This window comes from Pseudomonas sp. 1L-E-NC-VB-C3 (assembly GCF_057291535.1).
Map to the genome: position 1 here is coordinate 510001 of NZ_JBXAWD010000001.1, position 57671 is coordinate 567671.

The 57671-nt window shown below is 60.4% G+C and carries 47 protein-coding genes and 1 pseudogene (1 of these 48 running past the window's edge); 20 read left to right on the forward strand and 28 right to left on the reverse strand.

The window, feature by feature from the left end; all coding sequences use genetic code 11:
• Positions 1-234: 234 nt before the first annotated feature.
• The 11 genes from AC0Z5Z_RS02330 to tssA form a co-directional block, all read right to left on the reverse strand.
• Positions 235-1755, reverse strand: a complete 1521-nt coding sequence (locus AC0Z5Z_RS02330) for a sigma-54 interaction domain-containing protein (RefSeq protein ID WP_236167784.1) — start codon at positions 1753-1755, stop codon at positions 235-237.
• 10 nt (positions 1756-1765) lie between these two features.
• Positions 1766-4423: a type VI secretion system ATPase TssH gene (tssH, locus tag AC0Z5Z_RS02335; RefSeq protein WP_485610646.1), complete on the reverse strand. Its 2658-nt coding sequence runs from the start codon at positions 4421-4423 to the stop codon at positions 1766-1768.
• 11 nt (positions 4424-4434) lie between these two features.
• A complete protein-coding gene (gene tssG / locus AC0Z5Z_RS02340; RefSeq protein ID WP_056790879.1) occupies positions 4435-5442 on the reverse strand; it encodes a type VI secretion system baseplate subunit TssG in 1008 nt (335 codons plus the stop codon).
• Complete coding sequence (tssF, locus tag AC0Z5Z_RS02345) at positions 5406-7193, reverse strand: type VI secretion system baseplate subunit TssF (protein WP_056790882.1); 1788 nt, start codon at positions 7191-7193, stop codon at positions 5406-5408. The genes tssG and tssF overlap by 37 nt, the downstream gene beginning before the upstream one ends.
• 79 nt (positions 7194-7272) lie before the next feature.
• Positions 7273-7647: a hypothetical protein gene (locus AC0Z5Z_RS02350; RefSeq protein WP_485610647.1), complete on the reverse strand. Its 375-nt coding sequence runs from the start codon at positions 7645-7647 to the stop codon at positions 7273-7275.
• Positions 7647-8498 (reverse strand): hypothetical protein, encoded by an 852-nt coding sequence (locus AC0Z5Z_RS02355; RefSeq protein ID WP_095181221.1) that lies wholly within the window; start codon positions 8496-8498, stop codon positions 7647-7649. The genes AC0Z5Z_RS02350 and AC0Z5Z_RS02355 overlap by 1 nt, the downstream gene beginning before the upstream one ends.
• 4 nt (positions 8499-8502) lie before the next feature.
• Positions 8503-9009, reverse strand: coding sequence for a PAAR domain-containing protein (locus AC0Z5Z_RS02360; protein ID WP_353187220.1), 507 nt, complete (start codon positions 9007-9009; stop codon positions 8503-8505).
• 11 nt (positions 9010-9020) lie between these two features.
• Positions 9021-9428: a type VI secretion system baseplate subunit TssE gene (gene tssE, locus AC0Z5Z_RS02365; protein ID WP_007920274.1), complete on the reverse strand. Its 408-nt coding sequence runs from the start codon at positions 9426-9428 to the stop codon at positions 9021-9023.
• Positions 9429-9437: 9 nt separating this feature from the next.
• On the reverse strand, positions 9438-10913 hold the full coding sequence (gene tssC, locus AC0Z5Z_RS02370; RefSeq protein ID WP_016772499.1) for a type VI secretion system contractile sheath large subunit: 1476 nt from the start codon (positions 10911-10913) through the stop codon (positions 9438-9440).
• 28 nt (positions 10914-10941) lie between these two features.
• Positions 10942-11445, reverse strand: a complete 504-nt coding sequence (gene tssB, locus AC0Z5Z_RS02375; protein WP_016772498.1) for a type VI secretion system contractile sheath small subunit — start codon at positions 11443-11445, stop codon at positions 10942-10944.
• Positions 11446-11477: 32 nt separating this feature from the next.
• Entirely contained in the window at positions 11478-13040 is a 1563-nt protein-coding gene (tssA, locus tag AC0Z5Z_RS02380; RefSeq protein WP_056790892.1) for a type VI secretion system protein TssA, read from the reverse strand.
• A 698-nt stretch (positions 13041-13738) separates the two neighbouring features.
• Here tssA and tssI point away from each other — a divergent pair.
• The 6 genes and pseudogenes from tssI to AC0Z5Z_RS02410 form a co-directional block, all read left to right on the forward strand.
• Positions 13739-15763, forward strand: a complete 2025-nt coding sequence (gene tssI / locus AC0Z5Z_RS02385) for a type VI secretion system tip protein TssI/VgrG (protein ID WP_460142514.1) — start codon at positions 13739-13741, stop codon at positions 15761-15763.
• On the forward strand, positions 15760-16608 hold the full coding sequence (locus tag AC0Z5Z_RS02390) for a DUF4123 domain-containing protein (RefSeq protein ID WP_095181220.1): 849 nt from the start codon (positions 15760-15762) through the stop codon (positions 16606-16608). Before tssI ends, AC0Z5Z_RS02390 begins: the two co-directional genes overlap by 4 nt.
• Positions 16605-17396 carry a hypothetical protein gene (locus tag AC0Z5Z_RS02395; protein ID WP_095181219.1) on the forward strand — a complete coding sequence of 264 codons (792 nt, stop codon included), beginning with the start codon at positions 16605-16607 and terminating at the stop codon, positions 17394-17396. Before AC0Z5Z_RS02390 ends, AC0Z5Z_RS02395 begins: the two co-directional genes overlap by 4 nt.
• Positions 17393-19723 carry a lipase family protein gene (locus tag AC0Z5Z_RS02400; RefSeq protein WP_485610648.1) on the forward strand — a complete coding sequence of 777 codons (2331 nt, stop codon included), beginning with the start codon at positions 17393-17395 and terminating at the stop codon, positions 19721-19723. The genes AC0Z5Z_RS02395 and AC0Z5Z_RS02400 overlap by 4 nt, the downstream gene beginning before the upstream one ends.
• Positions 19724-19749: 26 nt before the next feature.
• Positions 19750-20370 carry a hypothetical protein gene (locus AC0Z5Z_RS02405; protein WP_143497966.1) on the forward strand — a complete coding sequence of 207 codons (621 nt, stop codon included), beginning with the start codon at positions 19750-19752 and terminating at the stop codon, positions 20368-20370.
• A gap of 44 nt (positions 20371-20414) precedes the next feature.
• Positions 20415-20576: pseudogene (locus AC0Z5Z_RS02410) on the forward strand (phosphatidate cytidylyltransferase); the annotation flags it as partial.
• 102 nt (positions 20577-20678) lie between these two features.
• Here AC0Z5Z_RS02410 and AC0Z5Z_RS02415 read toward each other — a convergent pair.
• The 3 genes from AC0Z5Z_RS02415 to AC0Z5Z_RS02425 all read right to left on the reverse strand — a co-directional run bounded on the left by AC0Z5Z_RS02415 (position 20679) and on the right by AC0Z5Z_RS02425 (position 22480).
• Positions 20679-20954 (reverse strand): HU family DNA-binding protein, encoded by a 276-nt coding sequence (locus tag AC0Z5Z_RS02415; RefSeq protein ID WP_003213368.1) that lies wholly within the window; start codon positions 20952-20954, stop codon positions 20679-20681.
• A gap of 190 nt (positions 20955-21144) precedes the next feature.
• On the reverse strand, positions 21145-22293 hold the full coding sequence (locus AC0Z5Z_RS02420; protein ID WP_460161456.1) for an NAD(P)/FAD-dependent oxidoreductase: 1149 nt from the start codon (positions 22291-22293) through the stop codon (positions 21145-21147).
• A 19-nt stretch (positions 22294-22312) separates the two neighbouring features.
• Positions 22313-22480, reverse strand: a complete 168-nt coding sequence (locus AC0Z5Z_RS02425) for a rubredoxin (protein WP_305381791.1) — start codon at positions 22478-22480, stop codon at positions 22313-22315.
• A 201-nt stretch (positions 22481-22681) separates the two neighbouring features.
• Here AC0Z5Z_RS02425 and AC0Z5Z_RS02430 point away from each other — a divergent pair, with 201 nt between their 5' ends.
• Both AC0Z5Z_RS02430 and ubiA read left to right on the forward strand, forming a co-directional pair.
• The gene (locus tag AC0Z5Z_RS02430; protein WP_485610649.1) at positions 22682-23242 is read left to right on the forward strand and encodes a chorismate--pyruvate lyase family protein; all 561 of its coding nucleotides are present in this window, start codon (positions 22682-22684) and stop codon (positions 23240-23242) included.
• The gene (ubiA, locus tag AC0Z5Z_RS02435; RefSeq protein WP_056790919.1) at positions 23242-24132 is read left to right on the forward strand and encodes a 4-hydroxybenzoate octaprenyltransferase; all 891 of its coding nucleotides are present in this window, start codon (positions 23242-23244) and stop codon (positions 24130-24132) included. The genes AC0Z5Z_RS02430 and ubiA overlap by 1 nt, the downstream gene beginning before the upstream one ends.
• A 115-nt stretch (positions 24133-24247) precedes the next feature.
• Here ubiA and AC0Z5Z_RS02440 read toward each other — a convergent pair whose 3' ends face one another.
• On the reverse strand, positions 24248-24631 hold the full coding sequence (locus AC0Z5Z_RS02440) for a COG4315 family predicted lipoprotein (protein ID WP_252877130.1): 384 nt from the start codon (positions 24629-24631) through the stop codon (positions 24248-24250).
• A gap of 151 nt (positions 24632-24782) precedes the next feature.
• Between AC0Z5Z_RS02440 and phoB the strand changes: the two genes are divergently transcribed.
• From phoB to AC0Z5Z_RS02455, 3 genes are all read left to right on the forward strand, one after another.
• A complete protein-coding gene (phoB, locus tag AC0Z5Z_RS02445) occupies positions 24783-25472 on the forward strand; it encodes a phosphate regulon transcriptional regulator PhoB (protein WP_007896474.1) in 690 nt (229 codons plus the stop codon).
• Positions 25473-25609: 137 nt separating this feature from the next.
• Entirely contained in the window at positions 25610-26896 is a 1287-nt protein-coding gene (gene phoR, locus AC0Z5Z_RS02450) for a phosphate regulon sensor histidine kinase PhoR (protein WP_231991049.1), read from the forward strand.
• Positions 26897-27019: 123 nt separating this feature from the next.
• Positions 27020-28360 (forward strand): hemolysin family protein, encoded by a 1341-nt coding sequence (locus tag AC0Z5Z_RS02455; RefSeq protein WP_016772486.1) that lies wholly within the window; start codon positions 27020-27022, stop codon positions 28358-28360.
• A 172-nt stretch (positions 28361-28532) separates the two neighbouring features.
• Here the strand turns inward: AC0Z5Z_RS02455 and AC0Z5Z_RS02460 are convergent, their stop codons facing one another.
• The 8 genes from AC0Z5Z_RS02460 to AC0Z5Z_RS02495 all read right to left on the reverse strand — a co-directional run bounded on the left by AC0Z5Z_RS02460 (position 28533) and on the right by AC0Z5Z_RS02495 (position 39475).
• A complete protein-coding gene (locus AC0Z5Z_RS02460) occupies positions 28533-29429 on the reverse strand; it encodes a peptidoglycan DD-metalloendopeptidase family protein (protein WP_041476599.1) in 897 nt (298 codons plus the stop codon).
• Between the two features lie 316 nt (positions 29430-29745).
• A complete protein-coding gene (locus AC0Z5Z_RS02465; protein WP_056790928.1) occupies positions 29746-30684 on the reverse strand; it encodes a response regulator in 939 nt (312 codons plus the stop codon).
• A 176-nt stretch (positions 30685-30860) separates the two neighbouring features.
• Positions 30861-31622 carry a phosphate signaling complex protein PhoU gene (phoU, locus tag AC0Z5Z_RS02470; RefSeq protein ID WP_016772483.1) on the reverse strand — a complete coding sequence of 254 codons (762 nt, stop codon included), beginning with the start codon at positions 31620-31622 and terminating at the stop codon, positions 30861-30863.
• A 119-nt stretch (positions 31623-31741) separates the two neighbouring features.
• Positions 31742-32575 carry a phosphate ABC transporter ATP-binding protein PstB gene (gene pstB / locus AC0Z5Z_RS02475; RefSeq protein ID WP_041476597.1) on the reverse strand — a complete coding sequence of 278 codons (834 nt, stop codon included), beginning with the start codon at positions 32573-32575 and terminating at the stop codon, positions 31742-31744.
• Positions 32576-32718: 143 nt separating this feature from the next.
• Positions 32719-34389, reverse strand: a complete 1671-nt coding sequence (gene pstA, locus AC0Z5Z_RS02480; protein WP_016772481.1) for a phosphate ABC transporter permease PstA — start codon at positions 34387-34389, stop codon at positions 32719-32721.
• Between the two features lie 16 nt (positions 34390-34405).
• Positions 34406-36691: an ABC transporter permease subunit gene (locus AC0Z5Z_RS02485; protein ID WP_024014834.1), complete on the reverse strand. Its 2286-nt coding sequence runs from the start codon at positions 36689-36691 to the stop codon at positions 34406-34408.
• Positions 36692-36943: 252 nt separating this feature from the next.
• Complete coding sequence (locus AC0Z5Z_RS02490) at positions 36944-37942, reverse strand: phosphate ABC transporter substrate-binding protein PstS (RefSeq protein ID WP_016772480.1); 999 nt, start codon at positions 37940-37942, stop codon at positions 36944-36946.
• Positions 37943-38176: 234 nt separating this feature from the next.
• Positions 38177-39475 carry an MFS transporter gene (locus AC0Z5Z_RS02495; protein WP_016772479.1) on the reverse strand — a complete coding sequence of 433 codons (1299 nt, stop codon included), beginning with the start codon at positions 39473-39475 and terminating at the stop codon, positions 38177-38179.
• Positions 39476-39852: 377 nt separating this feature from the next.
• On the opposite strand from AC0Z5Z_RS02495, the gene AC0Z5Z_RS02500 reads away from it, so the two are divergent.
• Together AC0Z5Z_RS02500 and AC0Z5Z_RS02505 are read left to right on the forward strand one after the other, a co-directional pair.
• Positions 39853-40257 carry an acyl-CoA thioesterase gene (locus AC0Z5Z_RS02500; RefSeq protein ID WP_003229628.1) on the forward strand — a complete coding sequence of 135 codons (405 nt, stop codon included), beginning with the start codon at positions 39853-39855 and terminating at the stop codon, positions 40255-40257.
• Between the two features lie 57 nt (positions 40258-40314).
• Positions 40315-41214: an aldose epimerase family protein gene (locus AC0Z5Z_RS02505; RefSeq protein WP_476250013.1), complete on the forward strand. Its 900-nt coding sequence runs from the start codon at positions 40315-40317 to the stop codon at positions 41212-41214.
• 214 nt (positions 41215-41428) lie between these two features.
• Here the strand turns inward: AC0Z5Z_RS02505 and AC0Z5Z_RS02510 are convergent, their stop codons facing one another.
• The 5 genes from AC0Z5Z_RS02510 to AC0Z5Z_RS02530 form a co-directional block, all read right to left on the reverse strand.
• Entirely contained in the window at positions 41429-41965 is a 537-nt protein-coding gene (locus AC0Z5Z_RS02510) for a DUF3299 domain-containing protein (RefSeq protein ID WP_485610650.1), read from the reverse strand.
• Between the two features lie 93 nt (positions 41966-42058).
• The gene (locus tag AC0Z5Z_RS02515; RefSeq protein ID WP_016772475.1) at positions 42059-42304 is read right to left on the reverse strand and encodes a GlsB/YeaQ/YmgE family stress response membrane protein; all 246 of its coding nucleotides are present in this window, start codon (positions 42302-42304) and stop codon (positions 42059-42061) included.
• 112 nt (positions 42305-42416) lie between these two features.
• Entirely contained in the window at positions 42417-43499 is a 1083-nt protein-coding gene (locus AC0Z5Z_RS02520) for a 5-(carboxyamino)imidazole ribonucleotide synthase (RefSeq protein WP_041476593.1), read from the reverse strand.
• A 10-nt stretch (positions 43500-43509) separates the two neighbouring features.
• Positions 43510-44001 carry a 5-(carboxyamino)imidazole ribonucleotide mutase gene (purE, locus tag AC0Z5Z_RS02525; protein ID WP_007920220.1) on the reverse strand — a complete coding sequence of 164 codons (492 nt, stop codon included), beginning with the start codon at positions 43999-44001 and terminating at the stop codon, positions 43510-43512.
• 332 nt (positions 44002-44333) lie between these two features.
• Positions 44334-45251 carry a LysR substrate-binding domain-containing protein gene (locus tag AC0Z5Z_RS02530; protein WP_150742873.1) on the reverse strand — a complete coding sequence of 306 codons (918 nt, stop codon included), beginning with the start codon at positions 45249-45251 and terminating at the stop codon, positions 44334-44336.
• A 180-nt stretch (positions 45252-45431) separates the two neighbouring features.
• Here AC0Z5Z_RS02530 and aspA point away from each other — a divergent pair, with 180 nt between their 5' ends.
• The 7 genes from aspA to AC0Z5Z_RS02565 all read left to right on the forward strand — a co-directional run.
• The gene (aspA, locus tag AC0Z5Z_RS02535; RefSeq protein ID WP_016772472.1) at positions 45432-46856 is read left to right on the forward strand and encodes an aspartate ammonia-lyase; all 1425 of its coding nucleotides are present in this window, start codon (positions 45432-45434) and stop codon (positions 46854-46856) included.
• 484 nt (positions 46857-47340) lie between these two features.
• The gene (locus AC0Z5Z_RS02540; RefSeq protein ID WP_016772471.1) at positions 47341-48789 is read left to right on the forward strand and encodes an alanine/glycine:cation symporter family protein; all 1449 of its coding nucleotides are present in this window, start codon (positions 47341-47343) and stop codon (positions 48787-48789) included.
• 171 nt (positions 48790-48960) lie between these two features.
• The gene (locus tag AC0Z5Z_RS02545) at positions 48961-49965 is read left to right on the forward strand and encodes an asparaginase (protein WP_258707356.1); all 1005 of its coding nucleotides are present in this window, start codon (positions 48961-48963) and stop codon (positions 49963-49965) included.
• Positions 49966-50210: 245 nt separating this feature from the next.
• On the forward strand, positions 50211-51203 hold the full coding sequence (locus AC0Z5Z_RS02550) for an AraC family transcriptional regulator (protein WP_095181211.1): 993 nt from the start codon (positions 50211-50213) through the stop codon (positions 51201-51203).
• Between the two features lie 199 nt (positions 51204-51402).
• Positions 51403-52428: a histone deacetylase family protein gene (locus tag AC0Z5Z_RS02555; RefSeq protein WP_133335582.1), complete on the forward strand. Its 1026-nt coding sequence runs from the start codon at positions 51403-51405 to the stop codon at positions 52426-52428.
• Positions 52425-53519, forward strand: coding sequence for a polyamine ABC transporter substrate-binding protein (locus tag AC0Z5Z_RS02560; protein ID WP_252887027.1), 1095 nt, complete (start codon positions 52425-52427; stop codon positions 53517-53519). The genes AC0Z5Z_RS02555 and AC0Z5Z_RS02560 overlap by 4 nt, the downstream gene beginning before the upstream one ends.
• A gap of 142 nt (positions 53520-53661) precedes the next feature.
• Positions 53662-57671 carry the 5' portion of a dermonecrotic toxin domain-containing protein gene (locus AC0Z5Z_RS02565; RefSeq protein WP_485610651.1) on the forward strand. 595 nt of this gene lie beyond the right edge of the window, so only the first 4010 of its 4605 coding nucleotides appear in the window; the start codon lies at positions 53662-53664; its stop codon lies beyond the right edge, outside the window.

The following is a 57671-nucleotide window of genomic DNA, read 5'->3' on the forward strand; positions in this document are numbered from 1 at the left end:
GTTTTTGAGGTGGGCTCGAAGCCTCTAGATCGGGGCCTTGAGCCATAGCCTGGAGGTACGGCGACCTCCCGTGGCGAGGGGACTTGTCCCCGTTGGAGTGCGCAGCGCCCCCATAACCTGCCAGCGCGATTTCTCAGTGAAACCGTATGTACCGGACTGCGACTGCTGCGCAGCCGAACGGGGATAAATCCCCTCGCCACAGGGTATGTGTTGGGTTCGAAGAAGTGCTGTAGCTCAACCATCAAAGTCACCCAAATTGATATTCAGGCGCCCGAGGCGGTACAGCAGCGTGCGCCGTGGCAGGCCCAGCTCGCGGGCCGCGAGGGTCTGGTTGCCGTCGTTCTTGCGCAGACAATCAAGCAGCAAAGTGCGCTCGACTTGCTCCAGGCGTTCGCGCAGATTCAGGCCGCTGTTGTCTTCGGGCATCGGTTCCAGACGCAGGGAAAAATGCTCGGCGAGCAACTCGCCACCCTCGCAGAGCAACACCGCGCGCTCGACCAGTGCCTTGAGTTCGCGAACGTTGCCGGGGAAGGTGTAACCGCACAGATGCTCCAGCGCCGAATCCGACCAGCGCACCGGATCACGCTGCAGAAAGGTGCAGGTCTTCTCGGCGAAATGCCGGGCCAGATCGAGGATGTCGCCTTCGCGCTGACGCAGGGCCGGCAGCTCGATCGGAAATTGTGCGAGGCGGTAGTACAAGTCCTCGCGGAACTTGCCTTCGCTGACCAGCGCCGCCAGATCACGGTGCGTCGCGGCGATGATGCGCACGTCGATCTTGTGCGTGTCGTTGGAACCCAGCGGACGAATCTCGCCTTCCTGCAACACACGCAGAATCTTCGCTTGCAGCGACAACGGCATGTCGCCGATTTCATCGAGCAGCAACGTGCCGCCATTGGCCGCGTCGAACAGCCCTGCGCGATCTCGATCGGCGCCGGTGAAGGCGCCTTTGCGGTAGCCGAACAGTTCGCTTTCCAGCAGGTTTTCCGGGAACGCCGCGCAGTTCTGCACGATGAACGCCTGGGAGCGACGCGGGCCGCAATCGTGGATCGCCCGCGCCACCACCTCCTTGCCGGTGCCGGTCTCGCCACGCAACAGCACGGTGTACGGGCTGTGAAGAATCTTGCTGATCAGCGAATAGGTCTGGCGCATCGCCGCGCTTTTGCCGATCAGGCCGTAGCCGCTGATGCTCGGCACACTGCGAGTGGCGGTGGCCGATTCGGCGGCTGGCTGACGCAGGCGTTGCAGCAGATGCAGTTGGCCGAGTACGAACGAGCCGAGCTGGCCGAGGGAATCGGCAAAACCCTGCAAGTCAGTACGCCGACGGCTGGCACACAGCAACAAGCCCTCGACCGACTTGTGCTGATTGACCAGCGGCACGCACAACAGCGACTGCCACGGTGTGCTCGCCGCCGGTAGAAAACTGGTTTCGTGCAGGCTGCCGGTCAGGTCGTCGAGGCACACCACGCGGTTCTGGCACAGGGCAAATTGCAGCAGTTGTTCACCGTTGTAATCCGCCGGCAGGCTCGCCGCCTGACGCGGTTGCAGCGCGCCGTCGAGGCACTCGGCGTTCATCCCCAGGCAGGTGTGGGTGGCGTCGAGCAGATACAGCTGCGTCAGTTCGCAGCCACTCAGCTCGGCCAGGCCACGGACGAATTCACTCAGCAGCGCAGCACTGTCCGCCGCCCGCGACAGACTGGCGAACTGCGCCAGCAACGCTTCGGCGTAGACCAGTGGCTGCGGCACCTGAGTGAACATCACGCCCACCTCAGACGAACTCGCAGGTCACGCTGGAGTTGCCGTCGAGCGTGGCATGCACACGCTTGAGGCTCTCGCCGGTCGCCATCGCATCAAGCAGACGATCGGCCACCAGCGGCAGCACGTGTTGATCGAGCAGATGATCGATCAGGCGCGCGCCGCTTTCGCTTTGCGTGCAGCGCTCGGACAGGTGATCGACGAGGTTCTGGCACCAGCTGAACTCCAGCTGACGACGGTTCAGGCGCTCGCCGAGACGGCCGAGTTTGATCTCGATCAGCTCGCGCAGCACCGGGCCGCCCACCGGGTAGTACGGCACCACTTTCATCCGCGCCAGCAGCGCCGGTTTGAAGTGTTTGCTGAGTACCGGGCGAATGGTTTCTTCGAGCACTTCGGCGGTCGGCCGCGCGCCGTATTCGCAGAGTTCGCTGATCTTGTCGCTACCGAGGTTGGAGGTCATCAGGATCAACGTGTTGCGGAAGTCGATCTCGCGACCTTCGCCGTCGTTGGCCACGCCTTTGTCGAAGATTTGGTAGAACAGGTTGAGCACGTCCGGATCAGCCTTCTCGACTTCATCGAGCAACACCACCGAATACGGCTTCTGGCGCACGGCTTCGGTGAGCATGCCGCCCTCGCCGTAACCGACGTAGCCCGGTGGCGCACCAATCAGACGCGAGACGGTGTGCTTTTCCTGGAACTCGGACATGTTGATGGTGGTGATGAAGCGGTCGCCGCCGTACAGCAGGTCAGCCAGGGCCAGCGCGGTTTCGGTTTTGCCGACACCGCTCGGGCCGACCAGCAGGAACACGCCGACCGGTGCATCAGGCTTGTTCAGACCGGCAGCGGTCGCGCGCATCGAACGATCCAGCGCGTGCACGGCTTGCTCCTGACCACGGATGCGTGTGCGCAGATCGGTGGCGAAACTGGCGACCTTGGCGTTGTGCTCGCGGGCCAGTTGCGCCAACGGCACGCCGGTCCAGGCGCTGATCACTTCGGCAACCAGACGCGGGCAGACTTCGAAGCTGACCAGGCGGTCTTTGACTTGCGCAGCCGTCAACGCGGCGTGGGTTTCATGCAATTGGGCTTCCAGCGCTTCGACGCTTTGGCCTTCTTCGACTTCGGCGACCAGAGTTTCAATCACGGTGCCTTCGGCGTCTTCTTCCACGCTGACGGTCGGCTCAACAGCTGCAGCCTCGCGGGCCTTGGCCAGTTGCTGACGCAGTTCCAGCAGACGCTCGGCGAGCTCTTTCTGCTCAGTCCACAGGGTCTCGAGCGCAACCATCTCGCTTTCGGCTTCGTCCAGCCGCGCTTCCAGCGCCTCCAGCGCTTCGTGGTCGATCAGCAGACCGGCCTCGGCATCGCGGCGCAGGGCCTGACGCTGGCGGCCGCCTTCAGCCAGTTCGCCACGCAGGCGCTCGAGGCTTTCCGGGGCCGCAGCGAGGCTGATGCGCACGCGGGCGCACGCGGTGTCGAGGACGTCTACAGCCTTGTCCGGCAGTTGCCGACCGGCCAGGTAACGCGCGGACAATTCAGCAGCGGACACCACCGCGTCATCGCGCAGGTAGATGCCGTGGCTCTTCTCGTAGACCTGAGCCAGACCACGCAGAATGGTCACCGCTTCGCTGACGGTCGGTTCGTGGAGTTGCACGGGCTGGAAGCGACGCGCCAGCGCCGGGTCTTTCTCGAAGTATTTCTTGTACTCGGCCCAGGTGGTGGCAGCGATGGTGCGCAGTTCGCCACGGGCCAGTGCCGGTTTCAGCAGGTTGGCCGCGTCGGAACCGCCGGCATTGCCGCCCGCGCCGATCAGGGTGTGAGCTTCGTCGATGAACAGAATGATCGGTTTTGGCGAGGCTTTGACCTCATCAATCACGCCTTTCAAACGACGCTCGAATTCGCCTTTGACGCTGGCGCCGGCCTGCAACAGGCCCATGTCCAGCGACAGCAATTCAACGCCTTTGAGTACCTGCGGCACTTCACCGGCAGCGATGCGCGAGGCGAGGCCTTCGACGATGGCGGTCTTACCGACACCGGCCTCACCGACGACGATCGGGTTGTTCTTGCGCCGACGGGCGAGGATGTCGACCATCTGCCGGATCGCGCCATCGCGGCACAGCACCGGGTCGAGTTTGCCGTCGCGGGCCTGTTGGGTCAGGTTGTGGGTGAAGCGCTGCAACAGCGACTCGCCTTGCGCCGCCGGCTTGCCGTTGGCCGCCGGTTGCTCCTGTTGCGACAGGGCAAATTCCTTCAGACGATCGATGTTCAGTTTGGCGAGCAGCGGTTGATAGCGGCTGCCGGCATAACGCATCGGGTTGCGCAGCAACGCCAGGATCAGCGCCGCGTCTTCGACCTGGGTCTGGCCCAGTTCGAGGTTGGCCACCAGCAGTGCGTCTTGCAGCCATTGCACCAGTTCCGGGGCGAACACCGGGTTGCGCGAAGCACTGTGCTCGACCCGCGACTGCAATGCAGCGGTCAGTTCACCGGCGTCGACGTCAGCATCTTGCAGCGCGCGCGACAGCAAGCCGTTCGGGCGCTCGAGCAAGCCCAGCAGCAAGTCTTCGACGAGGATCTTGCTGCCGCCACGGGCGACGCAACGCTCGGCCGAACGTTCCAGATCACGACGGGTTTCGGCGTCCAGCGCCTGGATGAGTTGTTGCAGGTCTACGTTGATCATGGCTCACGTCCTTAATGAATTTTGCTGCCCAGGGTTACCACGCCGTCCGCTTTCTCGCGTCCCAGCCAACTGGTCCAACCGAGGCGACAGGCGTTCTGCTCACCGATGCGCAGTTCGCGGATTTCTTCCTGGCGCAGGACCAGGCGAATGTCGTAATCGAGCGGGTCACGCAAGGTGAACCGCACCAGCGCGCAGAGCGGCTGGTAGCCGAACCCGATCGGCAGGAATTCATGGAATCGCTGCCAGTCGAGTTCGGTGATGTGAATGCGGAATTTGCCGCTGCGGTCGCGCACGTGCTCGCCCAGCACCAGGTCTTCGCCGAGTACGCTGTTGGCGCGGCCCAAACGATTGCGCTGCTCGTCGAGAATTTCCACGCGGCGCTCGATGCACTGCTCGATGACCAGGTCTTCGTGCTTGAAGTAGTAACGCAGCACGGCTTCGATCAAAGCCGCCGAGTGCGCCCGCAAGCTGAGCAAACCGAGGTACGGCAGCAGGCGTTTCCAGTTGAGTTCCTTGGCCTTGCGGATCTCGTCGCCGCCCAGGCCGATCAGCGCAAAGAGTTGCGCCGAGAACGGGTCGATCGCGCCGCTCTGGAAGCTCGCGCGGTAGCGGTACTTGCGCCAGATCGGCAGCATCAGTCGTTGCAGGCGATGGTGGAACAGGTCGAGGAAATTGCGCGTCGGGTTGCCGTCCTCGCTGTCGCCCAGGGCTTGTTCGCCATAGAACGCTGGCAGCGGCGAACCGGAGCCGACCAGGCCGATCAGGTTGAAGCGCATGCGCGCGCGCATCTTGCCGTGCTCTTCGAAAAACTCGACGCGATCGACGTCGCTGCGCGGAAAGCCCAGGCTCGGGTTGGCCTGGAACTCGACCTGGTCGTACAGATCGTCTTCGCTCAGATGCGGGTGTGCCTCGCGCAGCCGGTCGATCACCAGCAGCACGGCCTGAAACAGCGAGTACTCGCGTATTACCTTGGTCAGCCCGCTTAAAGCAGGGGCTGCAGGCCCATACGTGGTGTCCATTGGTACACCTCTCCCTGTGTGCTTTTTACCCGCAGTTCATGGAATGAATTGAGACTGGCGTAAAGCGCGAAAAACTCGTTGAGAACCGAAGCGAAGACGAACAGGTCGCCTTCGCCGATATAGCCTTCCGGGTCGATGGTCAGTTCGGTGCGCAAACCGCGCACCGGCAGACCGCGATGCAGGCGGTCGACGTGGTGATGCTTGATGTGCTTGAGGCCGCCGAGCAGGCGCTTGCTGACCTTTTCCGCGTGCTGGTCGTAGTAGCGAGGCAGGTCGTAGGTTTCCAGAATCACCTTCAACGCATTGACGTCCGCCAGCGACAGATAGTTAAGCGACATGTTGCTGATCAGCTTCCACAGGAAGTCACGGTTCAGCGGCGGCGCGAAACTCGGAGTGGCCGGGGTGATGTTGCGGAAACTGAGGAATTCCGGGGTCTGCTCGCTGGCCATGCAGATGTCGCCGAGCTTGAGCTTTTTCGGCAGGTTCTGGTTGGTGCACATCAGCTCGATCGACAGGGTTTCGTGGGCTTCGGTGTGGCGGATGCCGAAGCTCAGGTAAGTGTCGAGGCCGTCATGCAATAAGGACGAACGCTGGCGAATGCTGTAATGCGGACGGCTGTTGGGCACGTCGAAACTCGGGTCGTGCTCGAAGGACTCGAACGGCACGTATTCCTGATAACCGAGACCGCCGGGCTTCCAGCCAGTGACGGTTTCCACCGAGAACACACCGCAGTTTTCCAGGTCGTATTCCGCCGGCAGCAACAGGTACTCGTCCTGCTTGCCATCGAGACGGATCGGCAGCGCGTCGTGCTCGAACAGATTGACGATCGGCGTGCAGAACAGCTTCACGTTATCGAGGGTCGGGCGCATGCGCATGATGCCGCTCTTGCGGATGTCGAAGCGCAGTTCGAGACCACGCATCTGCTTGAGCGTGTCTTCCGGCAGCGCCTTGAGAATGTCCAGACCGTTGACGTCGACGAACAGGAACTTGTCCTGGAAGGCGAAATATTCCTGCAGGTAGCGATAGCCACGGAAGGTGTTCAGCGGATACGGAATCAACGCTTCTTCTTCGGCAAAGCCCACTGGTTTGACCCGATCACCGGGAATCTTGAACGCCATCGGTTTGCCGCTGACGCCATCAATCGGCTTGCCGGCGGCGTCGAGCGGGATCAGCTCGATGCCTTCGAGGTTGCGCAGCAGGCTCAGATACAGCATCTGGCTGATGTAACGCTCACCGGCAAAGTGCAGGCGCAGCTTGCTCAGTTCCAGTTCGCCGAGGTGGCCGTCGGCGCTCATTTCCAGACGCAGGCTGAGCAGCGAACCGTCGCCCTTCACCGAGTAATTCAGCGCGGCAAGATCCAGCGGCAAGACTTCGGTCGGATAGCAGGTGCGGAAGCGGCAGCGCACGTCTTCTATCGGCTTGCTCTCGATCGGCGTATCGCGCTCAACCAGCAGCGCCGGGCCGGAACGCTTGAGCGGATCAAACTGCAGAATGCTGAACGCCGGCAGCGGGCGCATGTAGTTCGGCCACAGCAACTGCATCAGCGAATGGCTGAGCTCCGGCAGTTCGTCATCGAGCTTCTGGCGCAGGCGCCCGGTGAGGAATGCAAAGCCTTCGAGCAACCGCTCTACATCCGGGTCCCGCCCGGCCTGCCCCAGATACGGCGCCAGCGCCGGACTACGCTCGGCGAAACGGCGACCGAGCTGGCGCAGTGCGGTGAGTTCGCTTTGGTAGTAGTGGTTAAAGGACATTTCTGGCTGCCTGGGTATTGATTCGTTTGATTTGAAAAATTAATCGACCAAAAGCACTAATAGCGGAAAACGAAAAAAATCATTTCGCACCCCGGGCCAACAAAAACCTTTCAAACTTGCCGGCCACCAATATCGCCAGCGTAGTAAGTCCGCCTGTTAGAACGATATAGGCCAACGCTCGAACGGGATAAAGCGGCAGCAGATAAACCAATATCAAGGCCACCATAAAAAACACAACACACAACTTAAAACGTCGATTCGGAATTACAGCAACGAGCAAATTAACAAAAATGAATAAGTAAAAAACCATATACATGGCAATTCCAATGGAAGCACCACGGGACGTTAACCCGCCGAATAAAAATTTATAGAGAGAAACACCATAGTAATTAACAACGACGTAAATTACGCAGGTAAAAAAATGGACGAGCAAGCTCCCAGCTATTCTCGTCATCATCTCTTCCACTCTCCGTACGTATCTACAGAGCCCTGCGTAATGAAGCTTTTCAACTTCTGGTCGGAAACGCCGAGATAAACCGTGCTCGTAATTACTTTCTCGCGATAGCCCATTCGCCCCACAAATACTTTTACCGTTTCCGTACGTAGATCAAAGTTCTCGGAGGCCCACAAAGCACCGCGCAGCACCATGTAGTTATCGTATTCATTGGTTTTGTCCTCCTTCGGAAATATAGGAAGACCATCGCCATACTCCATGCCGGTTTCAACGGTTTTCTTGATAGCCGTTTCCACGGACTTGGTTTCCTCCAGATATAACCGGTATGTATCGGTAGCGAATGGTATTTGCCCTACACCGTCAGCCCAGTAAGGTTCGCCCTCGATCATGACCAACAAGAATCCAGAACCGCCCTCCGGACTGTTTTTCCAATCACCCGGCATTTTAGCGGCGAAGCTAATCGACATTCTGTCAACAGCTGCAAACTTGGCAATTTCCGCCCAAGTAAATTGTTTATATGCATTGTATGCATCGGTGCCAGCGACTTTGGACTCGGGATTTATCCAAGATTTTTCCCGATAATTATCAGCTAACGGCTCAAACCACTGAATGGCTTCCGCATACAGTTTTTCGGCCGTCATGATTCTGAACTGTGCATCTGTCGCATTCGGCTTTACCGCGAAGAGAGGCACGCCATTGCCTCTAGTTATCAGCCACATACTTGGCAAAGGAAGCTTTTTCGGCTCTTTATCCTCGCTAGGCGTAGTTTCGCCTTCAATTTTCAACTCCGTTTTACCATCGGAGGTCTCGAAAATATGTGCGATGCCATCGATAACAATAGAGGTTTCCACGTGCTTACTCCGCCGACACGTAGATGGTAACCATCTCGCCTTGTTTACCCGTCGAGAAACATCCCGTGCCACCGGCCGCCGATGAACGTCCTGCTTTTTCTAATCCACTCTCAGAAACCATTCTGTAATTCAAGTTCTCGACGGGCTGTCCATCCGCTGCATGGAAGGAAAAAACACGGTTAAAGACTCCGGGAATAACAACAGGCTCTGGCGGCACAAACGGCGCTGGCGTATGCGAATTGCCAATAATCACCGTCCCGGACCCAGCCGTGACCTTGTTGCCGTGAGATCCAACCGAACCTACTGTCGCAGCCGGTTTGCCGTTGATCAGAACAGTGGTCGCCAAGCCGCCGGACATCGCACCACCACACGCCGACGCATCGCCTTGGCGGGCGGCCGCGAGGCCGTCGAAGAATACGTCGCCGGAACCGGCGGCGATCGGGTTGGTGCCGTGGCCGGGGAGCGGGCAAGCGGTGGGGTCGGATACGCGTGCTGCGGGTTTGCCAGACATCGGGGATCTCCTTAGGTGACCTTGACTTGACCGCTGCCATCCAGGCGCGCGGAAAAACTGACCTGGCGCTTGAACCCTTCAACTTCCAGCAGGCCTTCGATACTGAAGGCCAGGCGAAGTTGATCGTGGTCACGCGGCAGGGAAATGACACGCACGTTGCTCAGGCGTGGCTCGTAGGCTTCGATGAAGTTTTCGATAGCCAGACGGGCCTGACTCAGCGAGTCGTGCAGGCTCAGACGCATGTCATTGAGATCGGGCAACCCGTAGTCGGCCAGCGTTTGCACGCTGCCGGCCCGGGTGCTGAGCATTTTGGCCAGATGGGCAGCCACTGACGCCATGGCGCAAGCCTCAAGGCTGTTGCCCTTGCGTAGTTGTGCGTCGCCGTTGAGGCGTTCGAACAGGCTGCCGTATCCGTCCATGAGTCGCTCTTACTCTTTGTCCAGCTTGCCAACCAGCGACAGGGTGAAATCGGCACCCATGTACTTGAAGTGCGGACGCACGTTCAAGCTCACGCGGTACCAGCCCGGCTCGCCTTCAACGTCGCTGACGATCACTTGCGCAGCGCGCAGCGGACGACGGCCACGCACTTCGGCGCTCGGGTTTTCCTGGTCGGCAACGTACTGACGGATCCACTTGTTCAGTTCCAGCTCGAGGTCGGTACGCTCTTTCCACGAACCGAGTTGCTCGCGCTGCAGCACTTTCAAGTAGTGAGCCAGACGGTTGACGATCATCATGTACGGCAGTTGGGTGCCGAGCTTGTAGTTCAGCTCTGCCGCCTTGCCTTCTGCGCTGATGCCGAAGAACTTCGGCTTCTGCACCGAGCTGGCGGAGAAGAACGCCGCGTTGTCGGAGCCTTTGCGCATGGTCAGGGAGATGAAGCCTTCCTCGGCCAGTTCGTATTCACGACGGTCGGAAACCAATACCTCGGTAGGGATCTTGGTTTCGATTTCGCCCATGCTTTCGAAGTGGTGCAACGGCAGGTCTTCAACCGCGCCACCGCTCTGTGGGCCGATGATGTTCGGGCACCAGCGGAATTTGGCGAAGCTGTCGGTCAGCTTGGTGCCGAACGCGTAAGCGGTGTTGCCCCACAGGTAGTGCTCGTGGCTGTTGGCAACGGTTTCCTTGTACACGAACGACTTGACCGGGTTTTCTTCCGGATCGTACGGGTTGCGCAGCAGGAAACGCGGCACGGTCAGGCCAACGTAGCGGGAGTCTTCCGAAGTCCGGAAGCTCTGCCATTTGGCGAATTGCGGGCCTTCGAAGTGGTCTTTCAGATCTTTCAGATCCGGCAGGCCGGTGAAGCTTTCCAGACCGAAGAATTTCGGCCCGGCGGCAGCGATGAACGGCGCGTGGGACATGCACGAAACGCTGGCCACGTACTGCATCAGCTTGACGTCTGGAGAGCTTGGAGACATGTAGTAGTTGGCGATGATCGCGCCCACCGGCTGACCACCGAACTGGCCGTATTCAGCGGTGTAGATATGCTTGTACAGGCCCGACTGCATGACTTCCGGCGAGTCTTCGAAATCGTCCAGCAGGTCTTCTTTGGAGACGTTGAGGATTTCGATCTTGATGTTTTCGCGGAAGTTGGTGCGGTCGACCAGCAACTGCAGACCACGCCACGACGATTCCAGCGCCTGGAAATCCGGGTGGTGCAGGATCTCGTCCATCTGACGGCTGAGCTTGGCATCGATCTCGGCGATCATGCGGTCAACCATGGCTTTCTTGACCGGCTCACCGTTGTTCTGCGGCTTGAGCAGCTCTTCGATGAACGCCGACACGCCACGCTTGGCGATGTCGTAGGCTTCGTCGTCCGGGGTCAGACGGGTTTCGGCGATGATGCTGTCGAGAATGCTGTATTCGCCGCTGGCGGCGCTCTTCTCTTGTGCTGCGCTAGTGCTCATTGTGTTGGCTTCCTTGGCTACTGGAGTCTCAGGCGTCCGGGGCTGCGGCGTTCAGGCCCAGCTCACCGAGTACGCGACCGCGGGATTCGTCGTCGGCGAGCACGCCTTCGATCGCTTTACGGAACGCAGGTGCGTTACCCAGCGGGCCTTTGAGGGCCACCAGCGCATCGCGCAGTTCCATCAGTTTTTTCAGCTCAGGCACTTGCTCGACCAGGCTGGCCGGGTTGAAGTCCTTCATCGAATTGACGCGCAATTGCACGGCCAGCTCTTCAGCCTCGCCATCTTCCTGCAGACGGTTCGGCACGCTCAGCGTCAGACCCAGCTCTTGCTTGGCCAACACTTCGTCGAAGGTCATCTTGTCGATGCTGATCGGCTTGCGATCTTCGATTTTGCGATCGTCCTTGCGGTGGGTGTAGTCACCGATTGCCAGCAGCTTCAGCGGCAGTTCAATCTCTTCCTGAGCTCCGCCGGTGGCGGGTTTGAAGGTGACGTTGATGCGTTCCTTGGGGGCTACCGAGCCTTCTTTGGCCATGGCTTTTCTCCTTGCGGTTGTGGCCCTGGGGCCTATTCGAGTACCACTTCGAGGTCGAGGTGGCACAGCCTGCGATAAATCTCTTCCTTGCTTTCACGTACGGCGTGGTTCTGCGGCAACAACTCGCAGCAACTGTGCAGCAGGTGCAGCACTTGCAATGCAAGATCGGGCTCCCAGGCGTGCAGGCCTGAGTCCTGTAATGTCTGATCGAGGGTTTCGAGCTGGTTCTTGGCCAGTTCGTATTTCTTGGCCAGGAAACACAGCCGCGCGAGGGTGAACTGCCAGAAGAAGCGTTCGCGGCCACCGTGGGCCGATTGCAGACCCTGCTTGAGAATCTGCACGGCCGGCTTCAAGCCTTCCTTGCGCAGAATCGGCTGGACTTCCTCGAGGGCTTTTTCCCAGGCCGGCTGGGTTTCGACGTTCTCGCTTTCGACCTTGCGCGGCGCGCTGGCGCTTTGCAGGTGCGGCATGACATTGGCGGCGATCCACGCCCGGGTGGACGGATCGGCAAACGGCGCGCCGTCATGGAAGCGCAACTCGATGATGCCCGGCAGGCGCTGAATCAAAAGCGCGAAGTGGATTTCCACTTCGCGCATGGCCAGCTCGGCGTTGAGGTTCTGGAGACATTCCCAGACCATCCTCTGGCCATCGAACCAGAACGGCGCCTTCGCCAGGCTCGCCTCCAGTTCCACCAGCAGGTCGGCGTATTTGCCCTGATCGAAACGGTCCTGATAGAGCTTGAGTTTTTCCAGCGGCAGGCCGCGCAGCACGGTGATCTGCTCGGCGTTGCGCTCGGGCACGGCGTCGATGGTCATCCACAGCAGCGTGCGATTGAGGCGCAGGGCACGCAGATCGGTAGCCTTCTGCTTGAGCCACCAGGCACACAACGGCCGGGCGCTGTCCTGCTGGGCGCGCAGGGCTTTGTGCGCATCCCGCTCGTTGTCGATCGGTGCGCCAGGAGTGAGCAGCTGGGTCGCGGCCTGCTTGACCTGCGCCACCGCCGCGCCCACCACGCCGGGCGCCGGCTGGTTGTCGGCGGCGCGCTGAATCATGGTTTTCAGGCGGCGGGAGATCGGCAGCAGCAGTGGCGCGTCATCGCCCAGATGTTCAGTGCACGCGGCCTCAAGACCGGCCAGGTGCTCAGAGAGCTGCCGGAACATCGGCAACTGCTCTTTGATCGCAATGTTTTCGGTGATGACCTGCTCGAGACGCGGCACCAGCCAGCCGATCGCGGCGGCACGGGTGCGGGGTTTGAGCGGGTGGACGTCGGCCCAGTTGTTTTCCGACAGATGGTGCAGCAGACCGAGGCCGGCAAGCAGCCCGGGGAAGGATTCGCGCTGGTACAGCGACCACGTCAGCCAGGCGCCGACACGCAGATCCTTGGATTGGGTACGCAGCAGATTTTCACTGTTTTCGCGGATTTTCAGCCAGTCGATCTGCCCGCTTTCGTGCATCGACGAAGCCTTGGCCAGCTCACTTTCCAGCGCCTCGAACTCGCTCGAAAAACGAACGTCTTCGCCCGCGAAATTCTCTTTGGAAACAGAGACTTTTGCGAGTTCGAGGTAATGGGCGGAAAGTTTGCTTGAGTAGGACATCCATGGCCTTTATTAAGGATTACAGTCATGCGCGCGAATGGAGTTTCAGCAACGCGGGACAGTATCGAAGAGCAGTTCAGCGACTCATCCAATTGAGATGTGCTCTTTCAAGTGGGCGCATCGTAATCACTATGATGGCCACTAGCAAGCATCTGATTAAACAACAAGACGAACTGTTCATTGCGATCTGTAGGAGATCGCCCTATATGTCGCAGGGGTTTCCCTGATGCCGTTTATAAATCAGCGCATTTTCCCGGCTCCCGCCAAACCATTGTCCCAGAGCCTCGGCCGCAGCCGGGCGAGTTTACCTGACGCCCGCACCCTCGAGCGGCGTGCAGCATGCCAAATTCAAAAAAAAATAGAAGTAGGACACTTCCTAAAATGACCGGGTTCCATCGAGAAGTTTGCAGCGACAACGATCAATGCAAAAAGTGCCACTATAATGATGGCATTTCATTATTCTGAAACTTTACTCCCCCGGCAAATACTGGCACTTCGATAGTTATCCGAGCCGCGTCCTACAGACACTTCTCGCATCCCAACCAAGACTTCCACACCGGAATACTCTGACAAATTTCAGGGATACTTCTTACATCAATTAGTTTGCCGCGCCGCTAGCTTGCCTTGGCAACTTTTCATGCGCGGCGATCAGGGAGGACGGTATCGCGCGTTGACTCACTTTGCTTAAGGACAAGCCCATGTTCGGCAAAGGCCACTGCGCGCCATTCTCACTGCATATCCCGGCCATTCGTCACGACTTCAAGGTGCTCGCGTTCACTGGCACCGAAGCGATCAGTCAGCTGTACGCATTTCGCATCGAGCTGGTGAGCGAGTACGCGGATTTCGATCTGGAAAGCCTGCTCAGCCAGCCTGCTTTTCTGCAATTCGGGTTAGCGGGCGAAGGCATTCACGGGCGGATCGAAAATGTCATGCTCGGCGAATCGGGAAAGCGCCTGACCCGCTATGAGCTGTCACTGGTACCGGCGCTGCATTATCTGCAAATGAGCCACGACCAGCGGATTTTTCAGCAACTGACAGTGCCGCAGATCATCGCGCAAGTCCTCAAAGGCCATGGCATCCAGGCCGATGACTTCACGTTCAATGTCGCCGCCGGTGAGCCTCGTGAGTACTGCACGCAATACGGCGAAAGCGACTTCCTGTTCATTCAGCGCCTGTGCGCCGAAGAGGGTATTGCCTGGCACCACCAGCATTCGCTCGACAGGCACTTGCTGGTGTTCAGCGACAGCCCGGTGTTCGCGCGCAAATTGGGTACGACAGCCTTTCGGGTGGATAGCGGCATGGTCGCCGAACACCCGGTGGTCAACCACCTGAGCATGGGCTTCAACACCCGTACCAGCACGGTCACCCGCCGCGACTATGACCTCATGCGCCCAAGCCTGCTGCTGGAAAGCCGCTTCACCGCCGAGTTCACGCCGGCTCTGGAGGACTATCGCTATCCACTGCTGATCAAGTCCGAGAAGCACGGCAAACAGCTGGCGCGTCAGGCCTTGGAGCGCCATCGCAGCGACTATCAATGGATTGAAGGCAAAAGCAATCAGCCGATTTTGCGCAGCGGTCACCTGTTCAAGCTGAGCGAACATCCCAGGGCCGACTGCAACGAGTTGTGGCTGTTGGTCAGTCTCAGTCACGAAGGCAAGCAACCGGCAGTACTCGAAGAGGCTTTCAGCAGCGAGGCGAATCCTGCCGATGGTTTTTCCCAGGGCTACCGCAATACCTTCAGGGCCATTCCCGCAGAGGTGGTTTACCGTCCGCCTTTGCCCGCGCCAAGACCCTTGCTGGTCTGCCAGACCGCGCGCGTTACCGGGCCTCCCGGAGAGGAGATCTTCTGTGATGAATACGGCAGGGTTCGTGTCGAGTTTCCCTGGGATCGCGCTGAACGCAACAGCGAAAAAAGCAGCTGCTGGTTACGCGTAGCGTCCAGTTGGGCAGGTGACGGATTCGGTGCGGTGACCATTCCCCGGGTCGACATGGAAGTGGTCGTGACCTTCCAGGAAGGCGACCCGGACCAACCGCTGATTACCGGCTGCGTCGCCAACAAGGTCAATGCCGTCGCCCATCCCTTGTCGGCGAGTAAAACCCGCACGGTATTACGCAGCCAGAGCTCACCGCGCAATGGCGGCTACAACGAACTGTCGATCGAGGATCGCGCCGGGCAGGAGAAGATCTACCTGCGCGCGCAGCGCGACCTCGAGCAACTGATCCTCAACGACAGCCGCAGCCTGATCACTCGCGACCGCCATGAGCATGTCGGCAATGACAGCACCAGTCTCATCGAGGGCAAGGATTCGCGCACTCATCAAGGACTGCGCAGCACAGTAATCAACGCCGATGACTTGTTGCAGGTCAGCGGTACCAGCAGCCAGACCCTGGGCGCTCTGGTGATCCAGGCCGGCCAGCAGGCGCATGTCACGGCAAGCAACGTGGTGATCGATGCCGGCATGAGCCTGACGCTGTCAGCGGGCGGTCATCACATCGTGATCAATGCCGGCGGGATTTTCAGCAGCGTGCCCATCGTTCAGGGCGGCGCGCCACTGCCGGCTCTCGCACCGCTACAACCGCTGCAAGTTGAGGCCGGCCTGCCAGCTGCGATCAACGCCACGCCGCTGTCGATCGTCAACAGCGCCCGCCAGCAGGCAGCGGATTTTTGCCCGCTGTGCGAAGCCTGCGCAGCGGGTCTGTGCGAGCTGGGAGAAGTCGCATGAGCCCGGTCGAACAATGGTTGCACGCTCAGTCCCGCGCCGGCTGCGATCTGTATCTGATGCTCGACACCGACGGCCACAGCGCAGAGCACGCTGCGTTGACCCGCGACCTCGGCACCGAGCGGTTTCGTCCGCTCTACACCGGCACGCCGGCCGAGTCGCTGGTGCCGACCGGCCCGCTGCTGTTGCAGATCGATACGGCGCAGCATCCCGCGATCCAGACCTTGCTCGCCACGCCCGAGCGCAATTGGGGCTGGCTGGCCAGTGCCCGTCACGTCGAACTTGATCTGCTGGCGGCGCATTGGCGCGATCGCCTGATAACCGGCGAACGTCCGAATCAGGCGGTGTACCGCGTGCATGACAACCGGGTTCTGGGACGTGCGCTGGCGCACCTGCAACCCGAGCACCGCGCGGCGTTTCTCGGGCCATTCAACAGCGTTTGCTATTGGCACGCAGAACGATGGAACGCCATCGACAACCCGGACCCCGGCCACCACCCGCTGCCGATGGATCCGCCGTGGCTGCACACGCCGACCCCGGAACTGATCTACGCCAACGTGCTGTTCGACAACACCCGCCGTTACCTGGTCGGCGAACACACCGAAGCCATGGCCGAGCTGGCCGAACAACTGGACGTCGATGAATGGTTGTGGGGCCTGATTCAACTGACGCACCTGTGGGGCTGGCAACAACCGGAGCACGTGCATTTCTTGCTGACCCGCAGTTTGCAGTTACCGGGATATCGGCCAGGCAAATCATGGCTGCCCAAACCCGGTGAAGATCCGGCGATGCATTTTGAGCGGGTATATCAGGAAGCGTTGTATTGGCAGGGAGAGGTAGGTCGATGAGGAACTTGAAACGAGGGTTGCTGCTGAGTGGTTGCCTGGGATTGCTGGTGGGTTGTACGACGGTGAAGACCCCGAACACCTTTATGTTTGTTCCGGATTTTCCACCTGGATTCAAGTACGACCTGACGGCCACCTATGTTCCGGCCAAGGGCCAAACATGCACCGTGCCTGGCGGGAGAAACACTCAGCTGGGATACAACAAAACCAATATGAAGTACCAAGGGACTTCCGAGATCCCGCTGTACAGAACCGTAAGCGAATGTCCGCTGGCGCTGAATTACATCGAGATCAAGGTCATCGGTATTTATGGTTCAGGGCGAAGCAACTTCAGCTATGACTACGCCTCGATTGCTGTACGTCCGGAGTTGCTGGAACGACAGATGGGTAGTTTCAGAGATGACGAGACAGCTGAGTTCTTTGGTGAGTGCATGTGGTCTTTTCGCACGGTGGGCCCGAAGCGTTATCTGATCAAACTGCTGACCTGCAAAAAAATGGATGCACAGGGCAATGTCGGGCGGAGCCGTCCTTTCACGGCGTACACGCTGACTCAGCTTTCTGGAAAAACGGTGACTCTGAAAATCCAATTATCTGAGCGGGAAAAGCCCGCTTTTGGTGACACGTGGGTAAAAGTGCCCGGCGGATGGAAGCGCTGCATGGGGAAAGCCTTTGAGGATCAGGATGCGTTCTGTTTCGGCAATTACAAAGACTTCAGCACATTCAGGATGGTAGACGAGCGCATCTGCACTATTTACCCCGATTGCACTGAAAACAAGGATCAGACCCCATGAGCATTGAGCCGACAGATTCCGGCATTGCGGCCTTTATGCAAGGCAACATCCACGCCTGCCCAAGACGCGGACAAGCCACAAGTTTTCAATTGGTGGACGAGTTCGGTGATGGCAAACCCTACGCCGGTTTGACCTACGAAGCCGTCGATTACGAAGATATTGTTTATACCGGCAAACTGGATTCCTCGGGCTCCGGAAAAGTTCTTGATCATTACTGCGGTCCCGTAACCCTGAAGCTCAGTCAGTTTTATCAGGGTAAAGAGGAAGTATATGCGCGACTGAAGGAACGACCGCACTACCCTCTCCCCATCACCGAACTCCAAGTCCGCGCCGAAAAAACCCGCTTCTTCCACAAAACAGGCACTCGCACCCAGGCCAACCCCGCCAAGGACCTGTCCGAAACCGATGCGTACTGCCAGGTCGAAGTCAGTGAACTGGTAAAATACATCGCCCACTTGCCGCCGCTGGCTGCTCGTCGCGACGCTCCGAAGAGGGCGGCGCACAAGCTCATGCGCCCCGCTGCGAAGTCCAGAGACTTCACGGTCGTCGATAAAACTTCTGCGGATGGCGGACTGCACACCATCTTGAGTGCGGCGGAGATGGCCACCGTCGAGTTGGGGTTTTCCCCGCCGCCGCCCAAGGGCGTCGCACTGCTGCCGAACAAACACCATGTGCTGGAAGTACGGCCGATGAGAGCGCTACGGCCAATGCTGTCGACAGGCGACGCGTTCTGCGCGCTCAACCTTTATCAGCTGTCGGTGATGGCGACGCTGAGCTACACCGATTTCGGACAGGAACCCAACACTCAACCGGTGCAGACCGACACGGTAAGCTTTCCGCTACAGCCCAGCAGCGGCAACTGGTTCGGCCACGCGCTGCCGCAGTTCGATGAGTTGTGGAAGGTCGATGACTCACAATCGCAGAAATACTATCCACTGTATGAAGACGTGCCGTATTCGAAACGCCTGGAAGTGGTGCCGTTTGACCCGAATCTTTACCCCGAAGTGAATGACCCCGCGTTAGGGAATCAACAAGAACACCCCGCCAGACTGCATTTTTTCGATGATCGCAAACAGGTCGAAAGCACGGACACTCAGGCTTTCATCTGCCACCACGACGAACTGATCCTGATCAGCGTACGCGGTACCAGTGAGATCTGGCCCGACGGCCGGCGTGACGGCGATGCCTATCAGGTTCCCTTTGCCGAAGGCGAAGGCAAAGTGCACCGCGGTTTCTACGGTGGCGCTTTGGCGGCTTATCCATTTATCGTGACTTATCTGGAAAAATTCTACAGCGGGCAAAAGCTGCTGATCACGGGTCACAGTCTGGGCGGTGCAGTTGCACTGATCCTGTCCGAGATGCTGAGACGCAACCTGGAGTTCTCCCCGCAAATCGTGCTCTACACCTACGGCGCCCCCCGCGCCGGCGACACCACCTTCATCGAAAGCGCCAGATCGCTGGTGCATCACCGCATCGTCAATCAGAACGATCCGGTACCGAGCGTGCCGGCGACCTGGATGAACACCTTTGCCAAGCCTGGGCCGATGTACGCAACCAACGCCGTGGTGCTGGGCTTCAACCCGGTCGCCGGCCTCGGCCTGCTGATCTGGGGAATCATCAATTTCTTTGGCGACGACTATGGGCATCACGGTGCTTTGCGCCATTTCATGCCCGTTGAGTTCGACAAGGACCACCGATCCTCCCTTCTCTGGGAGCCGGGTTGCAGCACGATCGTCGATCACGGCTGCGCCAAGGCCCTGCGCGCTACCAACGGCTTGCCCGAACGCGGATCGTTTCTGCGGCAGTTGTTCGACCGGGGTCACCACTCAATGGTCGGCAGCTACATCCCCGGCTGCTGGGCCAGCTTGCGCCGTTGGCAGGAAGCACTGCAGCTCAAGCGTTCGCTGGTGACCAATCGCGAATACGAATGGATCAGCAGCGCCCTGGAGAATATTCAGCAACAGCTGCGGGCCGTTAAGCGCGATCTGCAAAACAACCACCGTTCTTACGTGCGAGAGCAGGAGCGCGCGCACAAGACGCTGATGCTCAATCAGGAAATAGACAAGATCAGCATGACCATGGCCCGCCTGACAGCGCTGCGCAGTCAACGGGTCACCGAGGTCGACGTTTACGGCAGCTATGCCGACCAGCCCGAATGGATCGAGGAAGGTCTGCTGCGCTGGAACGCCCATCCTGAAAACCTGGTTCAGGAGCAACTGGCGATGATCCCGCCAGCCGCTGAAGACCACGATGCCGCTATCGCCGCGATGACCGGAGGGCATGCGGTTGGCGCGCCGTTTCGGCTGGATATTGATTCGTTCATTTAACTTAATCAGTCAACAAGGAAGTACCGATGCTCTCGTTGTCCCCCAAGTTAAACTTCGTCACTGCAACGCACTCGATCCGCGCTTTGTTATTGGCCAGCTTCATAATATTTGGAACTGGATGCAATTCGTTCTCCAGTTCGGCAACACTGAACATGGACATCCCTGCGAATTTTAGCGTCACCGCCGAAGCGTACTATCAGCCGTTTTCCCCATATTACTGTTACGCGCCAGAAAACTACGCAAGAGACCCCAACCTTGGAGTCAAAAAATTTAAACAACCTTGGCAACCCACTGCGCAGACCGCCAAGTTCAACGTCAAATTACTTCCCAGCATTGGGGGCTGTCTCACGCTCCTCAGCGAAATCAAGATCTGGATCATGGACATGACTGAGGATCCAGAGAAACTTGGCTTAAGCGCCGTCTGGATACATATTAATGACCTGGCAGATGAACCACTGGACGAGCATGGGTCGAACGAGAACTTGCTTTCAGTCGAGTGTAAATATGCGGACTCCCGGTTAAGTAAAGTCTTCAAATATGAATTGGTATGCAAAGGGCAGAGTACGAACGATGAAATTTTGGGCAGGCTACGAATTGAGCAATTCCAGGATAAGCCATTGCGATTAACAGTTCGGATGACCGAGTAGTCGGCGTGCTGCCCGATGCTTAAGTCCCAATGACTGCCGCAAGCTGGCTAGGCAGCTTGGTCATGTCCGCTATCAAACGCAGTCTGAGCGCGAAGGACTGGGGCACAATGATCAAAGGTCACGGCGGAATCCTCGATTGGATGGACTCGATATGCTTCGCGGCACCGCTCTTCTTTCACCTGACGCGTTACTTCTTCTCCGTCTGATCTAGACGAATGCTCCAACCACAAAAAATGGGCACCCGACCGCAATCGGTGTGCCCATTTTCATTTGCGGTTCTCCCCGTCATTCAGGGGAGCACGCCGCCATCAAGGATTGACGCTGTCTTTCAACGATTTGCCTGGCTTGAACGCAACGGTGTTGCTGGCCTTGATCTTGACCGGTTCGCCGGTCTGCGGGTTTTTGCCGGTGCGGGCGCCGCGGTGGCGTTGCAGGAAGGTGCCGAAGCCGACCAGCGTCACGCTGTCCTTGCGGTGCAGGGCGCCGGTGATTTCTTCGAGGACGGCGTTGAGGACGCGATTGGCCTGTTCTTTGGTCAGGTCTGCCTTTTCGGCGATTGCAGCGGCGAGTTCTGGTTTACGCATTAGTGAAGCCCCTTTGACGGTTTTTTGTTGTTATGTCCGTGCTGTTCTCGTTGGAACAGCGCCCAAGGCGCCGCAGGCTCTACTCTGCGGCAGACGGGAGTGAGAATGGCACGCCGCCAACGGCGGCGCCAGTCTCCCCAAGACCTTTGTCGGGGCAAAAGAGCGGTGTTTGCGACAGAACGACCGGCATTTACGCCAGCAGCGGCGGCAGCTGTTTGTTCAGGGCCAGTTTTTCCATGACTGCCCCGCCGGTCAGGGCGTATCCGAGTAACTGACCGTCGGCACTGTGGCACAGCGCTTTGATGTCGGCGCCCTGCCCTTCGACGCTCCAAACGCCTTCGCTGCCCCGTGGCGGCGGCGAAACCACCAGCGGGCACACCGGGGTTTTCACGGTGATCGGCATCGGCCCGTAGCTGACTGCGGTCGGGTTTCCGGCGAGGGTTTGCGCCAACGCGCGCGCGCAGCTCATCAGTGGCATCACGTAGAGCAGATTGAGCCCGTCGACTTCGGCGCAGTCGCCCAAGGCGTAGATGTTGGCGTGAGAGGTCTTCAGGTAACGATCGACCATCACGCCGCGATTGACCTGCACGCCGGCAGCCGCTGCCAGATCGATGCGCGGGCGCAGACCGATCGCCGAGACCACCACATCGCACGGGATGATCTGACCGTCGGACAGGTGCGCTTCCAGGCCATCGGCGACTTTCTCCAGGCGGGTCAGCACCGGGCCGAGGTGAAACTTCGCCCCGATACTTTCCAGCCCGGCCTGCACGGCCGCCGCAGCGGCAGGATGCAAAAGCATTGGCATGACTTGTTCGCACGGCGCGACCAGTTGCACTTCGTAGCCGCCGAGAATCAGGTCATTGGCAAATTCACAGCCGATCAGCCCGGCGCCGAGCAACAACACCCGACGCTTGCCCGCGGCTGCGGCACGAAAGCGCGCGTAGTCTTCCAGATCGTTGATCGGAAATACCAGTTCCGCGCCGTCGCCTTCGATCGGCACGCGCACGGTTTCCGCGCCCCAGGCCAGGATCAGATCACGATAAGGCACGGCTTCTTCACCGATCCACAAGCGTTTGTGGCCGGCGTCGATGCCGCTGATGCGCGTGTGGGTGCGCACTTCGGCCTTCAACTGCTCGGCCATGGCGCCGGGTTCGGCCATGCTCAGGCCGTCGGCGTCCTTGTTCTTGCCGAAGCCGGTGGAGAGCATCGGCTTGGAGTAAGAGCGGCCGTCATCGGCGGTGATCAGCAGCAGCGGGGTTTCGCTGTCGAGCTTGCGAAACTCGCGGGCCAGGTTGTAGCCCGCAAGCCCGGTGCCGATGATGACGACTGGTGCGCTCATGCCTTACTCCTCTATTTGCTTAGTTGATTTCAATCATTTCGAAGTCCATTTTGCCGACGCCGCAGTCGGGACACAGCCAGTCTGCCGGTACGTCTTCCCAGCGGGTGCCCGGCGCGATGTCGTCATCCGGCCAACCCTCGGCTTCGTTATAGATCAGGCCACAGACGATACATTGCCACTTCTTCATTCAGGTACTTCCTCAGGGTTCAGGCGTAGTGCCGGCGCGGACGGTCGATGGGTGTTGCGCTGCCATCCTGCTCAGGGCGTTTTGTACTGAGGGTGCCGCGCAGATGCAAGCCTGTTCGGCGCAACGGCGGCCGGCGCCGCTCAATCCTGTCGCCTGCCATGGTAAGCTCGCCGCCTCATTTGCGGCCAATAATGACTCATTGTGCAACATTCAAATGCCTGCCCCGCCCCGCTCTGGCTGACCCAAGACCGCCTGACGCCCCGCCCCGATCCGTTGACCCTGGACTGGTTGTTCGACGAAGGTTCGCTGACCCGCCGTTTGACCCGTTTGTCCGAGGATGGCTTCAGCGTGTCGCCGTTGTTCGAAGGCTGGGACACCCTGCGCGCTGATGAATGCGCGGCACTGGATCTGGCCGAGGGCAGCGAAGGCTGGGTGCGTGAGGTGTATTTGCGTGGTCATGGCGAAGCCTGGGTGTTTGCCCGCAGCGTCGCCTCGCGCGCCGCCCTGCAAGGTGATGGTTTACACATGGATGAACTGGGTAGCCGCTCGCTGGGCGAATTGCTGTTTTGCGATCGCGCATTTCAACGCCGCGCCATTGAAGTCTGCCACTACCCTGAACAATGGTTGCCGCCAGCGGTGCAAGCCCCTGCACTGTGGGGCCGGCGTTCGCGTTTCGACCGTGGTGCGCTGAGCGTGCTGGTCGCGGAAATCTTCCTGCCGAGCCTGTGGGACGCCGCCCGCGCCCATCCGGAGAATTGCTGATGTATCAGAGCCTGCTCAAGTCCCTCAACCGTCTGAACCCGCGCGCCTGGGATTTCGTTCAGTTGACGCGCATGGACAAGCCGATCGGCATTTACCTGCTGCTGTGGCCGACATTGTGGGCATTGTGGATTGCCGGCAAGGGCTCGCCGTCGCTGGCCAACGTGGTGATTTTTGTTCTTGGCGTAGTGCTGACCCGTGCCGGCGGCTGCGTGATCAACGACTGGGCCGACCGCAAGGTCGACGGCCACGTCAAACGCACCGCGCAACGGCCGCTGGCCAGCGGCCGGATCAGCTCGAAGGAAGCGCTGGTGTTCTTTGCCGTGCTGATGGGCATCAGTTTTCTGCTGGTGCTGTGCACCAATGCGCCGACGATCTGGCTGTCGCTGGGCGGTCTAGCGCTGGCATTCACTTACCCGTTCATGAAGCGCTACACCTACTACCCGCAAGTGGTGCTGGGCGCGGCGTTCTCCTGGGGCATGCCGATGGCCTTTACCGCCGAGACCGGCGAGTTGCCAGCGGCGGCGTGGCTGCTGTGGATTGCCAACCTGCTGTGGACGGTGGGCTACGACACTTATTACGCGATGACCGATCGTGATGACGACCTGAAGATCGGCGTGAAATCCACGGCGATTCTGTTTGGCGAGGCGGATCGGGTGATCATCCTCAGCTTGCAGGCGCTGTCATTGGGCTGCCTGATTCTGGCCGGGTCGAAGTTCGAGCTGGGGATCTGGTTCCACCTCGGCCTGCTGGTGGCTGCGGGGTGTTATGCGTGGGAGTTCTGGTACACACGCAGCAAGGACCGCATGCGCTGCTTCCAGGCCTTCTTGCACAACCACTGGGCAGGGTTGGCGATATTTGTCGGGATCGTGCTGGATTACGCACTGCGCTAATGCATGACACCTGTGGGAGCGAGCCTGCTCGCGAAGGCGTCATGTCAGTCACCTCTGCGATAACTGACACATCGTTTTCGCGAGCAGGCTCGCTCCCACAGCGTCTGGGTTGCATCTATTTGGCCTTGGCGACTTTCCACGCGCCGTCCATTTTGCCGTCGCCGGTCATGTCGCCGGCCTTTTTGTCCATCACGAAGGTGTACAACGGCATGCCCTGGTAGGCCCACTGCATCGTGCCGTCGTCACGCTTGATCACCGTCCAGTCGCCCATGGATTTGTCACCCGCCTGCGCCATCAACGGCGGCCAGTTTGCCGCGCACTTGTCGTTGCACGCGGACTTGCCAGCGGAGTCCTTGGCGAAGGTGTACAGGGTCATGCCCTTGTGGTCGGTGTACATGCCGTCCTTCTCCATCGCCGGATCGGCCGCCATGGCCAGCCCCGGCAATGTCAGGGCGGCGGCCATCAGCAGGGCTTTGAAAGAAGCAGTCATCTGAGTCATGGAAACCTTCTTTTGTGGTTGTCAGGATTCGGACTTAGAGCTTAGTCGAGGATGGGTGCAAATGTTGCGGGCCTGAAATACTGTCACACGACTGCAATAATTCCGTTATCTAATGCGGCGCAAGACAGTTAAATGACAAGAGGATTAAGGCATGGTTGGCAGGAGCATTCTGATCGTCGACGACGAAGCGCCCATTCGCGAAATGATCGCCGTGGCGTTGGAAATGGCCGGCTATGACTGCCTCGAGGCAGAGAACTCGCAGCAGGCTCACGCCATCATCGTCGACCGCAAACCGGACCTGATCCTGCTCGACTGGATGCTGCCCGGCACCTCGGGCATCGAACTGGCCCGGCGCCTCAAGCGTGACGAGCTGACCGGGGACATCCCGATCATCATGCTCACCGCCAAGGGCGAAGAGGACAACAAGATCCAGGGCCTGGAAGTCGGCGCCGACGACTACATCACCAAACCGTTTTCCCCGCGTGAACTGGTCGCCCGCCTCAAGGCTGTGCTGCGCCGCGCCGGACCGACCGATGGCGAAGCGCCGATCGAAGTCGGCGGCCTGCTGCTCGACCCGATCAGCCACCGCGTGACCATCGACGGCAAACCCGCCGAGATGGGCCCGACCGAATACCGCCTGCTGCAATTTTTCATGACCCATCAGGAACGCGCCTACACCCGTGGCCAGTTGCTTGACCAGGTCTGGGGTGGCAACGTCTACGTCGAAGAGCGCACCGTCGACGTGCACATCCGGCGCCTGCGCAAGGCCCTCGGCGACGCTTACGAAAATCTGGTACAAACCGTGCGCGGCACCGGCTACCGGTTCTCCACAAAAGCATGAAAGCAGCTGCAAGCTTTCAGCTACAAGCGGCAAGAAACAGCGAGCCGCTCTGACTTGCAGCTTGTAGCTTGAAACTTGACGCTGCGGCTAAGGACGCCTCTGTGAATCAAAACTGGCATGGCACCCTGATTCGCCACATGCTGTTGCTGGTCACCGCCTGCCTGGTGATCGGCCTGATCACCGGCTATTACGGCTGGAGCCTCGCGGCGGGTCTGGGGCTTTATCTGGCCTGGACGCTCAAGCAATTGCTGCGTCTGCACGAATGGCTGCGCCAGCACCAACCCGACGAAGCGCCGCCCGATGGCTATGGTCTGTGGGGCGAGGTGTTCGACAGCATCTATCACCTGCAACGCCGCGACCAACGGGTGCGCGGGCGTCTGCAAGCGGTGATCGACCGGGTGCAGGAATCCACCGCCGCGCTGAAAGATGCAGTCATCATGCTCGACAGCGACGGCAATCTCGAATGGTGGAACCGCGCCGCTGAAACCCTGCTCGGCCTGAAGACTCCGCAGGACAGCGGCCAACCGGTGACCAACCTGGTGCGCCATCCGCGCTTCAAGGAATACTTCGAGCAGGACAGCTTTGCCGAGCCATTGGAAATCCCTTCGCCGACCAACGATCGCGTGCGCATTCAGCTGTACCTGACGCGCTACGGCAACAATGAACACCTGATGCTGGTCCGCGACGTGACGCGCATCCATCAGCTGGAACAGATGCGCAAGGACTTTATCGCCAACGTATCCCACGAGCTGCGCACACCGCTCACGGTGATCTGCGGCTATCTGGAAACCCTGCTCGACAATGTCGAAGAAGTGAACCCGCGCTGGAGCCGAGCTCTGCAACAGATGCAGCAACAGGGCGGGCGCATGCAGACGCTGCTCAACGATCTGTTGCTGCTGGCCAAGCTGGAAGCCACCGACTATCCGTCGGACAACCAGCCAGTGCAGATCGACACCTTGCTGCAATCGATCACCAGCGATGCGCAGCAGTTGTCCGGGGCGAAGAACCAGCGCATCAGCCTCGAGGCCAATGCCGGAGTGCTGCTCAAGGGCAGCGAAGCGGAGTTGCGCAGCGCGTTCTCCAATCTGGTGTTCAACGCGGTCAAGTACACCCCCGCCGAGGGCAACATCCGCATTCGCTGGTGGGGCGACGATCAGGGCGCGCACCTGAGCGTGCAGGATTCCGGCATCGGTATCGACAGCAAACACCTGCCGCGCCTGACCGAGCGTTTCTACCGCGTCGATTCCAGCCGCAACTCCAACACGGGCGGCACCGGCCTCGGCCTGGCCATCGTCAAGCACGTGCTGCTGCGCCACCGCGCGCGCATGGAGATCAGCAGCGTGCCCGGCCACGGCAGCACGTTCACCTGCCATTTCGCCCCGGCTCAGGTGGCCAGCGCACGGGCGATCAGCGCCGCCGAGTGATGCCGCCCGGCACACGCCACTAGGCAATCGCACGGTCAGCCGCTACATTGGCTGACTTGTGCCTGCCTTTCAGGCGCTGTTTCTCCCTACTTTCGAATCACACGGAACCCGCAAAACTCCATCATGGACCCTTCCCCTGGCTTGTCCCTCGCAACCATTTTTGCCGACTTCGGCATGATTCTTTTTGCTCTGATCCTGGTTTTGCTCAACGGTTTTTTCGTTGCAGCGGAATTCGCCATGGTCAAATTGCGCTCGACCCGGGTCGAGGCCATCGCTGAACAACATGGCTGGCGCGGACATATCCTGCGCACCGTGCACAGTCAGCTCGATGCCTACCTGTCGGCGTGCCAGCTCGGCATCACCCTCGCCTCTCTCGGTCTGGGCTGGGTCGGTGAACCGGCGTTCGCGCATATTCTCGAGCCGCTGCTGAGCGCAGTCGGCGTCGACTCGCCAGAGATCATCAAAGGCGTGTCGTTCTTCACCGCGTTCTTCATCATTTCGTACCTGCACATCGTGGTCGGCGAGCTGGCGCCCAAGTCATGGGCGATCCGCAAACCCGAGCTTTTGTCGCTGTGGACCGCGGTGCCGCTGTACCTGTTCTACTGGGCGATGTACCCGGCGATCTACCTGCTCAACGCCAGCGCCAACGCGATTTTGCGTATCGCCGGGCAAGGTGAACCCGGCCCGCACCATGAACACCATTACAGCCGCGAAGAACTGAAACTGATCCTGCACTCCAGCCGTGGCCAGGATCCGAGCGATCAGGGCATGCGCGTGTTGGCTTCGGCGGTGGAAATGGGCGAGCTGGAAGTGGTCGACTGGGCCAATTCCCGCGAAGACCTGATCACCCTCGAATTCAACGCGCCGCTGAAGGAAATCCTGGCGATGTTCCGTCGCCACAAGTTCAGCCGTTATCCGGTGTACGACAGCGAGCGCCAGGAGTTCGTCGGCCTGCTGCACATCAAGGATCTGCTGCTGGAACTGGCCGCGCTGGACCACATTCCCGAGTCGTTCAACCTGGCCGAGCTGACCCGCCCGCTGGAGCGCGTATCGCGGCACATGCCGCTGTCGCAGCTGCTGGAGCAGTTCCGCAAGGGCGGCTCGCACTTCGCCGTGGTCGAGGAGGCTGACGGCAACATCATCGGCTACCTGACCATGGAAGACGTGCTGGAAGTGCTGGTCGGTGATATCCAGGACGAGCACCGCAAGGCAGAGCGCGGCATCCTTGCCTATCAGCCGGGCAAGCTGCTGGTGCGTGGCGATACGCCGTTGTTCAAGGTCGAACGTCTGCTGGGCATCGATCTTGATCACATCGAAGCGGAAACCCTTGCCGGGCTGGTTTACGAAACCCTGAAACGGGTGCCGGAAGAGGAAGAAGTGCTGGAAGTCGAAGGCCTGCGGATCATCATCAAGAAGATGAAGGGGCCGAAGATTGTCCTGGCCAAGGTGTTGATGCTCGATTGATGGGAGTTTGGGGGGCTCTTGTGGCGAGGGGATTTATCCCCGTTGGACGGCGCAGCCGTCCCAAAACCATTGAATGCAGTCAGTTAGTACAGAGTTGCAATATTTGGGGCCGCTTCGCGGCCCAACGGGGATAAATCCCCTCGCCACAAAAACCCTCAACACCCTATCGCGCCTACTGCTTGCCCAACGCAAAGTTGGGCAAGGCTCCCAGTGGCTGGTTGAACTGATAGGGAATCGACACCAGCCCCTCTCCGGTATTGCGCTGCACCACAAAGTGCAGGTGCGGGCCGCTGCTGTTGCCGGTGTTGCCCGACAGCGCCAGCGGGCTGCCGACCTTGACCCGTTGTCCTTCGCGCACACTCACCGAACCCTGTTTCAGATGCAGGTACACGCCCATGGTGCCGTCGTCGTGCAGCACCCGAACGAAATTGCCGGAGGCATCGGTACCGCGCCCGCTCTGTGAGTTCTCGGTCTTGACTACTACTCCCGCTCGCGCGGCGATGATCGGCGTGCCCACCGGCATGGCGATGTCCATGGCGTAGCGGTTCTTCGGCCCGTAGTGGCTGTATTGGCCGTTGGCGCCCTGACTCAGGCGAAACGGCCCGCCACGCCAGGGCAGCGGATAGCGATAGCTTTGCGCGGTGCCTGCGGGGTCGCCCAGCGAATACTGGAACTGCGGCGAATACACCAGCGGCTGGTCACGGCTGATCGCCGTCAGCAGCGCCAGCCGTGTGTTGCTGCGCGGCGGCAGCACGCGACGGATCGCCCGCGCAGGCACGCCACGCACATTGCTCGTGCCGATGAAGGCCAGGGCAACCTCGACCGGCGCGTACAGATCGTTGCGCGCAAACACCACGTCGACGCCCTTCTGCTTCTTGATGTCCAGGTACACCTGGCGGTCGAGGCGCTCGACCATACGGTCCTGAAACACGAACACCTTTGCGCCTTTGCTCGGGCGGTCGCTGTACGAGACCACGCCGTTGGCATCGGTGGATTTGTAGATGGTCATGGCCATCGCCAGCTGGGAGGCCAGGCAGAGACCGCAGAAAAACAGCAGGCGCGCGAGCATGGGCAAAAGTCTGTCGAAGGAAGGCCTGGGAATCAGCCTAGCAGCTGAGACAGACCAGGCTAGTCGACAGATGTTTCAAATGATCGTCCCCACGCTCTGCGTGGGGATGCAGCCCGGGACGCTCTGCGTCCCCTGCACAGAGGACACGGAGCGTCCGGTTGAGGCATTCCTTTGCTGCGCGTGGGAACGATCAGAGCACGGGAGACAAGTGGTGTTTTGGCTGGCCCCTTCGCGAGCAGGCTCGCTCCCACATTTGGAATGCGTTCCAGGGTGGGAGCGAGCCTGCTCGCGAAGGCGGCCTATCGGGCGACGAAGCTTACGCGCCGGGTACGAAATGCTTCTGCGCCGTGCCCCGGGCGATCAGGCGCGAGATGTAGTCGAGCTTCTGCGCATCCTGGTCGACAAAGCGGAAGGTCAGTTGCAGCCAGTCGCTGTCGGCTTTCTGCTCGTGGGCGACGATGGCGTGCAGGTAACCATTGAGCCGCGCGATCTCGGCGTTGTCGCCCTGCTCCAGATCGAGCACGGCGCTGTCGAGGATCTGCGGCAGGGTCTCGGTGCGCTTCACTACCAGCAGCGCTTCCTTGATGCTCAAGGCCTTGATCACGCATTGCTGAGTCCCGCTCGGCAGGCGCAACTGGCCCTGACCACGACCGCCCACCGGCGCCTTGGATGCACCGGGCGCCTGAACTGGCGGGCTGTTGAGCAAACCGCGCGACGGCGCAGCGGCTGGAGCGGGTGCAGTAGCGGCAGCGGCAGGCCTGGCCGCAGCGCCGCCGACCACGGCAGGCTTGCCGCCGGTCAGTGCGCTCAGGGAATCGTTGCCGAATGCCGAATTCATCTTGGTCGGCGCGCTGTTCATCAAGGTGTCGAGCTTGCCGACCTTGTTCAGTGCCTGCTTGACCTTGGTCAGCAGTTGCTCGTTGGTGAACGGCTTGCTGACGTAGCCGGAAACGCCGGCCTGAATCGCCTGCACGACGTTTTCCTTGTCGCCACGGCTGGTGACCATGACGAACGGCATGGTCTTGAGGTTGTCCTGCTCGCGGCACCAGGTCAGCAGTTCGAGGCCGGACATTTCCGGCATTTCCCAGTCGCACAGCACCAGGTCGAAAGCCTCTTTGGCCAGCATGGCCTGGGCCTTTTTGCCGTTGATGGCGTCCTCGGTGCGGATCCCCGGGAAGTAATTACGCAGGCACTTTTTCACCAGGTCACGAATGAACGAAGCATCGTCCACGACCAACACACTGATCTTGCTCATCCAACACCCCTATTAAAATCCCGGCAAGCATAACGCTGGCTGATGGCACATTGCCAAAACTCTTCAGTCACGCCGGGACTTTTCGTTCGCGGGTGCTGCTTTTAATACGAATCCGCTTCTGAAAAGCAGAAACAAAAACGCCCGGCCAGAGGGCCGGGCGCTTTTCTCAGGCAATCTTACTTATCGTCAGCTTCGCCCGGAACATTAGCGGTTTCAGCGCTTGTGCCTTCAACTTCTTCTTTCATGCGCTTGAGGCCCATGTGACGCACGTCGGTGCCGCGCACCAGGTAGATCACCAGTTCGGAGATGTTGCGCGCATGATCGCCGATGCGCTCCAGGGAACGCAGGACCCAGATGATGCTCAGCACCCGCGAGATAGAGCGCGGGTCTTCCATCATGTAGGTGGCCAGCTCACGCAGGGCGGTTTTGTATTCGCGGTCGATGATCTTGTCGTACTGCGCCACCGACAAGGCCAGATCGGCGTCAAAACGCGCGAAGGCGTCCAGTGCATCACGAACCATGTTGCGCACCTGGTCGCCAATGTGACGAACCTCGACGTAACCGCGCGGCGCTTCACCTTCTTCGCACAACTGGATGGCACGACGGGCGATCTTGGTGGCTTCGTCGCCGATACGCTCGAGGTCGATCACCGATTTGGAAATGCTGATGATCAAACGCAGGTCAGAGGCTGCCGGCTGACGACGGGCGAGAATGCGCAGGCATTCTTCGTCGATGTTGCGTTCCATCTGGTTGATCTGGTCGTCGATCTCACGGACCTGCTGAGCCAGGCCGGAGTCGGCCTCGATCAGCGCCGTGACCGCGTCGTTGACCTGCTTCTCGACCAGCCCGCCCATGGCAAGGAGGTGGCTGCGCACTTCCTCCAGTTCAGCGTTGAACTGCGCGGAAATGTGATGGGTAAGGCCTTCTTTGGAAATCATTGTTCGCTCCGCGAAAGTTGCAAGCTTCAAGCTGCAAGCTTCAAGCAGTTATGTGTAAGTCCTGATATCGCACCAATTCTTTCTTGCCGCTTGAAGCTTGCGGCGTGCAGCTGCCCCAATCAGCCATAGCGACCGGTGATGTAGTCTTCGGTCTGCTTCTTCGCCGGATTGGTGAACAGGGTATCGGTGTCGCCGAATTCCACCAGTTTGCCCATGTACATGAACGCGGTGTAATCGGACACCCGTGCCGCCTGTTGCATGTTGTGGGTCACGATGACGATGGTGAACTTGGACTTCAGCTCGTAGATCAGCTCTTCGACTTTCAGCGTCGAGATCGGGTCGAGAGCGGAGCACGGTTCGTCGAGCAGCAACACTTCAGGCTCAACCGCGATGGTACGCGCGATCACCAGACGCTGTTGCTGACCACCGGACAGGCCGAGGGCCGAGTCGTGCAGACGGTCTTTGACCTCGTCCCACAATGCCGCGCCTTTCAACGCCCATTCAACGGCTTCGTCGAGGATGCGCTTCTTGTTGATGCCCTGGATGCGCAGGCCATAGACCACGTTTTCGTAGATGGTCTTCGGGAACGGGTTGGGCTTCTGGAACACCATGCCGACGCGACGACGCAGTTCGGCAACGTCTTCGCCCTTGCGATAGATGTTGTTGCCGTACAGGTTGATCGCGCCCTCGACACGGCAGCCGTCGACCAGATCGTTCATCCGGTTGAAGGTACGCAGCAGCGTCGACTTACCGCAGCCGGACGGGCCGATGAACGCGGTCACACGCTGCTTCGGGATGTTCATGCTGACGTCGAACAGTGCCTGTTTGTCGCCGTAGTACAGGCTCAGGCCCGGCACTTCGATGGCGACGGTTTCCTGCGCCAGGTTGAGGCTCTGCTTGTCGCGGCCCAAGGCAGACATGTTGATGCCGTGGCTGTGTGTTTCGTGCTGCATGGGAGGCTCCCTGTGCTAACAAATTCGGTTCGGTTTTGTAGGAGTGAGCCTGCTCGCGATTCAGGCGCTGCGGTTTGTCTATGAAACCGCGGTGATGCCTTCGCGAGCAGGCTCGCTCCCACATAAAAATCAGTGCTGCAAAATCAGCTATCCAGTGCTTTGTATTTTTCGCGCAGGTGGTTGCGGATATACACCGCCGACAGGTTCAGCGTCGCGATCACCAGCACCAGCAGCAGCGCGGTGGCGTACACCAGCGGGCGGGCTGCTTCGACGTTGGGGCTCTGGAAGCCGACGTCATAGATGTGGAAGCCCAGGTGCATGATCTTCTGGTCCAGGTGCAGGTACGGGTAGTTGCCGTCCACCGGCAGCGACGGCGCCAGTTTCACCACACCCACCAGCATCAGCGGCGCCACTTCACCGGCGGCACGGGCCACGGCGAGGATCATCCCGGTCATCATGGCCGGGCTGGCCATCGGGATAACGATTTTCCACAGCGTTTCCGCTTTGGTCGCGCCGAGGGCCAACGAGCCTTCACGCACGGTACGAGGAATCCGCGCCAGACCTTCTTCGGTCGCCACAATCACCACCGGCACTGCCAGCAGCGCCAGGGTCAGCGAGGCCCAGAGCAGGCCCGGCGTACCAAAGGTCGGCGCCGGCAGTGCTTCAGGGAAGAACAAGCGGTCGACCGAACCACCCAGCACGTAGACGAAGAAGCCCAGACCGAACACGCCGTAAACGATCGCCGGTACGCCGGCGAGGTTGTTCACCGCGATACGAATGACGCGAGTCAGGGTGTTCTGCTTGGCATATTCGCGCAGGTACACCGCTGCCAGCACGCCGAACGGTGTAACGATCATCGCCATGATCAGGGTCATCATCACAGTGCCGAAGATCGCCGGGAAGATCCCGCCTTCGGTGTTCGCTTCACGCGGGTCGTCGGAGAGGAATTCCCAGATCTTGCTGAAGTAGAAACCAACCTTGGTCAAGGTGCTCATGCCGTTTGGCTGGTAGGCATGCACGACTTTGCCCAGACCGATTTCGATTTCCTTGCCGTTGGCGTCACGGGCGGTCAAGGCGTCGCGGTTGAACTGTGCATGCAAATCAGACAGACGTGCTTCGATGTCTTTGTAGCGCGCGTCCAGCTCGGCGCGCTCGGACTCCATGTCCGCTTGTGCGGTGGCGTCGAGTTTGCCCTCCAGCTCCAGTTTGCGCCCGTGCAGACGGATTCGCTCGAGGCCGGCATTGATTGCGCCGATGTCGGTTTTTTCCAGCGTCTTCAGTTGAGCCGCAAGATCGTTCACCCGATCGATGCGCGCTTGCAGTTCAGGCCAAGCGGCCTCGCCTTCGGCGATGACCTTGCCGTCCTGTTTGACGTTGACCAGGTAGCCGTAGAAGTTGCCCCACTCGCGACGCTCGATCGCCATCAATTCTGGCGGTGTGGTCTGCTTGGTCAGCCACTCGCCGACGATCCAGGTGAAGTCGTTGCCGTTCAGGTCACGGTTGCCGACCTTGATCAGCTCGCGGGTCATGAATTCCGGACCTTCGTCCGGCACCGGCAGACCGGCGCTCTTCAGACGTGCGCGCGGCACTTCTTCTTTCTGCACCACTTCGCCGATCACCAGGTGATTGGCCTGGCCCGGTACGTCGTAATGCGCGTGGATCAGGTCCGCCGGCCAGAAGTGACCGAGACCGCGCACGGCAATCACCGCCAACAGACCAATGGTCATGATGACCGCGATGGACACCGCGCCACCGCTGATCCAGACGCCCGGGGCGCCGCTCTTGAACCATCCTTTCAGGGAGTTCTGTTTCACAGACTTCTACCTTTGCTTAAAGCGACGAGTATTTCTTGCGCAGACGCTGACGAATCAGTTCTGCCAGGGTGTTCATGACGAAGGTGAACAGCAGCAGCACCAGCGCCGAGAGGAACAGCACGCGGTAGTGGCTGCCGCCGACTTCCGACTCGGGCATTTCCACCGCGACGTTGGCGGCCAGGGTGCGCAGGCCTTCGAACAGGTTCATCTCCATGACCGGGGTGTTGCCGGTGGCCATCAGCACGATCATGGTTTCGCCGACCGCACGGCCCATGCCGATCATCAGCGCCGAGAAGATGCCCGGGCTTGCGGTCAGGATCACCACGCGGGTCATGGTCTGCCATGGCGTCGCACCCAGGGCCAGCGAACCCAGGGTCAGGCCGCGCGGCACACTGAACACGGCGTCTTCGGCGATCGAGTAGATGTTCGGGATCACCGCGAAACCCATGGCCAGACCGACCACCAGAGCGTTGCGCTGGTCGTAAGTGATGCCCAGGTCATGGGAGATCCACATGCGCATGTCGCCGCCGAAGAACCAGTTCTCCATGAACGGGCTCATGTACAGCGAGAGCCAGCCCACAAACAGGATCACCGGAATCAGCAGCGCACTTTCCCAGCCGTCCGGGACTTTCAGGCGGATCGATTCAGGCAGGCGGCTGAAGGTGAAACCGGCGACCAGAATGCCGATCGGCAGCAACATCAGCAGGCTGAAGATGCCCGGCAGATGCCCTTCTACATATGGAGCCAAGAACAGACCGGCGAAGAAACCGAGGATCACCGTCGGCATCGCTTCCATCAGTTCGATCACCGGTTTGACCTTGCGGCGCATGCCCGGGGCCATGAAGTACGCGGTGTAGATCGCAGCGGCGACGGCCAGTGGCGCGGCCAGCAGCATGGCGTAGAACGCGGCCTTCAGAGTGCCGAAGGTCAGCGGCGACAGGCTCAGTTTCGGTTCGAAATCGGTGTTGGCGGCGGTCGACTGCCAGACGTATTTAGGCTCGTCGTAGTTCTCGTACCAGACCTTGCTCCACAGCGCGCTCCACGATACTTCCGGGTGCGGGTTGTCGAGCAGCAACGGCTGCAGCTTGCCGCCGGCTTCGACGATCACTCGGTTGGCGCGCGGCGACAGACCGAACAGGCCCTGGCCTTCAACCACCTGATCGACCAGCAACGTGCGGTGTGCGGTGCTGTGGAACACGCCGAGCTTGCCGCTGGCATCGAGGGCGAGGAAGCCTTTGCGGCGCTCTTCGGCAGCGATTTCAACGATCGGCGTGGTGCCCATCTGGAAGGTGCGGATCTGCTTCAGACGCTGCTCGCCATCGGTATCGCGAGCCATGAACCACTGGGCCAGACCGCCCTTGGAATCGCCGACGATCAGCGAGATACCGCCGACCAGCTGCGCGGTGGCGGTGACTTGGGCGTCGGCATTTTCCAGCAGTTTGTAGCGCCCGTTGAGGCTCTTGTCGCGCAGGCTGAACACGTCGGCCTGAGCACGACCGTTGACCACGTACAGCCACTGCTGGCGCGGGTCGACGAAGATGTTTTTCACCGGCTCGGTCATCTGCGGCAGATCGATGCGCGTCTGCTCGTTGGTGACTTCGCCGGTCATCATGTTTTCTTCGCTGGTCAGCGACAGCACATTGAGTTGCGAGCCAGTGGAGCCGACCAGCATCAGGGTCGAATCGGTGGCATTGAGGCTGACATGCTCCAGCGCGCCGCCGCTTTCGTTCAGCGCAATTGGCGCCTCGCCATAGGGATATTCGATGGCCGGGCTGATGGTTTTCTTGCCATCGGGGTAGCTGACTTTATAGGTATGACGGAACACCAGCGCCTGACCGTTGGACAGACCCACGGCCACCAGCGGATGACCCGGCTGGTCTTCGCCAATAGACGTCACAGTGGCGCCCGCAGGCAGCGGCAGATCGACACGCCTCAATTCAGCGCCACTGTCGAGATCGAAGAACAGCGCCTGGCCCTTGTCGGATACACGCATGGCCACCTGATTCTGCTCTTCGAGCGAGATCATCAGCGGCTTGCCCGCGTCCTGCATCCAGGCCGGGGTGATCGAGTCTTTCGCGGTCAGGTCGGCGCCTTGAAACAGTGGCGCAACGACGTAGGCGAGGAAGAAGAAGATCAGGGTGATGGCCGCGAGCACCGCCAGGCCGCCGACGAGGACGTACCAACGGGTGAAGCGATCCTTGAGCGCGCGGATGCGGCGCTTGCGTTGCAGCTCAGGCGTATTGAAATCAATGCGCTTGGGAGGGGAAGACGTAGTCATTGGGGAATTGGCCAGATCATTCATGCGCACACCCTAGCGATCCTGTATGACAGAAAGATGACAGTGCAGTGACGCAGCAAATCCGCCAGCCGGAAGTCCGGCAGCGGAGTCGAGAATTCGAGGTTGTGAAAACTGTGCAGGAGCTGTCGAGGGAACCGAGGCTGCGATCTTTTGATCTTGCGATCAGAGGCCAGATCAAAAGATCGCAGCCTCGTTTCACTCGTCAGCTCCTACACGGTTCCAGCAGGTCCGGGGGGTTGCCCCGGATCTGCGGTGTTACTTCTTGGCGACAGCGCCGCCTTCTTGCAGACCGAGGTCAGCCAGTGCTTTGGCAGCAACCTTGGCTGGCAGCGGGATGTAGCCGTCTTTCACTACCACTTCCTGGCCCTGCTTCGACAGCACCAGCTTCACGAACTCGGCTTCCAGCGGGGCCAGAGGCTTGTTCGGGGCTTTGTTGACGTAAACGTAGAGGAAGCGCGACAGCGGATACTTGCCGTTCAGGGCGTTTTCTTCGGTGTCTTCGATGAACTCGCCGCCTTCTTTCTTGGCCAGGGCTACAGTTTTCACGCTGGCAGTTTTGTAGCCGATGCCCGAGTAGCCGACGCCGTTAAGCGAGCTGCTGATCGACTGCACCACCGACGCCGAACCTGGTTGTTCGTTGACGTTTGGCTTGTAGTCACCTTTGCACAGGGCTTCTTCCTTGAAGTAGCCGTAGGTGCCGGACACCGAGTTACGGCCGAACAGCTGGACCGGCTTGTTGGCCAGGTCACCGGTCACGCCCAGGTCACCCCAGGTCTTGACGTCAGCTTTGGCACCGCACAGGCGCGTCGAGGAGAAGATCGCATCGACCTGAGCCATGGTCAGGTGCTTGATCGGGTTGTCCTTGTGCACGAACACGGCCAGGGCATCCACGGCAACCGGGATCGCAGTCGGCTTGTAGCCGTACTTCTGCTCGAAAGCCTGCAGTTCGTTGTCCTTCATCTTGCGGCTCATCGGGCCCAGGTTGGCGGTGCCTTCGGTGAGCGCAGGTGGCGCGGTGGAAGAACCGGCAGCCTGAATCTGGATGTTGACGTTCGGGTATTCTTTTTTGTAGTTCTCAGCCCACAGGGTCATGAGGTTGGCCAGGGTATCGGAACCGACGCTGGACAGGTTGCCCGACACACCAGTGGTCTTGGTGTAGCTCGGGATAGCAGGGTCAACAGCGGCGAACGCGTTGGCAGTCGCAACGCCAGCAGCGACAAAAGTCATTGCCGCCATCAAACGCTTCAGTTTCATGCCTTACTCCTAGCAGATAGGGTGTGTTAAGTCGGGGCCAAGTATCAGCAGGCCATGTGAACACTCTATGGCTGAAATATGACAATTGGATGAAAGGCCAGCATCGGGTTTTGCTGGATGATTTGTGGCGTCCCCATTCGCGAGCAGGCTCGCTCCCACAATTGAAATGCATTCCAACTGTGGGAGCGAGCCTGCTCGCGAAGTGGCCGGTATTGGTGGAGTAGATCCTGGGCTTTAGCGCCCCTTCTTCCAGAGCCAGGCGCCTACCAGAATCCCCATCCCGCACAGCACTGCCACATAGTAGGCAGGCCCCATCGCGCTTTCCTTCAGCAGCAGACTGACCACCATTGGCGTCAGGCCACCGAAGATCGCGTACGCGACGTTGTACGAGAACGACAGGCCACTGAAGCGAACCACCGGCGGGAACGCTTTGACCATCACGTACGGCACCGCGCCGATGGTGCCGACCAGCAAGCCGGTCAATGCGTACAGCGGGAACAACCAGTCCGGGTGGTCGGCGAGGCTGTGGTAGAAGGTCCAGGAGCTGATCAGCAGACCGAGGCAGCCAAAGACAAAGACGCGACCGGCGCCGAAGCGATCGGCCAGCGCGCCAGCGCCAATGCAGCCGAGGCTGAGGAAGACGATGGCCAGGCTGTTGGCCTGCAGCGCCGTGGTCGGCGAGAAGTGGTAGACCGTTTGCAGCACGGTCGGGGTCATCAGGATCACTACGACGACGCCAGCCGAGAGCAGCCAGGTCAGCAGCATCGAAATCGCGATGGCGCCGCGATGGTCACGCAGCACCGCGCGCAACGGCACTTCTTCGGCCAGTGCCTTGCGCAATTGCAGTTCGGCGAACACCGGTGTCTCGTGCAGCCAGCGGCGCAGGTACACCGAGAACAGGCCGAAGACGCCGCCGAGCAGGAACGGGATCCGCCAGGCGTAATCCGACACTTCGGCTGGCGTATAAATGCTGTTGATCGCAGTGGCGACCAGCGAGCCGAGGAGGATGCCGGCAGTCAGCCCGCTGGTGAGCGTGCCGCAGGCATAACCGATGTGCTTTTGCGGTACGTGTTCGGAAACGAAGACCCACGCCCCCGGCACCTCACCGCCAATAGCGGCGCCCTGGATCACCCGCATCAGCAGCAACAGGATCGGCGCCCAGATACCGATCTGCGCGTAGGTCGGCAGCAGGCCCATGATCAGCGTTGGCACCGCCATCATGAAAATGCTCAGGGTGAACATCTTCTTGCGCCCCAGCAGGTCACCGAAGTGCGCCATGACGATGCCGCCCAAAGGACGCGCCAGATAGCCGGCGGCGAAGATGCCGAAGGTCTGCATCAAGCGCAGCCACTCGGGCATGTCGGCCGGGAAGAACAGCTTGCCGACGACGGTGGCGAAGAAAACGAAGATGATGAAATCGTAGAACTCCAGCGCCCCGCCGAGGGCGGACAGCGACAGAGTCTTGTAGTCATTGCGGGTCAACGGTCGTGCGGGTTGCTCGGGCTGCGCGAGGCTCGAAGGCGCTGTGGTCATGGCAAGGGCTTCTCTTATAGTCGAATCTGTCGCCACAACAACGCTGGCGGTGGCTTGGACAGGTTCGGCACCATAGCAAATTGTTCGAAAAAGCACATAGAGGCGCGTAATTGACGGTCGAAATCAGAACCGGGTGGTCGTCGCGGGGTCTATCGACCGATATACTCGCCACCTGCGCAGGATTTGTAAGAGGTTGCTGTGCGAAAACGTTGTTGGCCCGTCCTTTGCTCGGGATTTAGCCTTTTTCGCAGAGTTTCCCTTTAGGCGCCTGATGGAAAACGTGACGAACGCAGTGTGTTCGGTGTTGAATCGTTTTTCTTGAAGACGGCTACCACTCGCAATACCCACGAAGAGTCATGGGTCAGAGGCCCCTCGGCATGATAGAGCTCGAACAAGAAGATCCGATCCCACAGGGCGACCTGGCCCTGCAAATCACCGCACTTCCCCGCGAAACCAACGGCTTTGGCGATATTTTCGGCGGCTGGCTGGTCGCGCAGATGGATCTGGCCGGCACCGCCATGGCCAGCCGGGTGGCCGGTGGCCGCGTTGCCACTGTCGCCATCGACCGCATGGCGTTCCTCGTCCCGGTCGCGGTCGGCGCGCAGTTGTCCTTTTATACCCAGACCCTGGAAATCGGCCGCAGCTCGATCCAGATGATGGTCGAAGTGTGGAGCGATGACCCACTCTCCAGCGAATGGCGCAAGGTCACCGAAGCGGTTTTCGTTTTCGTCGCCATCGACGGCAGCGGTCGCACCCGTTCGGTGCCGCCACGCGCGCGTTAAACCTCGCGACCGTTTTGCGGTCGATAGTCGTCCCCAGTGTCTGATCGAGAGTTGCCCATGAACACGCCCAACGTTGAAGCCGTGAAACAGGATGAACTGAACTGCTGGCGCATCCGCCACGGCAAGGCCGAAGTGCTGGTGGCCCAGCAAGGCGCGCACATCCTCAGTTATCAGATCGACGGCCAGCCGCCGATCATCTGGCTCAACGACAAGGCCGAGTTCAAGACCGGCAAAAGCATCCGCGCCGGCGTGCCGGTGTGCTGGCCGTGGTTCGGCAAATTCGAACGCAACCCGAGCAGCGTGCAGGCCATGTACACCGGCGCGCAACCGGCCCCCGCGCACGGTCTGGTGCGGGCGATGGACTGGGAATTGGGCAACATCGAATCAGAGGCTGACGGCATCAAGGTCGAGTTCAAGCTGCCCTACCCCGAAGGAGGTTTGCCGGGCTGGCCCCACGAGGTCGATCTGACCCTGACCCTGCATCTGGCGGATCAACTGCATTACAGCCTGACCAGTCATAACCGTGGTACTGACACCGTCACGCTGAGTCAGGCGCTGCACACCTATTTCGCCGTGAGTGACGTGCGTAATGTGCATGTCGACGGCGTGGCCGGGCTGAATTATATCGAGACCCTGGATGACTGGAACACGGCCAGCCAGAGCGGCGATCTGCATTTCGCCGGCGAGACCGACCGCATCTACCTCGACGTTCCGCCGCAATTGAGCATCGTTGATCCGACCTGGGAACGACGCATCGTGCTGATCTCCACCGGCTCGCGCACGGCGGTGATCTGGAACCCATGGATCGACCGCGCCGCCGCACTGCCGGACATGGACAACGATGGCTGGCAACGCATGCTGTGCATCGAAACGGCGAATGTGATGGATGATCTGGTGACCCTGGCGCCGGGTGCGCGCCATACGATGGGTGTTAGCGTGGCCGCTACGCCGCTCTAAGCTCTAGCGCAATACAAAAGGGCAAAGAGCCCCGTGGCGAGGGGATTTATCCCCGCTGGGTCGCGAAGCGGCCCCCGCTTTTTTTTTAAATCAAAAGCTGGGGCCTGCTGCGCAGTCCAGCGGGGATAAATCCCCTCGCCACAGATAAATCCCTTCACCACAGATAAATCCCCTCACCACAAAGGCTCGCTCCCAAATTTATGCGCGGCGCGCTTTAGAGGTCAGCTTCCTGCACCACCCGCACCTTCTCCGCCTCCAGCGCATACGCTGCATCCGCCAGGTCATTACTGACCTTTTCGATTTTAAGCGTGCCGGTCACCCAAAGCGGTGTGTAGATGTCCTCCAGCTTCAACCCTTTCGGATATCGCACCAGCACCAGTTGATTCGGCGGTGGTGGCGGTACGTGGATGCAGGCGCCCGGATACGGCACAAGGAAGAACAGCGTGCTGCGGCCCTTGGCATCCGACTCAAGCGGCACCGGGTAACCACCGATGCGGATGTGCTTGTCGTTCATTGACGCTACGGTTTTCGTCGAATACATCACCGCTGGCAGACCTTTGGCCTGCTTCATCCCGCCCTTCTCGGTGAAGGTGCCGGTGGCTTCGGGAGAGTTGTGGTCGATTTCCGGCATGGCCTCGAGGGCCTTTTGATCCGACTTGGGCATCAGTTCCAGCCAGTCGGTTTCCGGCAGTTCGCCGGCGTGGGCGAGATAGCTGGCCAGCAAGAGGAGAGTCAACAGAAGACGGCGCATGAAGGTGCTCGGCAGGCAAAGGAATGGACGGTGAGTCGCCGCGCATTCTAGCCCTCCCGGCCGCGCTGGCCGAGAGGGCTTTGTCGCTTTCGATCAGTTCTTTTTGATCAGACCGTAGATCACCAGCAACACCACAGCGCCGACCAGTGCGCCGAGGAAACCCGCGCCCTCGCCCGCCTGATAGATGCCCAGAGCCTGGCCGCCGTAGGTGGCCGCCAGCGAACCGCCGATACCGAGCAGGATGGTCATGATCCAGCCCATGCTGTCATCGCCCGGTTTCAGGAACCGAGCCAGCAGGCCGACGATCAAGCCGATAAAGATGGTTCCGATAATTCCCATGGCATTTCCCTCTGATTTGGAAGATATGCGAAAGACTAGCCAGTGTTTCGCATCCTGCCATGAGAGAACAGCGGCCCCTGAATGGTTCCGCCGCTGCCACATGAAAGCGTTTTTACTCGGCGATCAGCGCTTCGACCTTGATGATCTGCGCTTGCAGCGTGGCCATGTCGGCGCAGCGCAGGTTGGCGTGGCCGACCTTGCGTCCGGCCTTGAAAGCTTTGCCGTAGTGATGCAGGTGGCAGTCTTCGATGGCGATGACTTTTTCCACCGGCGGCACTACGCCGATGAAGTTGAGCATCGCGCTCTCGCCGACCTTGGCGGTCGAACCCAGCGGCAGGCCGGCCACGGCGCGCAGGTGGTTTTCGAACTGGCTGCACTCGGCGCCTTCGGTGGTCCAGTGCCCGGAGTTGTGCACGCGCGGGGCGATTTCATTGGCTTTGAGGCCACCGTCGACTTCGAAGAACTCGAAAGCCATCACGCCGACGTAGTCGAGGTGCTTGAGCACGCGACTGGAATAATCTTCCGCCAGCGCCTGCAACGGGTGATCGGTGCTGGCAACCGACAGCTTGAGAATGCCGCTGTCGTGGGTGTTGTGCACCAGCGGATAGAACTTCGTTTCACCATCGCGGGCACGCACCGCGATCAGCGACACTTCGCCGGTGAATGGCACGAAGCCTTCCAGCAGGCAGGCAACGCTGCCCAGTTCGGCGAACGTACCGGCCACGTCTTCCGGTTTGCGCAGGACTTTCTGACCCTTGCCGTCATAACCCAGGGTGCGGGTTTTCAGCACGGCCGGCAGACCGATGGAAGCGACGGCGGCATCCAGGTCGGCTTGCGACTGGATGTCGGCGAAGGCCGGGGTCGGAATGCCGAGGTCTTTGAACATGCTCTTTTCGAACCAGCGGTCACGAGCAATGCGCAGGGCTTCGGCGCTCGGGTAGACCGGCACGAATTGCGAAAGAAACGCCACGGTTTCGGCCGGGACGCTTTCGAATTCGAAGGTCACCAGATCGACTTCATCGGCCAGTTGGCGCAGATGATCCTGATCGCCGTAATCGGCCCGCAGGTGTTCGCCCAGCGCGGCCGCACAGGCGTCCGGCGCAGGGTCGAGAAAAGCGAAGTTCATGCCCAGCGGAGTGCCCGCCAGGGCCAACATGCGACCCAACTGGCCGCCACCGATTACACCGATCTTCATCTCAACAACCTCAGGCAATACGTGGGTCTGGATTGTCCAGGACGCTGTCTGTCTGCTCGGCACGGAAGGTTTTCAGTACCGCGTGGAACTGCGGGTGCTTGGCGCCGAGGATGCTCGCCGAGAGCAGGGCGGCGTTGATTGCGCCGGCCTTGCCGATAGCCAGGGTGGCAACCGGAATGCCCGCAGGCATCTGCACGATCGACAGCAGCGAATCGACGCCCGAGAGCATGGCCGACTGCACCGGCACGCCCAGCACCGGCAGGTGGGTCTTGGCCGCACACATGCCTGGCAAGTGGGCTGCGCCACCGGCACCGGCGATGATCACCTCAATGCCGCGGCTTTCAGCCTCTTCGGCGTACTGGAACAGCAGATCCGGGGTGCGGTGGGCGGAAACCACCTTGACCTCGTACGGGATGCCGAGCTTTTCCAGCATATCGGCGGTGTGGCTAAGGGTGGACCAATCGGACTTGGAGCCCATGATCACGCCAACCAGTGCACTCATCGTCGCGCCTCTTCTCTCTGGAGCGCCCGCAGGCGCGTCATAAAACAACAAGCCACGCAGGTTGCGTGGCTTGATTGTACGAAAAATGGCCGGACGTGCCGGCCGAAGGCCGCGCAGTATACCGCAAAGAAAGCAATAAACAGCCCCCGAAACGACCATCTGTCAAATGAGCGAAACGCCCGGTTTTATTGACTTAAAGGTCAGCACCGAGACATCTCCGGATCCCTGTGGGAGCTGGCTTGCCAGCGATGGCGTCGCATCAGTAAAAAGAGAAGGTGACTGAACCACCGCAATCGCTGGCAAGCCAGCTCCCACAGGGTGTTTCGTTCACCTCAGGTTCCGGTTGTACCTTGCGCAGCGCCGCCTTCAAGCTTGCGCCACAGCAACCGCACGTTGGCCTTGCGCACCAAGGCGCAGCGGTACAAACGAATCTCCAGCGGCACATGCCACTGCGGGCCGCCGCACACCACCAGTTCACCGCGAGCCAGTTCGGCGCGTACGCTCAGTTGCGGCACCCAGGCAATGCCGAGGCCTTCCAGGGCCATGCTTTTCAGGCTGTCGGCCATCGCGGTTTCGTAGATCGTGGTGAAACGCAACTGGCGCTGGCGCAGCAAGCCGTTCACCGAACGCCCAAGAAACGCCCCGGCGCTGTAAGCCAGCAACGGCACACTCGCCTCGCCTTCCAGATCGAACAGCGGTTTGCCATCCAGATCTGCCGCGCACACCGGCAGCATTTCGGTCTGGCCCAAGTGCAGCGACGGGAAAATCTCCGGGTCCATCTGCATCGCCGAATCCGGGTCGTAGAACGCCAGCATCAGATCGCAGCCACCTTCACGCAAAGCGTGCACGGCGTCGCCAACGTTGGTCGCCACCAGCCGTGTGGCGATGTTCAGCCCTTCGTTGCGCAACTGGGCGATCCAGCGCGGGAAAAAGCCCAGCGCCAGCGAGTGCGCCGCTGCGACTTGCATGACCTCGCCCTGCCCGCCTTCCAGATGATGCAGGTGGCGCAGCACTTCACCGAGTTGTTCGACCACGGTGCGCGCAGTCACCAGAAACAACTGCCCCGCCGCCGTCAGTTCGACCGGCGTGCGCGAGCGATTGACCAGAGTCAGCCCCAGCGCCGCTTCGAGGCTGCGGATCCGCCGACTGAATGCCGGCTGGGTCACGAAGCGCCGTTCGGCCGCCTGAGAGAAGCTGCGGGTGGCGGCCAGGGCACTGAAGTCCTCGAGCCATTTGCTTTCCAGATTCATCACGTCCTCCCGGACACGCACCAAAACAGGTCACACGTCTGCCGCACAGGCGGCGTCACACGGGCATTATGCCGAATGTGCATAGGGCAGTGCTGAACAGCATTGGCCCAAAAATCCCCACAAGCCTAGCATTCGCAGCGTTCCGGCACAGACCGGGTCCTTATCGAGATGATTTCTATCATGTCCTCCGCTGCATCTTTCCGCACAGAAACCGACCTGCTTGGCGCCCTCGAAGTACCGGCCCATGCGTATTACGGCATCCAGACCCTGCGAGCGGTGAATAACTTCCGCCTCTCGGGCGTTCCGATTTCGCATTACCCGAAACTGGTTGTGGGCCTGGCGATGGTCAAACAGGCCGCCGCTGACGCCAACCGCGAGCTGGGTCACCTGAGCGAAGCCAAGCACGCTGCCATCAGCGAAGCCTGTGCGCGATTGATCCGCGGCGATTACCACGAAGAGTTCGTGGTCGACATGATTCAAGGTGGCGCCGGCACCTCCACCAACATGAACGCCAACGAAGTGATCGCCAACATTGCTCTGGAAGCGATGGGCCACGAGAAAGGCGAGTACCAGTACCTGCACCCGAACGACGACGTGAACATGGCGCAGTCGACCAACGACGCCTACCCGACGGCGATCCGCCTGGGTCTGCTGCTGGGTCACGACGCGCTGCTGGCCAGTCTCGACAGCCTGATTCAGGCCTTCGCGGCCAAGGGCAAAGAGTTCGACCACGTCCTGAAAATGGGCCGTACCCAGCTGCAAGACGCCGTGCCGATGACCCTCGGCCAGGAATTCCGTGCCTTCGCCACCACCATGGGCGAAGACCTCGCGCGTCTGAAGACGCTGGCCCCGGAGCTACTGACCGAAGTCAACCTGGGCGGCACCGCGATCGGCACCGGCATCAACGCCGACCCGCGTTATCAGGCACTGGCTGTTCAACGTCTGGCTTTGATCAGCGGGCAACCGCTGGTACCGGCCGCCGACCTGATCGAAGCGACCTCCGACATGGGCGCGTTCGTGCTGTTCTCCGGCATGCTCAAGCGCACCGCGGTCAAGTTGTCGAAGATCTGCAACGACCTGCGCCTGCTGTCCAGCGGCCCACGCACCGGCATCAATGAAATCAACCTGCCAGCGCGTCAGCCAGGCAGCTCGATCATGCCCGGCAAGGTCAACCCGGTGATCCCGGAAGCCGTGAACCAAGTCGCGTTCCAGGTCATCGGTAACGATCTGGCGCTGACCATGGCAGCCGAAGGCGGCCAGCTGCAACTGAACGTGATGGAGCCGCTGATCGCTTTCAAGATCCTCGACTCGATCCGCCTGCTGCAACGTGCCATGGACATGCTGCGCGAGCACTGCATCGTCGGCATCACCGCCAACGAAGCGCGCTGCCGTGAACTGGTCGAGCACTCGATCGGTCTGGTCACCGCACTGAACCCGTACATCGGCTACAAAAACGCCACCCGCATCGCCCGTATCGCTCTCGAAAGCGGCCGCGGCGTGCTGGAACTGGTGCGCGAAGAAGGTCTGCTCGACGAAGCCATGCTCGCCGACATCCTGCGCCCGGAAAACATGATTGCCCCGCGTCTGGTTCCGCTCAAAGCCTGAGCCGACGCGAACTTGTAGCACCGCTCACCAGGTCGAGGGACTAGACACCTCTCACCTTTTGAGGGCTTGGGGATTTTGTCCCCGAGCCCTTTTTTTTAACTTCTTTGCGGGCAGGACGTTAGATGCTTTGTGTATTCGATACCGCCAAGATCGCAGCCTTCGGCAGCTCCTACAGGATTGACGTGCACCTGTAGGAGCTGCCGAAGGCTGCGATCTTTTGATTTGCAGCAACCTCGTTTCGTCGCTTGCACCACTACCGTGCAGACGGGCGCGCCACTGATCGGTATAGTGCCGCCCCTCTTCGCGTGAGCGGTCGTCGGTAACGAGGCCATAACCCATGCGAAACCCGAACTAATAACAAAACCCGCGATATGGATCCGGGACGAAACCTTCGCCTCACCCGTCGTGCCGCGCGCAGGCCGGTGTAACACGATGTTTCTCCGATCCAGCATTTGCACCCACAAAAAACAGCGAGGATAAATCCATGCTCGAAGTCATCAACGACTTCCTCTCAGGGAAAGTACTGATCGTGCTCATTGTCGGGCTCGGTAGTTACTTCACGATTCGCTCGCGTTTCGTTCAACTGCGTCATTTCTTCCACATGTTCGCGGTGTTCCGCGACAGCCTCAAAGGCAGCGCCGGGCAACTCAGCTCGTTCCAGGCCTTGATGCTCAGCCTCGCCGGCCGCGTCGGTGCAGGCAACATCGCCGGTGTCGGCATCGCCGTAACTCTCGGTGGTCCGGGTGCGGTGTTCTGGATGTGGGTGACCGCACTGGTCGGCATGTCCAGCAGCTTCTTCGAGTGCACCCTGGCCCAGGTCTACAAGCGCGCGGATGGCGACGGCCTGTACCGTGGCGGTCCGGCCTACTACATCCAGCACGGGCTCAAGCTCAAAGGCATGGCGATAGTGTTCTCCGTTCTGCTGCTGGTCACCTACGGCTTCGCCTTCATCGGCCTGCAGTCCTACACCGTGACCCACTCGCTGCAGAACGCCTTTGACTTCAACCCGCAACACACCGGTATCGTCCTGGCGGTGCTGCTGGCCATCACCTTTATCGGCGGGATCAAGCGCATCGCTTCGGTCTCCGACCTGCTGGTACCGATCAAGACCCTGGCCTACATCGGCGTGACCCTGTACGTGATCGGCACCCAGATCGAACACGTGCCGGCCATGCTGGAAACCATCTTCAAGAGCGCCTTCGGCCTCGACCCGGCCTTTGCCGGCCTGCTCGGCAGCGCCATTGTCATGGGCGTGAAGCGTGGCGTGTTCGCCAACGAAGCGGGCCTGGGCAGTGCGCCGAACGTCGCGGCCGTGGCCGCCGTCAAGCACCCGGGCGCGCAGGGCGTGGTCCAGGCTTTCAGCGTATTCCTCGACACCTTCGTGATCTGCACCTGCACCGCGCTGCTGATCCTGCTGTCGGGCTTCTACACCCCGGGTTTCGAAGGTGACGGTATCGTCCTGACCCAGAACTCGCTGGCTGCGGTGGTCGGTGACTGGGGTCGCATGTTCGTCAGCGTTGCGCTGTCGCTGTTCGTCTTCACCTGCATCCTCTACAACTACTACCTGGGCGAGAACAGCTTGCAGTTCCTCAGCCGCAACCGCGCCCTGCTGATGCTGTTCCGCGGCCTGGTGCTGGCGCTGGTGGTATGGGGTTCGATGCAGGACCTGACGACGGTGTTCGCCTTCGCCGACATCACCATGACCTGCCTGGCCTTCGTCAACCTGGTGGCCCTGGCCATGCTGTTCAAGGTCGGCCTGCGGGTGATGCGCGACTACGATGAGCAGCGTCGCGCCGGCGTCAAACAGCCAGTGTTTGATTCGAGCAAATTCGCCGATCTGGATCTGGATCGCAACGCCTGGCCGGTGAACCCGCCAGCAGCGGCGGGCCAGACCGAAACTGCGCCGCAAGGCGTACCTGCAGCGCAACGCTGACAGGTGAATGACGGGCGCATCCCCTGCGCCCGTCAGTTATTGTGATGCAATAACTTGTAGGAGTGAGCCTGCTCGCGATGGCGGACTTTCAGCCAACATCATTGTTGAATGACACGCCGCTTTCGCGAGCAGGCTCGCTCCCACAGGGCCCTCATCGTTTCGGAGAATCCTATGAGCTCGTCGACCTATCCCGCCGCTCAACACGTCATGGTGCTCTACACCGGTGGCACCATCGGCATGCAGGCCAGCGCCAACGGTCTGGCCCCGGCGTCCGGTTTCGAAGCGCGGATGCGCGACTACCTGCACAGTCAGCCTGAGCTGGTAGTGCCGCAGTGGCAATTTCGGGAAATGTCGCCGCTGATCGACAGCGCCAACATGACCCCGGCCTACTGGCAGCAACTGCGCGAAGCGGTGGTCAATGCCGTGGACGTGCAAGGCTGCGACAGCGTGCTGATTCTGCACGGCACCGACACCCTGGCCTACAGCGCGGCGGCGATGAGTTTTCAGTTGCTCGGCCTGCATGCCCGCGTGTGTTTCACCGGTTCGATGCTGCCGGCGGGCGTGACCGACAGTGATGCCTGGGAAAACCTCGGCGGCGCGCTGGTCGCCCTCGGCCAGGGCCTGGCGCCAGGCGTGCACCTGTACTTCCACGGCGAACTGCTGGCACCGACCCGCTGCGCGAAAGTGCGCAGCTTCGGCCGCCATCCGTTCAAACGCCTGGAGCGTCAGGGCGGTGGTGTGAAGGCGCCTTCGATTCCAGGCGCGCTGAACTACAACCAGCCGAAGCAACTGGCGAAAGTCGCGGTGTTGCCGCTGTTTCCCGGCATCAGTGCCGAAGTCCTCGACGGCCTGCTCGACAGCGGCATTCAAGGTCTGGTGCTGGAATGCTACGGCAGCGGGACCGGGCCGAGCGATAACCCCGAGTTCCTCGCCAGCCTTGGCCGTGCACGGGATAACGGCGTGGTGGTGGTGGCAGTGACGCAATGCCATGAAGGCGGGGTAGAGCTGGATGTCTACGAGGCTGGCAGCCGCTTGCGTGGGGTGGGCGTGTTGTCCGGTGGCGGCATGACCCGCGAGGCGGCGTTCGGCAAGTTGCATGGCTTGCTGGGGGCCGGGCTGGAAACGGCTGAAGTGCGACGATTGATCGAACTGGATTTGTGTGGTGAGTTGATCTGAGCACGGCGCTGGATTGCCCCTCACCCTAACCCTCTCCCAGAGGGAGAGGGAACTGACCCTGTTGTCTTGCGCTATACACCGACCTGATAAACAGTGTCGATTATGGATTCGGCGGCGGTGTCTCACGTCGGTGTAGTTCTGCAATATCCCCCGTTCGGCCCCCTCTCCCTCTGGGAGAGGGCTGGGGTGAGGGCCTGCGGCATGCAACTTGCTGCGTTCCAGCCACCTCAAGGCTGGAAGATCCCATGCTCCACTCCCACCTCACCACCCTCAACGCGGTCTCGCTGATCCTCAACACGTTCAAGGCCGAAGGCCTGTCGAGCGAGGCGTTACTGGCCGGCAGCGGCATCGTGGCAGCGGATCTGCAGCGTGCCGATACGCGCATCACCACCCATCAAGAGATGCAGGTCTGCACCAACGCGGTCGCGCTCAAGCGTGACATCGGTCTCGAATTGGGCCGGCGCATGCACGTGTCCTGTTACGGCATGCTCGGTTACGCCCTGCTGACCTGTGCCACCTTCGGTGACGCTTTGCGTCTGGCAATCCGTTATCCGGCGCTGTTGGGCACGTTGTTCGAACTGAGCCTGGAAGACGATGGCGAGCAGGTCTGGTTCGTCGCTGCTGATTACCGTGAAAGCGCGGCGATGGCGGTGTTCAACGCCGAATTCTGTCTGGTGTCCCTGAAAGTCATCTGCGACGACTTGCTCGGCCATTCCCTGCCGCTGCGCGCCACGCGCTTCGAACATGCAGCGCCGGACTACCGCGACAGCTACGCCGAACCCTTTAACTCGCCACTGCACTTCTCGGCCAAAGACAACGCCTTCGCCTTCGACCGCCACTGGCTCGATCAGCCGCTGCCGCTGGCCGACGCGATCACTCATCAGGCCATGGCCGAACGTTGCCGCAAGCAGAATCTTGAGTTCACTGGACGTCAGGCCTGGCTGGGGCGGATTCGTCAGTTGCTCAGCGCACAATTGAATGCCGCGCCGGGGCTCGAGGGGCTCGCGCAGCAAATGAAGTGCTCACCGCGCACCCTGCGCCGGCATTTGAAAGACATGGGCAGCAGCTATCAGGAACTGCTCGATGAACTGCGCTTCGAACGGGCCAAGCAGATGTTGTGTGAGGACCAGTTGCCGATCTATCGGATCGCCGAGACGCTGGGCTTCAGCGAGACCGCGAGTTTCCGTCATGCATTTGTGCGCTGGAGTGGCGTGGCGCCGAGTCAGTTCAGATCCTGAAGATCAAAAGATCGCAGCCTTCGGCAGCTCCTACAGGGATCGGTGAGCTGCCGAAGGCTGCGATCTTTGGTTGTGAGGGGCGAATTGCGGTCAGAGGTTTTGGCCATATCGATCCCCTTTTGGCCGCTCCCGACATTCTCCGATTCAAACTGCGCCGCAACACTGAAAGCCACCGAATCAGCCTTGCGGAGAACAACAAATGCTGACGATCTACTCAGACGATCACCACTTGCACCATGGCCGCTGCGAACTCATCGATGGCCAGCTCAAGCCGTGCTTCGAAATGCCGTCGCGTGCCGACCATGTGCTGCAACGCGTGCAGAAGCAAAACCTCGGTGCGGTCGAAGCGCCGAAGGATTTCGGCCTGGAGCCGATCGCGCGCATTCACAGCCGCGACTATCTGGAATTTTTCAAAGGTGCATGGCAACGCTGGACCGAGTTCAACACCGACGGCGACCTGCTGCCCTACACCTGGCCGGCGCGGACCTTGCGTGCGATCAAACCGACCAGCCTGCACGGCCAGCTCGGTTATTACAGCTTCGACGGCGGCGCGCCGATTACCGCCGGCACCTGGCAAGCGGCCTATAGCGCGGCGCAAGTGGCGCTTACCGCGCAGGCAGAAATCCAGCGTGGCGCACGCGCGGCTTTCGCCCTGTGCCGTCCGCCGGGGCACCATGCCGCCAGCGACTTGATGGGCGGTTATTGCTACCTCAACAACGCCGCCATCGCCGCTCAGGCCTTTCTCGATCAGGGCCACAAGAAAGTCGCGATCCTTGACGTCGACTACCACCATGGCAACGGCACTCAGTCGATTTTCTACGAACGCAGCGACGTCCTGTTCACTTCGATCCACGGCCACCCGGAAGCGGAGTTTCCGTTCTTCCTCGGCTACGACGACGAGCGCGGCGAAGGTGCCGGTGAAGGCTTCAATTTCAACTATCCGCTGCCGGCCGGTTCCGGCTGGGATGTCTGGAGCGCGGCGCTGGATCAGGCCTGCGACGAGATCGATCGCTATGGCGCGGACATCATCGTCGTCTCCCTCGGGGTCGACACGTTCAAGGACGACCCTATCTCGCAGTTCAAACTCGACAGCCCGGATTACCTGGCCATGGGCAAGCGCATCGCCGCCCTCGGCAAGCCGACCCTGTTCGTCATGGAAGGTGGCTACGCGGTGGAGGAAATCGGCATCAACGCAGTGAACGTGCTGGAAGGTTTTGAACAATGAAAAAGCGACTGATCGCCTCGGCGCTGTGCGCGGCCCTGCTAAGCGCTGGCGCCCACGCCGAAGAACGCACGCTGCGCGTCTATAACTGGTTCGACTACATCACGCCCAAGGCGCTGGACGACTTCAAGGCACAGAACAGCCAGACCAAACTGATCTACGACATCTTCGACACCAACGAAGCGCTCGAGGCCAAGCTGCTCACCGGCAACTCCGGCTATGACGTGGTGGTGCCGTCCAACGTGTTCCTCGCCAAGCAGATCGAGGCTGGAGTGTTCCAGCCGCTTGATCGCAGCAAGTTGCCGAACTGGAATCATCTCGATCCGAAGCTGATGAAGCTGATCGAAGCCAATGATCCTGGAAACAAATTTGCCGTGCCGTACATGTACGGCACCATTCTGATCGGCTTCAACCCCACCAAGATCAAAGCAGCCCTGGGCGATAACGCGCCGGTAGACAGTTGGGACCTGATCTTCAAGGAAGAGAACATCAGCAAGCTCAAGCAGTGCGGCGTCGCCCTGCTCGACTCGCCGTCGGAGATTCTGCCGCTGGCCCTGCAACACCTGGGCCTGGACCCCAACAGCAAGAAGCCGGCGGATTACGCCAAGGCCGAAGCGCTGCTGATGAAGATTCGTCCTTACGTGACCTACTTCCATTCGTCCAAGTACATGGCCGACATCGCCAACGGCGACATCTGCGTGGCCGTCGGTTATTCCGGCAGCTTCTCGCAAGCGGCCAACCGCGCCAAGGAAGCGAAAAACGGCGTGGTGGTGGAAATGCGCTTGCCCAAAGAAGGCGCGCCGATCTGGTTCGACATGCTCGCCATTCCCAAGGGCGCGAAGAACACCGAGGACGCCTACACCTTCATCAACTATCTGCTGCAACCGGCGGTGATTGCCCCGGTCAGCGATTTTGTCGGCTATCCGAACCCGAACAAAGACGCCACCGGCCTGGTCGATCCAGCCATTCGCAACAACCCGAACCTGTACCCGACCGACGCGGCAATGAGCACGCTCTACACCTTGCAGCCGCTGCCTCGGGATGCCGAACGCGCACGCACGCGAGCGTGGACGAAAATCAAGTCCGGGACCTGAAACCGGCTCGTTTGCTCAAGACCCGCCTCGGCGGGTCTTTTTTTTGCCTGGCAGCTTTATCTACCGCACGGGTCGCTGTTGCGCCTTTTAACTTGCCCTGCTCCGCCGCCCTTGCGGCGTCCCGACAGAGCAGGAAACCACCATGACCGCCATTCCCAAAGCCAGTGCCGTCGATATCGTGACTCAGCTGGTTACTGGCCCCTCACTGCAGGAAGTCGCTTCAAAAACGCTGCGCGATGCCCTCAAGACGCTGTATCCGAATCTCGACATAGACCCGCGTCTGGCGATGGTCGTGCAACCCACCTGGGCTATTGTGGATGGTCGAGTCGTACCCGATGGGTATCAGGCTGGATCGCTGACCAACGCCCTGGTGCGGCTCGGCCTGTCCGGCACCACGGTGACGTACCTTGATGGCGAGCATTATCTGACCCTGCAACCCGGCATGCCCGCACCCGCGCATCTGCCGGTAAAGATCGATGCCATCGGCCTGTTGCTCAACGAACTGGCGCCACTGCTGTTCATCGCCTACAAGGAGCAGCACGTCGAATACTGGGACGAGTTCACCTACCCCGGGCAACCGCGCTGGCAGCAATTGTCCGAGGCACTGCGCAACCTGTGGAACGTCGATGCCAGCGTCGGCTGGGACGCTGACGAGATCGCCATGGCCCGGGCGATTTTCAAACAGCCCGACCCGCAACAACGCCTGGCCCCCGCCCCGTACTCGGCAAAGGCATATCTGATTGACCTCGATCGCGGTAGCTCCGACAAGCCATCGCACTTGACCCTGGTCGATGCCGCAGTAGTGATCGGCACAATCGCAGACCGCAAGTTGATTCTCACCCACGCGGTCACCCAGGGCTTTCAGCGTTTCGACTCACTGGAGGAACTCGGCGAGGCTCTGCTGCGGATATATGGCGCAAGCGTCTCGGGCGAAGATCTCAAGTGGCGGCTGGTCGAACCCCAGGGCAATTTCTTCGACCAGCAGGCGTGCACGCTGATTTCCATGGAAGCAGATGCCTTGGGCGAAATCAGTTTTTTTCAGGATTCCCCTGGTAAACGCGTCTATCCGCATACCGGCACGGCCGGCAAACCGGCTCAACCGACACCGCGCCTCGAAGCGCACTTCGAGCGTTTGCAGCCGATGCTTCCGGACTGGCTGAACGACGCACTGCCCATGGATCAGACGCGTTACAGCCGGCACCTGCTGGATCTGACAACGCTGCAGCACGAAAACAACGGCAAATCCTTTCAAAGCGAAATCACCAGCCTGCAGGCGTTCACTCGTGCAGCGCTGATCAAACAGATTCTCAAGGAGCAGCCCGGCGCCAAAGACGTGAACATCGACAACATCGAAATCACCATCACCAGTCTCGTGGTCTGGGGCACGTTTGTATTGCCGGGAAATACTCAGGCTCAGACATGGACGCTGACCGAGCTTGCCCTGCAAAACCTCGCAGGCCTGCCGTTGGGCAACAAGACTGTGCGGTACAAGGATGGCAGCCCGGTACCCGAGTGGATGAGCGCGACTTTTCTGGAAAAACTGGTCAGCACGGTCGACATCGGCAAGACCTACCCGGCGCATCTCAAGGCCATGCTGCTAGACGACCCCGTGCAAGCGCCGCTGTTGCAAGGGCTCTACACCAGTCAGCTGCGCATTGAGCTGCCATTGCTGGCGTTGCAGCACAAGATCCGGGGTAGAGCCGGCCTCGATGAATCGGGTTATCGATACGTGGTCGCCGCATTCGCCACGACTGGCGCGGAACGCTACGTCGATGGCGAGGAAATCGTCATTCGCCCATTGGCCTTCGTCGCTCATCGCAGCCGCTCCACCGCAGACACTGTCGACAACATGTATGTCATAGGCCCGCGCGATGCCGACAAAGGACCGTGCGTGCTGTATCGACCGCTGTTCGACAAGACTCTGCTGCAATATCCGGGGCCCGCGAATCTGCTTTTTGCGATCCAGCATTCGCGACATTTGCGTGACTCGGTACTGGCCTGGTTGCCGGACGATGTGCGCTTCAATTACAGCCAGTTCGTCTTCACCGCCAGGCTGCCGTCGGTGTGGACGATCCCGCAACTGATGATCAATCCGACCACTGCGCTGGATATGTCAGGCGCGGTCGCGCTGGGCACTCAGGTGATCGCCAGCGATGTCCTCGCAACCCTGCACGAACGCAACGTCAAGGCGCTTGTCACTCAAGCCGACCGGCAGTCGGTCTCCGATGCAGAAGCACGCTGGGCCTCGCTGAAACAGGGCGGCTGGGTGATGCTCAATGCCGCGCTGCCGTTCCTGGGCCGCAGCGTAGGCACAGCGGCGTGGATCTGGCAGATCATGGATGATCTGCAGGAAATCACCGACGGCGCCAACGAGCAATCGGGGAAGATCGCCTGGACGGCCATCGCCGATATTCTCCTGGCGCTGGGCATGGTGCTCGCCCACCGTGCGGCGGTGGGCGATGCGCCATCGACACCCGTGGCCACGGAGCTCGAAGAGGACGCAGCGACGACCAGACCTGCCGCCAGAATCGTCAAAGCGCTGCGCCAGCCCGATATCACCGGCCCGCAATTGACCCAATTCCATGGCACATCGATCGACAGCATCACGGCGCTGAAGCGATCCCCGACGGCACTCGCCACGCTGTTGGACGGGTTCGAGGTCGGCAAGCCCAAAGCCCTTGGCGCAGCCACCCGGGAAGGCGCGTACCGAGACCTCTACGCCCACGCAGACAAATGGTACGCCCGGGTCGGTGAGCGCTGGTTCGAAGTCGCGCGCAACGTGCATGGCGATGTGCACATCGTCGATACGCGTCAGCCCACCCGACCAGCCGGGCCCAGGCTTGCCTATACCGCCAATGGCCAATGGGTGATAGATCTGCGTTTGCGCCTGCGCGGAGGCGGGCTGGAGGACGGGCGCAAGGTGGCGCAAGGCAAAAAAAACCAGGAGGTGGCCGTATTGTCCGAGCAGATCACCGCGTTCGATTTGACGATGGAGAGCAAAGGCAGCCTTCTCGATACCGAACGCAACAGCCTTCGCGATGCCCCTGCGCAGGCACGCGAACAAGCGCTTGCGCAGTACCTCGCCACGCTCGATTCACAGCACAACGAATATGCCGCGAACATTCAGCTGATCAAGACACTCAACTGCAAGCAATCGATTCCCAACTACCGCACGGTCATGCCGGAGCGGTTGGACATGCAGTTGTTTCTGGGGCAGGAGTGGCTCAGTAATAACGCTTCGGATTACCAGCAACGCGTACTGAGGGTGCAGGCGATACTGGACGACGAACTGCGCGGCGAATCGCAGGCGGTCACCTCTGCGTTCGAACAGTTGAACGATGCCACTCAAACCATTATCGAGAAAATGGAGTCGGCTGAAGCCTGCCTGGATGAACTGACCAGGCTGGGACCTGATGGCCTGGAGATAAAGCAGAAATACAACATCAGCCTGGCGCCCTACCCGCTGGATGATCTGAAGACTCTGCAGATCAGTCTCGGCCAGTACACCTGCATCAAGCCCGGCGATTCCACCGCTCATGTCGAGGCGCAACAAGCGCTGGCCAGTCTGTTCGAAGATGCTGCGCTGAACGTTCAGAGTTCGCGGGACCTGAGCGCCGATGAAAGCCTCAGTGATCTGCGCATACGCATCGACGCCCTGAGTCAGGTGAGCGAACAGTTCGCTTCCGTGGACAAGCGTTTCGATGACCTGGCGAGTGAATATTCCGAACACATACACACGGAACGACTCAGGCAATTGCAGGCGCGCGTGGCCGCATTCAAGGAAAGCGCCGACAATCGACTCGCCGATCTGTTGCGCTACCGGCATCTACTGGTGCCGCAAGCCGGTCCGTCGAGACCCGCAACGTCAGCTTCGAATCGGCAGATCATCAAGACACGCAACAAGGGCACCCTGGTCGGCCAGCGGAAAAAAAGCCTCGACGGCAAGAACACCGATCTGGTCGAAGTCGGTACGGCGCTGACGAGAGTGATCGCGACATTCAAGGAGGAATCGCCAGGTATCTGGGTCGAGCAGAGTGCACGGCCTGCACCGTTGCCTAAAGCCCGGCCCAACCTCAACAAGAGCATCAGCGAAGGGCAGGCATTGATCGACGGGCTGGCGGCGTTTCATCGGCGCATCGAGGCGCGTCTCAA

What these genes read in the sequence shown, in the direction of transcription:
- AC0Z5Z_RS02330 (WP_236167784.1), bottom strand. Translation starts at nt 1,755, where the DNA reads ATGTTCACTCAGGTGCCGCAGCCACTGGTCTACGCCGAAGCGTTGCTG.
- tssH (WP_485610646.1), bottom strand. Translation starts at nt 4,423, where the DNA reads ATGATCAACGTAGACCTGCAACAACTCATCCAGGCGCTGGACGCCGAA.
- tssG (WP_056790879.1), bottom strand. Translation starts at nt 5,442, where the DNA reads ATGGACACCACGTATGGGCCTGCAGCCCCTGCTTTAAGCGGGCTGACC.
- tssF (WP_056790882.1), bottom strand. Translation starts at nt 7,193, where the DNA reads ATGTCCTTTAACCACTACTACCAAAGCGAACTCACCGCACTGCGCCAG.
- AC0Z5Z_RS02350 (WP_485610647.1), bottom strand. Translation starts at nt 7,647, where the DNA reads ATGACGAGAATAGCTGGGAGCTTGCTCGTCCATTTTTTTACCTGCGTA.
- AC0Z5Z_RS02360 (WP_353187220.1), bottom strand. Translation starts at nt 9,009, where the DNA reads ATGTCTGGCAAACCCGCAGCACGCGTATCCGACCCCACCGCTTGCCCG.
- tssE (WP_007920274.1), bottom strand. Translation starts at nt 9,428, where the DNA reads ATGGACGGATACGGCAGCCTGTTCGAACGCCTCAACGGCGACGCACAA.
- tssC (WP_016772499.1), bottom strand. Translation starts at nt 10,913, where the DNA reads ATGAGCACTAGCGCAGCACAAGAGAAGAGCGCCGCCAGCGGCGAATAC.
- tssB (WP_016772498.1), bottom strand. Translation starts at nt 11,445, where the DNA reads ATGGCCAAAGAAGGCTCGGTAGCCCCCAAGGAACGCATCAACGTCACC.
- tssA (WP_056790892.1), bottom strand. Translation starts at nt 13,040, where the DNA reads ATGTCCTACTCAAGCAAACTTTCCGCCCATTACCTCGAACTCGCAAAA.
- tssI (WP_460142514.1), top strand. Translation starts at nt 13,739, where the DNA reads ATGTTCGGCAAAGGCCACTGCGCGCCATTCTCACTGCATATCCCGGCC.
- AC0Z5Z_RS02390 (WP_095181220.1), top strand. Translation starts at nt 15,760, where the DNA reads ATGAGCCCGGTCGAACAATGGTTGCACGCTCAGTCCCGCGCCGGCTGC.
- AC0Z5Z_RS02395 (WP_095181219.1), top strand. Translation starts at nt 16,605, where the DNA reads ATGAGGAACTTGAAACGAGGGTTGCTGCTGAGTGGTTGCCTGGGATTG.
- AC0Z5Z_RS02400 (WP_485610648.1), top strand. Translation starts at nt 17,393, where the DNA reads ATGAGCATTGAGCCGACAGATTCCGGCATTGCGGCCTTTATGCAAGGC.
- AC0Z5Z_RS02405 (WP_143497966.1), top strand. Translation starts at nt 19,750, where the DNA reads ATGCTCTCGTTGTCCCCCAAGTTAAACTTCGTCACTGCAACGCACTCG.
- AC0Z5Z_RS02415 (WP_003213368.1), bottom strand. Translation starts at nt 20,954, where the DNA reads ATGCGTAAACCAGAACTCGCCGCTGCAATCGCCGAAAAGGCAGACCTG.
- AC0Z5Z_RS02420 (WP_460161456.1), bottom strand. Translation starts at nt 22,293, where the DNA reads ATGAGCGCACCAGTCGTCATCATCGGCACCGGGCTTGCGGGCTACAAC.
- AC0Z5Z_RS02425 (WP_305381791.1), bottom strand. Translation starts at nt 22,480, where the DNA reads ATGAAGAAGTGGCAATGTATCGTCTGTGGCCTGATCTATAACGAAGCC.
- ubiA (WP_056790919.1), top strand. Translation starts at nt 23,242, where the DNA reads ATGTATCAGAGCCTGCTCAAGTCCCTCAACCGTCTGAACCCGCGCGCC.
- AC0Z5Z_RS02440 (WP_252877130.1), bottom strand. Translation starts at nt 24,631, where the DNA reads ATGACTCAGATGACTGCTTCTTTCAAAGCCCTGCTGATGGCCGCCGCC.
- phoB (WP_007896474.1), top strand. Translation starts at nt 24,783, where the DNA reads ATGGTTGGCAGGAGCATTCTGATCGTCGACGACGAAGCGCCCATTCGC.
- phoR (WP_231991049.1), top strand. Translation starts at nt 25,610, where the DNA reads ATGCTGTTGCTGGTCACCGCCTGCCTGGTGATCGGCCTGATCACCGGC.
- AC0Z5Z_RS02455 (WP_016772486.1), top strand. Translation starts at nt 27,020, where the DNA reads ATGGACCCTTCCCCTGGCTTGTCCCTCGCAACCATTTTTGCCGACTTC.
- AC0Z5Z_RS02460 (WP_041476599.1), bottom strand. Translation starts at nt 29,429, where the DNA reads ATGCTCGCGCGCCTGCTGTTTTTCTGCGGTCTCTGCCTGGCCTCCCAG.
- AC0Z5Z_RS02465 (WP_056790928.1), bottom strand. Translation starts at nt 30,684, where the DNA reads ATGAGCAAGATCAGTGTGTTGGTCGTGGACGATGCTTCGTTCATTCGT.
- phoU (WP_016772483.1), bottom strand. Translation starts at nt 31,622, where the DNA reads ATGATTTCCAAAGAAGGCCTTACCCATCACATTTCCGCGCAGTTCAAC.
- pstB (WP_041476597.1), bottom strand. Translation starts at nt 32,575, where the DNA reads ATGCAGCACGAAACACACAGCCACGGCATCAACATGTCTGCCTTGGGC.
- AC0Z5Z_RS02485 (WP_024014834.1), bottom strand. Translation starts at nt 36,691, where the DNA reads ATGAATGATCTGGCCAATTCCCCAATGACTACGTCTTCCCCTCCCAAG.
- AC0Z5Z_RS02490 (WP_016772480.1), bottom strand. Translation starts at nt 37,942, where the DNA reads ATGAAACTGAAGCGTTTGATGGCGGCAATGACTTTTGTCGCTGCTGGC.
- AC0Z5Z_RS02495 (WP_016772479.1), bottom strand. Translation starts at nt 39,475, where the DNA reads ATGACCACAGCGCCTTCGAGCCTCGCGCAGCCCGAGCAACCCGCACGA.
- AC0Z5Z_RS02500 (WP_003229628.1), top strand. Translation starts at nt 39,853, where the DNA reads ATGATAGAGCTCGAACAAGAAGATCCGATCCCACAGGGCGACCTGGCC.
- AC0Z5Z_RS02505 (WP_476250013.1), top strand. Translation starts at nt 40,315, where the DNA reads ATGAACACGCCCAACGTTGAAGCCGTGAAACAGGATGAACTGAACTGC.
- AC0Z5Z_RS02510 (WP_485610650.1), bottom strand. Translation starts at nt 41,965, where the DNA reads ATGCGCCGTCTTCTGTTGACTCTCCTCTTGCTGGCCAGCTATCTCGCC.
- AC0Z5Z_RS02515 (WP_016772475.1), bottom strand. Translation starts at nt 42,304, where the DNA reads ATGGGAATTATCGGAACCATCTTTATCGGCTTGATCGTCGGCCTGCTG.
- AC0Z5Z_RS02520 (WP_041476593.1), bottom strand. Translation starts at nt 43,499, where the DNA reads ATGAAGATCGGTGTAATCGGTGGCGGCCAGTTGGGTCGCATGTTGGCC.
- purE (WP_007920220.1), bottom strand. Translation starts at nt 44,001, where the DNA reads ATGAGTGCACTGGTTGGCGTGATCATGGGCTCCAAGTCCGATTGGTCC.
- AC0Z5Z_RS02530 (WP_150742873.1), bottom strand. Translation starts at nt 45,251, where the DNA reads ATGAATCTGGAAAGCAAATGGCTCGAGGACTTCAGTGCCCTGGCCGCC.
- aspA (WP_016772472.1), top strand. Translation starts at nt 45,432, where the DNA reads ATGTCCTCCGCTGCATCTTTCCGCACAGAAACCGACCTGCTTGGCGCC.
- AC0Z5Z_RS02540 (WP_016772471.1), top strand. Translation starts at nt 47,341, where the DNA reads ATGCTCGAAGTCATCAACGACTTCCTCTCAGGGAAAGTACTGATCGTG.
- AC0Z5Z_RS02545 (WP_258707356.1), top strand. Translation starts at nt 48,961, where the DNA reads ATGAGCTCGTCGACCTATCCCGCCGCTCAACACGTCATGGTGCTCTAC.
- AC0Z5Z_RS02550 (WP_095181211.1), top strand. Translation starts at nt 50,211, where the DNA reads ATGCTCCACTCCCACCTCACCACCCTCAACGCGGTCTCGCTGATCCTC.
- AC0Z5Z_RS02555 (WP_133335582.1), top strand. Translation starts at nt 51,403, where the DNA reads ATGCTGACGATCTACTCAGACGATCACCACTTGCACCATGGCCGCTGC.
- AC0Z5Z_RS02560 (WP_252887027.1), top strand. Translation starts at nt 52,425, where the DNA reads ATGAAAAAGCGACTGATCGCCTCGGCGCTGTGCGCGGCCCTGCTAAGC.